General features: G+C 39.8%; 47 protein-coding genes. 20 read left to right on the forward strand and 27 right to left on the reverse strand.

Annotation, left to right across the window (positions count from 1 at the left end; all coding sequences use genetic code 11):
- Positions 1–579: hypothetical protein (locus CXF76_RS17280; protein WP_101164214.1), on the forward strand; the 579-nt coding region annotated here is incomplete at its 5' end.
- 91 nt (positions 580–670) lie between these two features.
- Here CXF76_RS17280 and CXF76_RS17285 read toward each other — a convergent pair.
- The 10 genes from CXF76_RS17285 to CXF76_RS17330 all read right to left on the reverse strand — a co-directional run bounded on the left by CXF76_RS17285 (position 671) and on the right by CXF76_RS17330 (position 17,345).
- Positions 671–3,604 (reverse strand): TonB-dependent receptor, encoded by a 2,934-nt coding sequence (locus tag CXF76_RS17285; protein WP_101164215.1) that lies wholly within the window; start codon positions 3,602–3,604, stop codon positions 671–673.
- A gap of 65 nt (positions 3,605–3,669) precedes the next feature.
- Positions 3,670–6,330, reverse strand: a complete 2,661-nt coding sequence (locus tag CXF76_RS17290; protein WP_101164216.1) for a glycoside hydrolase family 16 protein — start codon at positions 6,328–6,330, stop codon at positions 3,670–3,672.
- Positions 6,331–6,750: 420 nt separating this feature from the next.
- Complete coding sequence (locus CXF76_RS17295) at positions 6,751–7,542, reverse strand: sterol desaturase family protein (protein WP_101164217.1); 792 nt, start codon at positions 7,540–7,542, stop codon at positions 6,751–6,753.
- A complete protein-coding gene (locus CXF76_RS17300; protein ID WP_101164218.1) occupies positions 7,539–8,201 on the reverse strand; it encodes a CDP-alcohol phosphatidyltransferase family protein in 663 nt (220 codons plus the stop codon). The genes CXF76_RS17295 and CXF76_RS17300 overlap by 4 nt, the downstream gene beginning before the upstream one ends.
- A 32-nt stretch (positions 8,202–8,233) precedes the next feature.
- Positions 8,234–8,872 (reverse strand): ATP-binding cassette domain-containing protein, encoded by a 639-nt coding sequence (locus CXF76_RS17305; protein WP_024592912.1) that lies wholly within the window; start codon positions 8,870–8,872, stop codon positions 8,234–8,236.
- Positions 8,873–8,927: 55 nt separating this feature from the next.
- On the reverse strand, positions 8,928–10,682 hold the full coding sequence (locus CXF76_RS17310) for an ABC transporter permease (RefSeq protein WP_101164219.1): 1,755 nt from the start codon (positions 10,680–10,682) through the stop codon (positions 8,928–8,930).
- The gene (locus tag CXF76_RS17315) at positions 10,679–12,013 is read right to left on the reverse strand and encodes an ABC transporter substrate-binding protein (RefSeq protein ID WP_101164220.1); all 1,335 of its coding nucleotides are present in this window, start codon (positions 12,011–12,013) and stop codon (positions 10,679–10,681) included. The genes CXF76_RS17310 and CXF76_RS17315 overlap by 4 nt, the downstream gene beginning before the upstream one ends.
- The gene (locus CXF76_RS17320; protein ID WP_101164221.1) at positions 12,000–12,818 is read right to left on the reverse strand and encodes a DUF547 domain-containing protein; all 819 of its coding nucleotides are present in this window, start codon (positions 12,816–12,818) and stop codon (positions 12,000–12,002) included. The genes CXF76_RS17315 and CXF76_RS17320 overlap by 14 nt, the downstream gene beginning before the upstream one ends.
- 2 nt (positions 12,819–12,820) lie before the next feature.
- The gene (locus CXF76_RS17325) at positions 12,821–14,974 is read right to left on the reverse strand and encodes an FAD-dependent oxidoreductase (RefSeq protein WP_024607846.1); all 2,154 of its coding nucleotides are present in this window, start codon (positions 14,972–14,974) and stop codon (positions 12,821–12,823) included.
- A 10-nt stretch (positions 14,975–14,984) separates the two neighbouring features.
- Complete coding sequence (locus tag CXF76_RS17330; RefSeq protein ID WP_101164222.1) at positions 14,985–17,345, reverse strand: TonB-dependent receptor; 2,361 nt, start codon at positions 17,343–17,345, stop codon at positions 14,985–14,987.
- A gap of 426 nt (positions 17,346–17,771) precedes the next feature.
- Here CXF76_RS17330 and CXF76_RS17335 point away from each other — a divergent pair, with 426 nt between their 5' ends.
- Entirely contained in the window at positions 17,772–18,185 is a 414-nt protein-coding gene (locus CXF76_RS17335; RefSeq protein ID WP_007581772.1) for a hypothetical protein, read from the forward strand.
- 84 nt (positions 18,186–18,269) lie between these two features.
- Here the strand turns inward: CXF76_RS17335 and CXF76_RS17340 are convergent, their stop codons facing one another.
- Positions 18,270–18,695 carry a hemerythrin domain-containing protein gene (locus CXF76_RS17340; RefSeq protein ID WP_101164223.1) on the reverse strand — a complete coding sequence of 142 codons (426 nt, stop codon included), beginning with the start codon at positions 18,693–18,695 and terminating at the stop codon, positions 18,270–18,272.
- 354 nt (positions 18,696–19,049) lie between these two features.
- On the opposite strand from CXF76_RS17340, the gene CXF76_RS17345 reads away from it, so the two are divergent.
- Genes CXF76_RS17345 through CXF76_RS17355 form a run of 3 tightly spaced genes read left to right on the forward strand, consistent with a single transcriptional unit; the run spans position 19,050 to position 19,877 of the window.
- The gene (locus CXF76_RS17345; protein ID WP_024591906.1) at positions 19,050–19,304 is read left to right on the forward strand and encodes a hypothetical protein; all 255 of its coding nucleotides are present in this window, start codon (positions 19,050–19,052) and stop codon (positions 19,302–19,304) included.
- A gap of 59 nt (positions 19,305–19,363) precedes the next feature.
- On the forward strand, positions 19,364–19,621 hold the full coding sequence (locus tag CXF76_RS17350) for a hypothetical protein (protein ID WP_024591905.1): 258 nt from the start codon (positions 19,364–19,366) through the stop codon (positions 19,619–19,621).
- Positions 19,622–19,658: 37 nt separating this feature from the next.
- Complete coding sequence (locus tag CXF76_RS17355; RefSeq protein WP_024591904.1) at positions 19,659–19,877, forward strand: DUF6500 family protein; 219 nt, start codon at positions 19,659–19,661, stop codon at positions 19,875–19,877.
- A gap of 36 nt (positions 19,878–19,913) precedes the next feature.
- On the opposite strand, the gene CXF76_RS17360 is transcribed toward CXF76_RS17355, so the two are convergent.
- Together CXF76_RS17360 and CXF76_RS17365 are read right to left on the reverse strand one after the other, a co-directional pair.
- Positions 19,914–21,833 (reverse strand): tetratricopeptide repeat-containing diguanylate cyclase, encoded by a 1,920-nt coding sequence (locus CXF76_RS17360; protein ID WP_101164224.1) that lies wholly within the window; start codon positions 21,831–21,833, stop codon positions 19,914–19,916.
- Between the two features lie 179 nt (positions 21,834–22,012).
- Positions 22,013–23,668 carry an RluA family pseudouridine synthase gene (locus CXF76_RS17365; protein ID WP_101164225.1) on the reverse strand — a complete coding sequence of 552 codons (1,656 nt, stop codon included), beginning with the start codon at positions 23,666–23,668 and terminating at the stop codon, positions 22,013–22,015.
- Positions 23,669–23,988: 320 nt separating this feature from the next.
- On the opposite strand from CXF76_RS17365, the gene poxB reads away from it, so the two are divergent.
- From poxB to CXF76_RS17380, 3 genes are all read left to right on the forward strand, one after another.
- Positions 23,989–25,713, forward strand: coding sequence for a ubiquinone-dependent pyruvate dehydrogenase (gene poxB / locus CXF76_RS17370; protein ID WP_024591901.1), 1,725 nt, complete (start codon positions 23,989–23,991; stop codon positions 25,711–25,713).
- Between the two features lie 196 nt (positions 25,714–25,909).
- Positions 25,910–26,383: a hypothetical protein gene (locus CXF76_RS17375; protein WP_101164226.1), complete on the forward strand. Its 474-nt coding sequence runs from the start codon at positions 25,910–25,912 to the stop codon at positions 26,381–26,383.
- A gap of 13 nt (positions 26,384–26,396) precedes the next feature.
- Complete coding sequence (locus tag CXF76_RS17380; RefSeq protein ID WP_232785132.1) at positions 26,397–26,747, forward strand: hypothetical protein; 351 nt, start codon at positions 26,397–26,399, stop codon at positions 26,745–26,747.
- A gap of 376 nt (positions 26,748–27,123) precedes the next feature.
- Here CXF76_RS17380 and CXF76_RS17385 read toward each other — a convergent pair whose 3' ends face one another.
- From CXF76_RS17385 to CXF76_RS17395, 3 genes are all read right to left on the reverse strand, one after another.
- Entirely contained in the window at positions 27,124–28,350 is a 1,227-nt protein-coding gene (locus tag CXF76_RS17385) for a threonine/serine ThrE exporter family protein (RefSeq protein ID WP_101164227.1), read from the reverse strand.
- A gap of 116 nt (positions 28,351–28,466) precedes the next feature.
- Entirely contained in the window at positions 28,467–29,696 is a 1,230-nt protein-coding gene (locus CXF76_RS17390; protein ID WP_101164228.1) for a glycosyltransferase, read from the reverse strand.
- Positions 29,693–30,688, reverse strand: a complete 996-nt coding sequence (locus CXF76_RS17395; protein WP_101164229.1) for a LacI family DNA-binding transcriptional regulator — start codon at positions 30,686–30,688, stop codon at positions 29,693–29,695. Before CXF76_RS17395 ends, CXF76_RS17390 begins: the two co-directional genes overlap by 4 nt.
- 166 nt (positions 30,689–30,854) lie before the next feature.
- Between CXF76_RS17395 and CXF76_RS17400 the strand changes: the two genes are divergently transcribed.
- From CXF76_RS17400 to CXF76_RS17410, 3 genes are all read left to right on the forward strand, one after another.
- The gene (locus CXF76_RS17400) at positions 30,855–33,317 is read left to right on the forward strand and encodes a S9 family peptidase (protein WP_101164230.1); all 2,463 of its coding nucleotides are present in this window, start codon (positions 30,855–30,857) and stop codon (positions 33,315–33,317) included.
- A 71-nt stretch (positions 33,318–33,388) separates the two neighbouring features.
- Complete coding sequence (locus tag CXF76_RS17405; protein WP_007581801.1) at positions 33,389–34,006, forward strand: LysE family translocator; 618 nt, start codon at positions 33,389–33,391, stop codon at positions 34,004–34,006.
- A gap of 81 nt (positions 34,007–34,087) precedes the next feature.
- Positions 34,088–34,579, forward strand: a complete 492-nt coding sequence (locus tag CXF76_RS17410; protein WP_101164231.1) for a DUF2798 domain-containing protein — start codon at positions 34,088–34,090, stop codon at positions 34,577–34,579.
- A 72-nt stretch (positions 34,580–34,651) separates the two neighbouring features.
- Here CXF76_RS17410 and CXF76_RS17415 read toward each other — a convergent pair whose 3' ends face one another.
- Entirely contained in the window at positions 34,652–35,164 is a 513-nt protein-coding gene (locus tag CXF76_RS17415; RefSeq protein ID WP_101164278.1) for a MarR family winged helix-turn-helix transcriptional regulator, read from the reverse strand.
- A 180-nt stretch (positions 35,165–35,344) separates the two neighbouring features.
- On the opposite strand from CXF76_RS17415, the gene CXF76_RS17420 reads away from it, so the two are divergent.
- Positions 35,345–36,232, forward strand: coding sequence for a haloalkane dehalogenase (locus CXF76_RS17420; RefSeq protein ID WP_101164232.1), 888 nt, complete (start codon positions 35,345–35,347; stop codon positions 36,230–36,232).
- Between the two features lie 120 nt (positions 36,233–36,352).
- On the opposite strand, the gene uvrA is transcribed toward CXF76_RS17420, so the two are convergent.
- Positions 36,353–38,905: an excinuclease ABC subunit UvrA gene (uvrA, locus tag CXF76_RS17425; RefSeq protein ID WP_101164233.1), complete on the reverse strand. Its 2,553-nt coding sequence runs from the start codon at positions 38,903–38,905 to the stop codon at positions 36,353–36,355.
- 268 nt (positions 38,906–39,173) lie between these two features.
- Between uvrA and CXF76_RS17430 the strand changes: the two genes are divergently transcribed.
- The 5 genes from CXF76_RS17430 to CXF76_RS17450 all read left to right on the forward strand — a co-directional run bounded on the left by CXF76_RS17430 (position 39,174) and on the right by CXF76_RS17450 (position 42,365).
- Positions 39,174–39,578 carry a hypothetical protein gene (locus CXF76_RS17430; RefSeq protein ID WP_007375644.1) on the forward strand — a complete coding sequence of 135 codons (405 nt, stop codon included), beginning with the start codon at positions 39,174–39,176 and terminating at the stop codon, positions 39,576–39,578.
- A gap of 55 nt (positions 39,579–39,633) precedes the next feature.
- Positions 39,634–40,179, forward strand: coding sequence for a DUF7010 family protein (locus CXF76_RS17435; RefSeq protein WP_008134451.1), 546 nt, complete (start codon positions 39,634–39,636; stop codon positions 40,177–40,179).
- Between the two features lie 222 nt (positions 40,180–40,401).
- The gene (locus CXF76_RS17440) at positions 40,402–40,611 is read left to right on the forward strand and encodes a hypothetical protein (protein WP_010389145.1); all 210 of its coding nucleotides are present in this window, start codon (positions 40,402–40,404) and stop codon (positions 40,609–40,611) included.
- 297 nt (positions 40,612–40,908) lie between these two features.
- Positions 40,909–41,580 (forward strand): abortive infection system antitoxin AbiGi family protein, encoded by a 672-nt coding sequence (locus tag CXF76_RS17445; protein WP_010389144.1) that lies wholly within the window; start codon positions 40,909–40,911, stop codon positions 41,578–41,580.
- A gap of 200 nt (positions 41,581–41,780) precedes the next feature.
- Entirely contained in the window at positions 41,781–42,365 is a 585-nt protein-coding gene (locus CXF76_RS17450) for a DUF6988 family protein (protein WP_101164234.1), read from the forward strand.
- A 105-nt stretch (positions 42,366–42,470) separates the two neighbouring features.
- Here CXF76_RS17450 and CXF76_RS17455 read toward each other — a convergent pair whose 3' ends face one another.
- Together CXF76_RS17455 and CXF76_RS17460 are read right to left on the reverse strand one after the other, a co-directional pair.
- Positions 42,471–44,054 carry a tetratricopeptide repeat-containing sulfotransferase family protein gene (locus tag CXF76_RS17455; protein WP_101164235.1) on the reverse strand — a complete coding sequence of 528 codons (1,584 nt, stop codon included), beginning with the start codon at positions 44,052–44,054 and terminating at the stop codon, positions 42,471–42,473.
- Between the two features lie 84 nt (positions 44,055–44,138).
- Positions 44,139–46,556, reverse strand: coding sequence for a TonB-dependent receptor (locus CXF76_RS17460; RefSeq protein WP_101164236.1), 2,418 nt, complete (start codon positions 46,554–46,556; stop codon positions 44,139–44,141).
- A gap of 478 nt (positions 46,557–47,034) precedes the next feature.
- Here CXF76_RS17460 and CXF76_RS17465 point away from each other — a divergent pair, with 478 nt between their 5' ends.
- Both CXF76_RS17465 and CXF76_RS17470 read left to right on the forward strand, forming a co-directional pair.
- Entirely contained in the window at positions 47,035–48,129 is a 1,095-nt protein-coding gene (locus tag CXF76_RS17465; RefSeq protein ID WP_101164237.1) for an NADH:flavin oxidoreductase/NADH oxidase, read from the forward strand.
- A 74-nt stretch (positions 48,130–48,203) separates the two neighbouring features.
- Entirely contained in the window at positions 48,204–49,400 is a 1,197-nt protein-coding gene (locus CXF76_RS17470; RefSeq protein WP_101164238.1) for an MFS transporter, read from the forward strand.
- A gap of 72 nt (positions 49,401–49,472) precedes the next feature.
- Here the strand turns inward: CXF76_RS17470 and CXF76_RS17475 are convergent, their stop codons facing one another.
- The 4 genes from CXF76_RS17475 to CXF76_RS17490 all read right to left on the reverse strand — a co-directional run bounded on the left by CXF76_RS17475 (position 49,473) and on the right by CXF76_RS17490 (position 53,796).
- Entirely contained in the window at positions 49,473–50,336 is an 864-nt protein-coding gene (locus CXF76_RS17475; protein WP_024591885.1) for an EamA family transporter, read from the reverse strand.
- Between the two features lie 235 nt (positions 50,337–50,571).
- Positions 50,572–51,315, reverse strand: a complete 744-nt coding sequence (locus CXF76_RS17480; RefSeq protein WP_024591884.1) for a FadR/GntR family transcriptional regulator — start codon at positions 51,313–51,315, stop codon at positions 50,572–50,574.
- 446 nt (positions 51,316–51,761) lie between these two features.
- Positions 51,762–52,748 (reverse strand): Gfo/Idh/MocA family protein, encoded by a 987-nt coding sequence (locus CXF76_RS17485; protein WP_024591883.1) that lies wholly within the window; start codon positions 52,746–52,748, stop codon positions 51,762–51,764.
- A gap of 37 nt (positions 52,749–52,785) precedes the next feature.
- Entirely contained in the window at positions 52,786–53,796 is a 1,011-nt protein-coding gene (locus CXF76_RS17490) for an AraC family transcriptional regulator (protein WP_101164239.1), read from the reverse strand.
- 102 nt (positions 53,797–53,898) lie between these two features.
- Between CXF76_RS17490 and CXF76_RS17495 the strand changes: the two genes are divergently transcribed.
- Entirely contained in the window at positions 53,899–55,503 is a 1,605-nt protein-coding gene (locus CXF76_RS17495) for a GMC family oxidoreductase (protein ID WP_024591881.1), read from the forward strand.
- Positions 55,504–55,530: 27 nt separating this feature from the next.
- On the opposite strand, the gene CXF76_RS17500 is transcribed toward CXF76_RS17495, so the two are convergent.
- From CXF76_RS17500 to CXF76_RS17510, 3 genes are all read right to left on the reverse strand, one after another.
- On the reverse strand, positions 55,531–56,346 hold the full coding sequence (locus tag CXF76_RS17500) for a class I SAM-dependent methyltransferase (RefSeq protein ID WP_101164240.1): 816 nt from the start codon (positions 56,344–56,346) through the stop codon (positions 55,531–55,533).
- Between the two features lie 3 nt (positions 56,347–56,349).
- Positions 56,350–56,751: a hypothetical protein gene (locus CXF76_RS17505; protein ID WP_024591879.1), complete on the reverse strand. Its 402-nt coding sequence runs from the start codon at positions 56,749–56,751 to the stop codon at positions 56,350–56,352.
- 266 nt (positions 56,752–57,017) lie between these two features.
- Entirely contained in the window at positions 57,018–57,437 is a 420-nt protein-coding gene (locus tag CXF76_RS17510; RefSeq protein ID WP_024591878.1) for a DUF3429 domain-containing protein, read from the reverse strand.
- Between the last annotated feature and the right edge of the window lie 234 nt (positions 57,438–57,671).

The following is a 57,671-nucleotide window of genomic DNA, read 5'->3' on the forward strand; positions in this document are numbered from 1 at the left end:
ACATTAAATTTAGCTCAAGACGATAACAAAGAAGAAAACTGGCGCTTAGGTTATCCACATAAAATAAGTGGTACTGATTTTTATTTTATTGCACTTGAGTCCGAAAAACTGTTTGTAGAAAAAAGTGAAGTACTGGGGATATATAATGAGTTTGGCGGAAGTAGCTATAAACCAACTAGATCAAAAAACGTTCTCTTTATTAATAGCATTACGAATAACTCTGTTTGGTTATTTAAATCTATAGAACAGTTAATTATAGATATAATGCCACTTGTAGATGATGAGTTTAATGAAAGGTCAGCCACCCGCGCTATCTCTTATGAAGTAATAAATAGTGATACAAATTTAGATAATAAATTGGATAACACCGACAATCGGACTTTTGCTTTAAGTAAAGTTGATGGCTCTAATTACACTGAAATTATTACAGATTATAATCGTATAGTTGAATCAGGTTTAAATTCTGACGGGGAGCTTTTTGTTATTTTTATTAATAATAATGTGGTTTATTCAATGCTTGTGGATTTAATTACATTTGAAATATTAAGTAAGAAGCCTTTACCAAAGGTCGGAGGTTAACAGCTCATTACTGGTAAATAACTAAGAGTTAAGGCAATAAAAAACCGCTCAGTGAGCGGTTTTTTTTGCATTTTTACTAAAGGAAATTTAGTTAGAACGTGTAACGAGCACCAATTGAGTAACGAGGACCGTATTGATTAGCAAATAAGAACTGCTCTTCGTAACGTCCGTAACCTTCTTCGGTGGCATTATTTAAGTTTATGCCATCAAAAAATACCGTTACGTTTTCGTTTACATCGTAGTTAACGCTCATATCCCATTGGCCGTAGGCTTTAGCATATTGCGGCGGTGCATCAGCTGAGCCTTGTGCTTGGCCAACACCAATTAGGTATGAGTCGCGCCATGCGTAAGTGATTTTAACCGATAGGCCGTCTTTTTCGTAAAAGCCTTGGAAGTTAGCTGAGTCACTCAAGCCTGTAAGCGGTGCTTGTTGATCAAGGCTTTCGCTATCAAATTCAACGTCGCCATCTACAAACGTCGCGTTAACACCTACACCAAAACCGGTTTCACCAATTAAGTGCTGAACAGCTACTTCAAAACCATCTACCGATTTACTGTCGGTGTTTTGTGGCTGGCTAATATTCCATGTAATTAGCGGATCGTCGCTGTTTGGTTCAATAACGCCATTTGCATTGCCGTAACCGCTGGCAATCATTTGTGCAAAAATAGCGTCGGTTGTTGCTTGCTCGCCACGTGATTCAATATCGCTTACGGCTTGTAAGTAACGAGGGCCGTTTAAAATATCGTGCAAGCCATCAATAGTGGTTTGCGTAATGGTGGTTTGAATAAAGTTATCAACATCTTTTTTAAAGTAACCAACAGATGCGTAGCTGCCTTCTGCGTAGTAATACTCAAGTGATAAATCAAGGTTTGTTGATTCAAACGGTAATAAGTTTGTATTACCTTGGCCACCTGTACGAGAACCTGGTTTTGGGCTGCCTGTTAAACTACGACCACCGGCTAGATTACCTAGTGGTGCACGCGACATTGTTTTACCCCAAGATACGCGGGCTACTACGTCTTCAGTTAAATCAACACTTACGTCGATTGAAGGCAGTAAAACATCGTAATCACCTTGTTGCTCTAAGAAGTTATCATCGCCGCCAGCAGCGTATTGCATGATCCACTCTGAAGCGCTGATCCAATTAACTTGATCTTCAACGCGTTGGCGCACAGTACTTGTTACGTCTGTTTGCTCATAGCGTAGGCCTGCATTTACTTTTACGTAGTAGTTACTTACGTCAAATTCCCAGCTTGATTGAACATAAAAGCTATTCGTTATTTCTTCTACGTAGCTCTCGCTATCTATTCCGTCTGCGTATGCATTAGCTGTATATGCATCGCCACCCGTTACATCAGCCGTTAAATACGCAATTTGGCGTGCAACAGCTTCGTCAAAATCGTAGGTGTAGTAGTAACCAGGTTGTAAGTCGCTGCCGCCGCCATCAAACTGATCTAAAAGGCCTGATGTATCGTTGCGGGTAAACATACTATCTGGGAATATTTCTGTATACGATGGGTTAAAGCCTGGACCACCTACTAAACCACTCCACGCGGTGTAACCACCGGTGTTTTGTTCTGTACGTGATGCGCCAAATTTAACTTTAACTAAACCAATGTCATAGCTTTCGTTATACCATGTCGTATGCAGTTGTAATTGTTCAATGTTTGATTCACCAGGTGAATGAATAAACTGACTAAAGTTTGAATCAATTTCGCCAGGCGTTAATTCACTTGTGCCATTTAACCAATTAACTTGTGCACTGGGTACTTCGCCCGTACGGTAATCATAAATTTTATTAGCTAGCTGATCAGAACCTAAAATTACTTGACCGGCACTTCCCAGCCCATTGTCGGCGCCGTTATCAGTTTCGTTTTTAGAGTCGTGGTAATCAAGCTCTACGTGCCACGTGTCGCTAATTTCCCAATCTAAGTTTAAACCAAGTGAACGCGCTTTTACTTCTGAAGTGCCTTTATTAGCTGTGAATGACGCGTCATTACCGCTAATATCAGCATAAACAGCTGTGCCATTTTCATCTAATTCGTAGCCATTAAGATTGCTACCAAAGTCGTTCCAAATACCCCAACCAATACTCTGAGAACCTGTTACAGCTTTACTTGCAGTGTAATCAAGTGTTGCTACAAAGCCATCTACTGGTGCAAACTGAAAAGTAACTTGTCCGTTTGTACGTTCACGTTCTACATCTTCAATAGAGTAGTTCATGTCTTTAGGGAAGTAGTAGTTACCTGCAGGGTTTGTACGGTTATCAACTACGTTGCTGCTATCTAAATCAGGTAAGTCTACATTTGCCTGCCAGCCTTGGATATTGGCACTTTGTTTTTGAAAGTCACGCTCTTGGTGCGAAAATGAAAAACCAAAACCAAAAGTGTCATCTGCAAAGGTATTGCTGTAAACAGTAGAGAACTCTGGTGTTACGTCATCGCCAGCTTCGTTCGACGAGTCGTGATTTGCTTTAACGGTTGCTGAAAAATTTTGACCCGGCTTTTGAAAAGGGCGCGCAGTAGAAATATTAACTGTTGCACCTAAGCCACCGCTTGGCACGTCTGCACGTGCTGTTTTAAATACTTCAAGCGCACTTACACCTTCAGAGGCGATGTTTTCAAGGTTGTACGAACGTGTATAACCTGTGCCCGGCATTTGGCGACCATTTAAGGTAATTAAGTTAAACTCAGGACCAAAACCACGTACTGTAATTTGGCTACCCTCACCGTTTGCGCGACTAACCGATACACCGGTAATACGTTGTAATGATTCTGCTAAGTTGGTATCTGGGAATTTACCCATTTCTTCAGACGAAATGGCATCTACAATACCAGAAGAGTCGCGTTTCATATCCATAGAACGAATAAGTGAACCACGAATACCTTTTACTTCAATAACTTCTACATCAGATGAAACGCTTGTTTGTGCTTCTGCCGCAATAGCTGTGTTTAATGTGCTCGCAGCAATGATGAGAGACACAGAAGCCGCAAGTTGGCTCTTTTTAAAATTAAATGTGTTCATAATAGCTCTGCTTTATAAAATGTTGTTGTGTAGCAATAGGCGCTAAGCGCCTATTGGTGTGTGTTTTATGGATTTGCAATAATCACGTTGTCTATACGGTAAAGCGCGCCATCGCCCATGTCCCAGCTAGGAAAAACCATAATTACGTTTAATGCGCTAATGTCTAGGCCGGCATCAAATAATTGCTGAAGAGGGAAGGTGTATGTTTGCCATTCGCCCGTTACAGGTACTTGGCCTTCAACACTGCTAGATAAAGCAAGCTCTACGGCACTCGATGTACCAATTGATTCAATTTTAAATAGCCATTGTGCGTCAATATCTGAAGGCGCTGATACAACTTTCATATCAAATTGAACTACACCATTTTCAAGTATTGCAGAGGCATCAAACGATACGTCTTCATCAGCAATAAAGCCCATTACTGTAGCAGTAGAACCAATGCTAAATTGCGCTACTGCGCCATGCGCGTCATCATCGGTTTCTGTTGTTGGTGTAGAGCCACCACAACAATCCCAAATACTCCATTGCTCGGCCGCTGCATCTTTAAATACAGTAAGCTCACCCGTTGTAGCTGGTGCTGCATTTGGATTATAAATTTTAACGTTATCTACACGGTAAACAGAACCTTCACCTGCACCCCATGCTGGAAAAATCATCAGTACATCAATAGTGCTAACATCTAAGCCTGCAGCTGCAAGATCAGAGAGCTTAAACGTATATGTTTGCCATTCGCCAGTAACTGGCGCTACGCCTTCAACACTTGCCGTTAGTTCAAGCTCTACTGCTGAGTCACCTTCGTTTGACTCAACTTTAAACAACCACTGTGTAGTTGGGTCACTCGGTGCAGACGTTACTTTTAAATCAAATTGAATAACGCCTTCATCTAAAATGCTACTAGCATCAAACGATTCACCTGCGCCACCTGACGATGTGCGGCTATTAAAGCCCATTACAGTAGGCTCTGCACCAATGCTAAATTCTGCGGTTAAACCATGTTCTTCATCATCCATAGCTTCAACAGGGGTTGAGCCACCACAACAATCCCACATTGGCCATGCTAGATTTTGCTCATCAGTAAAAATAGTAAGCTCAGGTGATACGCCTAAGTTATCTTGAGTAATCTCAACATCGTCAATTAAATAAACAGCGCCTTCACCTGCGCCCCATGCTGGAAACACCATGATCACATCAATTGCACTAATATCTAAATTTGCAGCATCTAGATCTTTTAATAAAAATGTATAAGTTTGCCATTGGCCAACAACAGGACTTACGCCTTCAATGCTATCTGTAATCGGCATTTCTAATGCGCTAGAACCTTCATTACTTTCAAGTTTTACAAGCCAAGCTGCATCAGCAGTGCCTGGTGCATTTGTTACTTTCATTTTAAAACGAACGTAACCTTCATCCAGCATTGGAGATGCATCAAACGGGCTGGCTTTTCCTGCTTCGTCAGTAATAAAAATCTCACGGCTAATAAAGCCCATTACAGTGGGTTCTGCACCTACTACAAATTCAACTACATTACCTTGGGTTTCATCTGCAACAATAGCGGGAGTAGATCCTCCACAACAATCCCATGCAGGCCAATTTGGATTAAATGACTCACCAAAAATAGTCAGTGGTGTTGCAATGCCTGTCGAAGGTGGGCTAGGAATTGGTGCATCGCCTTCAAGCAATGCATCGTCTAGGCTATTGTAACCCGGGCGAATAGTTTCACAGCCTTTACCTGTTTCAGGGTTTGATGCACATTGATAAACACGTACGTAATCAATAGCAAAGGTTTGGCCGTTTTCAAATGCGCTAGCATCTATACCTAGATCATTAACGTTTTCAGGCCAGTCGCCGCCTACTGCTAGGTTTAGCAATAAGTGAAAATCTTTATCAAATGGTGCGCTATCCCAGTGAGTTTCAAGCTCGCCAGAACCTTGCTCAAAATATTCTGCAAACCAGCCACGGTGTTTTAGACCTACAGCCTCGTCACTTGCATTAGTACGAACTTCTGATTGACGCTGAGTTGCATAAAGGTAACCGTCTACGTACCAGCGAATTTCACCTTCTTGCCATTCAACAGCATACGTGTGGAAATCATCTGCCGGGTTAGTATTTTCAGGGAATTTAAATTCTTTGCCCGTAGAGCTGTTATCTGGCCACGCGCGTCCGTAATGAAGTGTGCCGTGGATGCTTGACTCTATTCCACCGTCTTCATCCGGTGTTTTAAGATTTACTGATTCTAAAACATCTATTTCGCCAGAACGAGGCCAAGTGCCGTAAACTTCATCTGTTGGCAGCATCCAAAATGCTGGCCAGCTACCTTGTCCTGATGGAAGTTTGGCGCGCACTTCAAAGCGACCATACGTAAAGTCAGCGTTGTAACGCGTATTTAAGCGCGCTGAAGTGTAAGGCTTTTCTGCACCTTCTTCAGCGGGTAGGGCAACAATGTTTAACACACCGTCTGCAATAAATGCATTTTGCTCGCTGTCGGTGTAACACTGTTTCTCGTTGTTACCACCGCCATTGCAGTTTAATTCATAGTTCCATTTGTTTGTATCAATGGCTGAGCCTTCAAACTCGTCGCTCCAAACCATTTGCCAATCTGATACTGGTTCAGAGGCATCTACATTTTCAAAATTTGATTTAGTGGCAGAGTCGCCACCACAGCCAGCTAACGTAACTAAAGAGATAGCGGCAAGTAAACGTGTAATGTGCGTTGTTTCAATGTTCATAACTGAACCCCGGTTTCAACAGATTATTGTCAGATTAATTGTTTTTTGAGCTTTGTTTTTTCGTGCTGTAAGCGCTTACATTTTGATATGTGTTTTGTAAGCGCTTACAAATGATATTGTGGAGTACGCAAATGGTCAACATATTTGTTTATTTTATTTACAATTAGTTTACGGTAAGACCAGTTTACCAATTTGAGACTGTACATAAATTGCATTTTATACAAATGGTTACGTTGTTTGTGTTTTTTGATGGGAGCAAGAACGGAATATTTTTTACGTCAAAAAGTAGGAAAGGACTTAACAATTAAAAGGTTAGTGACAGGTATATTTATAGTATTTAAAGAGTATTTTGTTTATACCAATCTACATAAAAGTAATTTTAAGTGGATTGGTATTGTATGAGATAAAATATGCTTGTTTTTACTTGTTTTTAAAAGGCATTGAAAGTAATCCCCAAAGCGAGGCATTTTGCTTTTGGCTTGGGTATTCTTTTAAGCCAATATTTATATCTGCGTCGGCTTTTTTTGCTTTATCTTTGTAGCTACCAAATAATTTATCCCACCAAATTACACTAAAACCATAGTTTGAGTTAGTTTCGCTAACCACTTGGCTATGGTGAATTCGATGCAATATTTGCGTCATTAATATTAAACGCAGTGGTTTTTCAATGGCATTAGGTAGACGTATATTTGCATGATTAAATAATGCTAAACCATTAAGTGCTATTTCAAATATAAGTACCGCAATGGCAGGTACGCCAAGAGCAGTTACTGCAATGAGTTTTATAAGTATGCTCAGCACAATTTCGATAGGGTGAAAGCGCAAGCCAGTACTTGTATCTACATGTGCATCGGCGTGGTGTACACGGTGCAAACGCCATAAAATAGGCACTTGATGAAATAATCTATGCTGCCAATAAATTAATATATCGAGTAAAAGTATGCTCAATATAATAATTAAACTGCTTGGTAGGGCTATTTGATTAAATAAGCCAATGCCGTGCTCTTGAGTGTAAAGTGCAACAGCGGTTAACCCAATAGGGACCACTAAGCGCGCAATAACTGATGAAGCAAACACTAACCCAAAATTAGCAAACCAACGTGTACTGCTTTTAATAGGTGCTTGGCGAGCTGGCTTTTGCCATTCAAGCAGCATCATTATAATTAAAATACTAAAAAAGCAGCCGAGTCGCCACCATACTTCATTAGTCATTTATTACCTCTGAATTTGCACATGCTAGGCATGTTTTCAGCTGCTTCTTGTTGCTTAAGCGTGTGATAACCGCCATGTATACGGGTAAAAATAGTTATGCCACACGCAATAGCAAAAATGCTCGCCATAACCGCAAAGTACTGCGGCCAAATACAAAATGCAATAAATAGCGCTATTGTTTCAGTGCCTTCGGTTAAGCCGTTTAAGTAGTAAAAGCTTTTGTATTTAAATTGCGGTTTTTCTAGTTTAAATTTTTCGGCGGCAATCGCAAAAGCTAAAAAGCTTGAGCCCGTACCAATAAAAGTGGCAAGTAATAACGATCCCGCTATCGCGTTTTGCTCAGGGTTTGCCAAAATAAAGCCAAGCGGAATAGCCGCGTAAAATAAAAAGTCGAGTGTGATATCTAAAAAGCCACCCGCGCTTGAACTTTGGTTTGCATAGCGTGCTAATGCGCCATCAAGTCCATCTAAAATTCGATTTAAAGCAATGGCAACTAATGCCCCGTACCACATTTCAAATGCCAGTAATGGCACGGCTAATAAGCCAACTAAAAAGCCTACAACGGTTAGCTGATCGGCAGTTATGCCGCGTTTATGCATAAGCATAACCACAGGTGTTAAAAGTGGCTTAATTATAGGGGTGATAAATTTGTCTAGCATGTTTTTTGCCTTATGCGTTTAAAGCTATGTATTTAAAGTGCGCTACTTAAAGTAATTAGTTTGCCACTTGCAGCGTCGGCGTCGCTATGGTCGTGAGTTACCATAATTGCAGGTAGCTTATGATCGCGTATTTGGCTAAACACGAGTTCGCGTGTATCAACACGCAGCTGGGTGTCGAGTTTGCTAAAGGGTTCGTCGAGTAAAATGGCTTTAGGTTCGCTCAGCAGCATACGTAATAATGCAACACGGGCTTGTTGCCCGCCCGATAAGTTATCGGGGTGACGATTACCCATGTCTTTAAGACCTACTTGCTCAAGTGCGTGTTCTATTTTTTCAAGGCGTTGTTTTTTATTACCTTTGGGCATTGCAAAGGCAATGTTACCAGCAACAGTTAAATGCGAAAACAATAAAGCGTCTTGATAAAGCACTCCAATATGGCGCAAGTGTGGAGGGGTGTTATCGATATTTTGACCATTAAGCCACACCTCACCATTGGCCTTAAAGCTACTTGGTAAAGTACCCGTAAGCCAATTTAATAAGCTTGATTTACCACTGCCTGATGGGCCCATAATAGTCAGAATTTCACCGCCATTAACTTGCTCGTTTAAGCTAAGTAACAGCTCATTTTGGCGATAAAGCTGACAATTTTTAATCTGTAACGATGACTGCATTAAAAAACCTTAACCCTGATAGTGTTAAACATGGGTGCTTTAAATATGTGCACGTTTAAACACGTGCACTTTTGAAAAAATATTTAGGTAAAACCCATGCCAGTATAAATCCAATAAGTGGCAACGCCATTTGCATAATAGCGTACACGGCACTGGTGCGTCTGCTTGCGCCATTGGCAAGCGTAACGGCTTCGGTTGTTATTGTGGCTATGCGCCCGCCGCCAGCTAAAAGCGTGGGGAGGTATTGTCCAAAACTAATTGCTAAGCCCAGTGCGGCTGCAATTAAAATAGGGGCAAACAACTGAGGTAGTTTTACTTTAAAAAACACCTTGCATGGCGCTGCGCCTAGGCTTGCTGCAACATGAGCAAAACGAGGATCTAAGCGCCTATAACTGCTCGCAAGTGACAAAAACACATAAGGCAACACAAACAGTAAATGCGTAAGTACCACATTAAAAAATGCGGCTTGGTTATTTACCAATTGTTGTATCCATACTAGCCCAAACAAAAAGGCAATACTGGGTACTAATAACGGTAAGTAAATAATTAAACTGGTAAAACGAGAAATAGGTTTGTCACTCAACTGCTCTGATTCTAAACACAATAAAGTAAGAATAATGGCAAATAGTGTGGTTACTAAACCGATTGCTAGCGTATTAAAAAGCGGACTGCCCATTTGCATTAGCGCACTTTTAAAATGCAGTAGTGTAAATTGCTCAGGCATTGCATCTGGAAAGCGCCAAAAACCTGCAACCGACCACATAACTAAACCAATAAGTGACAACAGTATAAAGCTAATTACTAATGTGGTGAGTACGACCGTTATTTTTTGCCAATAAAATCCGCCGTATTCGCGCACTCCATTAGTGAGAGAGTCGCTAAATAGCACTTTTACGGCCTTTTCTGCGCCAAGCCAAAGGGCTAATAACCCGCCTGTAACAGCCAGTTGTAATAAAGCACCTGCTGAGGCTTTAATACGCAGATTTAAATCAACATCGTTAAACCAATGCATTATTGCAACGGCTAACGTGGGTGGTGTATTTGGGCCTAATATAAGAGGCATTTCTACACTTGCGCTTGCATAGGCAAGCACTGCTAAAAGCGGCAAGCGCAGTAGCGGATAAAGGCTTGGCAGTATTACTTTAAAAAAAGCAGTCATTGGGCAGTAACCCAAATTAAGCGCAACCTTATGTTGTTGGCGTAATTTTTTGCCAAGCTCAGGTTGCGCCAATACGCCCAGTGCCATTAATAACAAGAAAGGAAGTTCTTTAAGTGTTAAGCCTAAAATTATACTAACACCGAACGAATCATGCGGAAACATGCCGTTTGGCGCAAGTTCCCAGCCGCTTAACCAAGGCGATATTAAGCGCGAAATCATACCTGAAGGGGCAATTAAAAACCCCACCGCAATAGCCGCTGCGGCATGAGGTATCACTAATATAGGGCTCAATAAACGCTGAATTCGGTTAAGCCACGGGCTATTAAAAAACGCAGCTAAAATCATTAAGGTAATGATAAATGCAAGCAGAGTACTTATTAAGCCCGTTGCAACGCTTAAGGTAACCATTTGAGTAAGGCCAGGTGTTTGCCAAAGGGCATTAAAACCTTGCAAGCTAAACGTTGTTTGCTCAAGTACGGGCGCATAACCAAAGGCAGGCAGCAATACGCTAATTAAGCCACCAAGTACGGGTAGTATAAGTAAAGCGAGTAAAAATCGCGGGCTAAATTTTACAATGCGCGTAAACATATCGGTGCTGCACTGCGTTGTTGCTTTGGTATTTACTGGTACACTTTTTGAAATAACGCTCATTGGCTTACTCCATAACGGGTTTGCCAACCTTGCATAATGGCGTTTACCCAGCTTGGATGAGGTTCGCTCAATGTGCGTTTAATACTGTTTAAAGGCAGTGCACTTGGATGCGGTTTAGCTGTTTTAAATAAGGCTTGCTGTTCAGGCGTTAACGTTGATTGAATAAGTACGCTTTTATCGCCCCATATATGCGCTTTTTGCTTTTGAGCTTGCGCTTCAGGGCTGAGTAAAAAATTAGCCACTAATTGCGCACTTTGCTGGTGGCTTGCATTGTAAGGGATTGCCACAAAATGGGTATTACTTAAACTGCCATCACTCATTGCGTAACTGCGAATGCTGTTTGGTAAATCATAGCGTTTTACAGCTGCCGGTACTTCAGGTGCTGAAAAAGTAAAGGCTAAACTCAACTCTGTATCGTCTACTAAGCGGCGCATTTGAGCACCACTTTGCATAAAATGAGTGCCACCACGCCAAAGAGTTGGGTGTAATTTATCTAAAAAGTCCCACAGTGGGTTTAACACTTGCGCTGTATTTTTAGTTGTAGCTGGTTGGTTTAGCTGCGCTTTAATATTTTCGCTGCTTTGCTGATGCAGTACAACTAAGGCGTATTTTAAAAAGCTCATACCTAAAAAGTCAGGCGGCTTTGGGTAACTAAAGCGACCAGGGTTTTGTGCGCTCCAGTTTAATAATTCGTTTAATGTCGTCGGCAATTTATTGTTTGCCTTACCATTTATTGCAATGCTGTCGTAATAAAACGTAAGTGACGCTTGCCCCCATGGCGTTTCCATCCCATTGGTAGGTAAACCAAAATCAAAGGTTACAGCAGGGTTATTAGCCGGATCGGTTAATGCAAAGTAGGGAAGTTTACTCGCCCATTGCTTTAAAAGCAGAGAGTGCTCACTCATGGTGGCAAAGTTAGCTCCGTTGATCCACATTAAATCTACGCTGCCTTGGTTGTTATTGTTTGCTGATTTTTCGGCAAGTACACGGCTTACTGCTTCGCTGGTGTCACTTAATTTTACATGTACCAGGTTAATGTTGTACTTAGTTTTAACTTGCTGTGCTGCCCATTGAATATAAGCATTTATTTGCGCGTCGCCGCCCCATGCATAAAAGTATACATCTTGATTACTACCAAGTGCTTGAACTTGTTGCCAGCGAGCTCCCTGTTGTTTGTTTATTACTAAAATACTTTTACTATTTGAGTTAATAACGGTATTAGCAAACGCGATGCTCGAAAAAGCAGCTAAATTTGCGATTGCACAAACGCAAAACGCGACACAGCAAAAGCTGTATCGCGCCAGTGTTTGCCAAAACTTAATGGCGAACATTTAAATCCCAGTTGTAGTCTAAAAATTTAACTTTCATGTCATCATTTTTAAGTGCTTTTTGCTGAGCGGGTATCAGTTTAAGTGCGTCGCTGTATTGCAGGAAAAACTGCTGTAGCGTGTTTGCACCTCTAAAACCTTTTTCAAAGTCATCGCCGTACCACTTAAATATTGAAGACACGCTTAGCGTATTTTCTTGAGCCATATTGCGTGTCATATCTGATAAAAAGCGCACTGTTTGCTCTTGCAATTGGCTCTCTAAATCAGTGGCTGTATACGCTTCTTCTCGAAGCGCTGGGCAACCAATACTCGCGCAATTTACTGCAAAGTGAATACGTGGGTCGTTGTATTTACCGCTGCCACGTATTAAACCATGCTCTATACCATCAAGGCTGCGAGTTTTGCCAAGTAATGGCACAAACTCTTTACTCCATGGTGAGCTAAAAAAGCTTCCTAAGTCTTTAATTGACTTGAGATCAGGGTACTTAGTTAAAATAAGCTCAACAGTCCACGCATTATAAGCATTGATTAAAAAAGCGAGTTGCTTAGGCTTTTCCCATGCGTCAAATTCGCTTTGCGTTACAGCCGTTAACGAATCTAAATACGTTTTTAGCTGTGCATGCTCACGTTTTATAGCAGCGTAATCAACCTCAGTACTGTGATTCTGGTTAATAGCAACAACATGCTTATTTAACAATGCATTCCAGCTATCGTGCATGTTTTGGGCTTGGGCCGAAAATGACGTTGCAAACGATGTTACAACTAAAGCCGAACCAAGTAGCAATGCTTTTAGAGGTGTTTTAAACATAATTAACCTCGACGCCAAGTGTGGTATTTTTCAAGCAAGTTAAGCACTTTTTCAGGTGCATGAGCGCGTTTCCACTCACCTGCTGCGTATTTGTTACCTTCAGCCCAAGTAGGGTAGCTGTGTATAGTACCGAGTATTTTGTTAAGACCTAAGCCGTGTTTCATTGCCAGTACAAACTCAGCAATCAAATCGCCAGCGTGTTCAGACACCACAGTAACACCGAGTATTTTGTCTTTGCCTTTGGGTGTAATCACTTTAATAAAGCCTTTTGTAGCGCTGTCGGTAATTGCACGGTCTAGCTCTTCAAATTCAAAGCGAGTAATTTCGTAATCTATGCCTTTGTCTTTTGCGTCTTGCTCGTTTAAGCCAACACGTGCAACTTCTGGGTCAATAAATGTAGTCCACGGAATAACACGGTAATCTACTTTAAACTTTTTAAGGTGACCAAATAAGCCATTTACAGCTGCGTACCAACCCTGATGGGCTGCCACGTGTGTAAATTGGTATGGACCTACAATATCGCCTGCTGCAAAAATATTAGGGTACAGTGTTTCAAGGTACTCGTTAGTTACTACTGTGCGGTTTGTTTCTATGCCTAGCTCTTCAAGACCGTAACCTTTAAGGCGCGCACTTCTACCAACGGCACATAATAGCTCGTCATATTCAATATCTATTTCTTTGTCGTTATGTTTAACAACAATATATTTTTTACCATCGCGTGTTTCACAACGAAGTGCTTGGTGCGATGTTAAAATATTAACGCCACTTTCGGTTAACGCTTCGTGAGCAAAAGTAGACACTTCAAGGTCTTCTTTGATCATGATGCGTTCGCTCATTTCAATTTGCGTAACACTTGAACCTAAACGTGCAAAGCTTTGTGCTAATTCGCTACCAATTGGACCGCCACCTAGTACTACAAGTTTTTTAGGTGCCTCATCTAGCTCTGCAAATTTATTCCACAATGTATCGCTTGTTACATAGCCTGTTTCTTCAATACCAGGTAGTGGCGGTACAAATGGGCGTGCGCCAGTGGCAATCACAATAGTACGGGCAGTGAGTGTTTGCGTGCCGCCATCGTTAAGTTTAATTTCTACAGTCCACGGGTCGATTAATTTACCGTAACCTTTTACAACATCTACGCCTAAGTCGGTGTAACGCTCAACACTGTCGTGTGGTGCTACATCGGCAATTACTTTGTGTACACGTGCCATTACTTTTTTGAACGAAAACTGTGGTGTTGCGTTTTCTAGACCGTAGTTTTCACCGTGGCGAATTTGCTCTGCAATTTTAGCGCTTTTAATAACTGCTTTACTTGGAACACAACCGTAGTTTAAACAGTCGCCGCCCATTTCGCCCGCTTCAATAAGGGTTACTTTTGCTTTAACAGCAGCGGCTATATAACTTGTTACCAAACCACCTGCGCCTGCACCAATAACAATCATGTTACGGTCGAATTTTTTAGGCTTAGTGTAGTTTTTGTATACGCGACGTTTTTTAAACACGTTTAAGATTCCTTTAGCAATGAATGGGAAAATGCCCAATAAAGCGAATGATAAGATTAAGTTAAATGATAAAATTCCAGATAAGCTCTCTATTTGCGCCAGTTGCGTACCTGCGTTAACAAATACAAATGTACCGGCTAGCATACCTGCTTGGCTTACCCAGTAATAAGTCCATGACTTTATTGAGGTAACACCCATTAGTAAATTGATTAAAAAGAACGGAAACACCGGCACTAAACGAAGGGTAAATAAGTAAAATCCACCTTCTTTTTCAACGCCTGCATCAATGGCGGCTAAGCGCTCAGGGAAACGTTGTTTAATAGTGTCGCGTAGTAAGTAACGCGATACTAAAAAGGCAAGTGTTGCGCCAATAGTTGAGGCAAAAGATGCAACCAATAAGCCTTCAACTAAGCCAAATAATGCACCTGCTGCAAGTGTCAAAATAGCCGCGCCCGGTAACGAGAGAGCTGTTACTACTACGTACAGTAAAAAGAACCCACCAATAACCAACAACGGTGACTGCTCTTTGTAATCGCTAAACTGATCCATTGACCCTTTTAAGCCATCAAGCGTAAGTAGTTGGTGTAAGTCAAAATGAAAGAACAGGCCGACGGCGGCCGCTGCAATCAATAATAAAAATATTTTTTTAATCATGTTCTCTCTCTTAAAAACTATGGGTAAGCGTAAGCTTGGCGTTAATTGGCAACTCAGGAAAAGCTAAAGTTGCACCAAAGTAACCGCCTTCAAATACTGGGCGCCAGTTTTTTTGATTCGTTACGTTGTTCACATCTAATCGTAACTTGGTACTAGGCGTAAAAGCATAGCTAGTATTTACGTTTAGTGTGTACTGATCACGAATTTTTACTGTCGCCAAAAAGTCTAGTGGGTAACTCTTTGTATATAGACCTGAAAAACCCGTTTGCCATTTCGAATTAATTGAATAATTTCCGTTAAAGCTGAACGATTGCTCAGGGATACCCTGTACACGGGTGTTTGAAGGTGCAAAAGCGGTAAAGCTAGGTGCGCCAACACTGGTACCTTCAATAATATCTGGACGTGAGTTGTCAAATGCATCAGCGACTTGAGCTGAATCTTGGCTACTTGCAGAATTATCGTAGCGAGCATCAATATAGCTGTAGCCAGCACTTAGCCAATAAGGGTAAGCATCATAAAATACTTGGCTTTCAAAGCCGGTAGTACGAATGCCGGTATTACTACCATCACGGTTACGTAAACTACGACGTTGGCTAAACACTGCACCATCGGCGTACCAATCACTATCGGTTGGTGCGTATTTTAAACCAAATTCAACTAAGGTATTTTCGGTTGAAAAGTTTTGCGCGCTAATCGTGTTGTCGCCACCAAGAGACGTGCCGCCAGCCATGCTATTTGATGTGGCTTCGTTGTAACTTGCTGCACCATAAGTGGTGTAATCACCATTTAATCGGTAGTTAAAGCTTACTTGCCCCGAATGTAGCTTATCGTTAATGCTATCGCTCGCTGCAATTTCACCTTCTGGTGCTATTGGGTCGTGCGCGTCTACGTCATAAAAATCAATGCGGTAGCCAACACTTGTATGAAACTTATCTGTCCAATCAGAATCTTGCTGAATAGCAAAACCTGTTTGCCATGAACGCGAATCAGTAGTGTCTGATAAGTTAAAGTCGCCACTGCCGTCATTATTAATATCATATTGACCACCAGGGGATACAAATACACCTGGGCTAATTTCAATTAAACGCGCTTGTTGTACATCAGTTAAAGGAATGCGGCGATTTGAAATTGGGCCTGTTAAATCAATAGGTAAGTCGGCTTCTGTTGTAAATTGGCTGTAGCCTAATACGCGGTTATAACGCACATCAAATGCAAAAATTGTTTGCTGATTACTATTCCAAAGGTAGGTAAGCTCGGTACGGTTTTGCGCGGTATCGGCACCATCTATAATTTCAACAAAGCTATTTTGTGCAATTTCTTCGCGTTGTAAGTGCTGAAAATACGTGATGTTTTTAATGGATGCGTTGTTGGAAAGTTCACGCTTATAAATGCTGTGTAGTAAATAAGTAGTGGCTTCGTTCTGATTATCAGGATCGGTAAGTACTGTACTACGGTCTATTTTTACTTGCCCAGTTGGTGAGATTATTGAACCTGCTGCCGGTACAGTACTGCCGTTTGCTTGCACGCCTTGGCCGGTAATATAAAGGCCATTATCTATTAGCGCTTGAGTAGGGCGGTTAATACCTGCGTTATCGGTAAATTCAACTTGGTATAACTCAAAGTTAATATCCCAGCTGCTCTTGTCATCGGGTAATACGCGTAATGATGCAAATAAGCTGTCGCTCTTAGTGCCCGAAAAGTCGTAGTAGCTGCCGTTATCTATGTGTTCAGCGCTTACTCTAAAACCTACTTTATCTTTTACAATGGGTGCACTGTAATCCACTAAAACACTGTACTGATCCCATCGGCCTGCTGATACAGTTGCTTTACCTTTACTTTCGTCAGTTGATGCTTTTTTAGAATGTAAGTTTACAAAACCACCGTTGCGTTGGCTTGAGCCAAATAATACCGGTGGCGCGCCTTTTACCACGTCTATCTGTTCTATAGAGTTGAACGATAAGGGCACACCAAAGCCATTATTACCAGCTTGGCGGCGTGTACCATCTTGGAAAAGCTCACCTAATTGCCCACGAATAGTAGGTAAACTTGGTGCGCCAAAACCACTTGCTGAATAGGTATTAGGGCTTACTGCGAGCACGTCTTGTAAAGTCGTAATATTGAGTTGCTCTATTAACTCGCTTGAAATTGGTGTGACTGAGCGGGCTATATCTTGTAGGGCTAAGTTGTCACCAAAAGGGCCGTCTACAGTGGCGTTTTTAACCGAAAGACCTTGAGATTTAATAGCTTGGCCTGCCACCTCAATGCGCTCTATTGCGCCATCTTTTGTTGTTTTTGATTCTTCGGCTGCAAAAGCATTAAGTGGTGTATTTAATATGGTGGCTAGGGAAAGTGCTAAATATGCGTGTTTCAAACGTTTTCTCTCTACGGTTAAAATGTTGTTGGCGATAAAGACCGAAAGGATTAAAAATAAATTTCAGTAAAATTTCGATTCTTTTTGTTTTTTAGAACATAACAAAACAGATGTATTATAAAGGTGGTAATTAAGTACTATAGTTTTATCAGTCGATAAAATATCAATAGAGCGATTGTATTAGAGTGAATGTAAATATTTGCTTTTAATGGGCTTTTTAAATTATAGACTACTTTTCACCTGCTAACATTTTAAAGTTGTTAACTTTTACGCAGCATTTTTTAATTCCTAAAATAAGCTTCACTTTTATTACTACAAAGCTTAATTACTTTTTTAGTTAAAATAATTAAATTTTTTTGAAATAAAAAATAACTTATACGGTCTAGGTTACTTCAACGTTTATTAATATTCATTTAAGGAAATTTTATGACAGGTTCAATGAGTTCTGATGTGCAAAACCGTTTGCAATGGTCACTTTTATCTTTGCGTTTAGGCGTATTTATTGTAATGGTTATGTGGACGTTCGATAAATTCGTAAACCCTGGTCATAGCGCACGTATTTTCGAACATTTTTACGGTATTAGTGGCTCATCTGACATAGTTGCTTATGTTATCGGTGCTCTACAACTTGTATTAGTATTGGCATTTTTAGCAGGTATTAAAAAGCGTATAACTTACGGTATCATTTTTGTAATGCATGGCTTATCAACGCTTTCTTCGTACAACCAGTATATAGATGGCTTTAATAACTTATTATTCTTCACTGCATGGCCAATGTGGGCTGCGTGTTTCGCACTTTACTTGTTACGCGACCAAGACGTGAAATTTACTGTAAAGTAATAAAGTACATGCAAAAAAATTGGTTATAAGCCATAAGGCTTATAACCAATAATTACACAGGGAGTGTGGAAGTCGGTTTATACGTTAATGCATAACGTCGTTGTATTGCTTTGCTAAGCTTTGTTTTTGCCCTTCGGTTAGTGCTTTACCCGCTAATTGAAATACTTCGTGTTCTTCTTCACTTAAATGATGATGTACTAAATGGTGCAACTTTTTAGCTGCAACTAACCATGCAGACGAGCTCATTTCGGTATCTTCAAGTTGTTCAATTAATTCATCAATTTCGTGATGTTCAGCTACGCTGTGGCGCGCTTTTTCATGAGTTAAGTCATCAAACATAAGTGGGTTGTAAAAGTAACGTTCTTCAAACTTTGCGTGCTGTTCTAATTCTGTTTTTAGCTCGTCCATTAGCGTGTGGCGCTGCTCTGTGTCGCCGTGCGTTTGAATAAGTGCATCTACTAATTTTCTTTGTTTGTCATGGTCATGACGTAGTGCTTCAAAAATATTCATAACTAATCCTTTTACAATTTATTTGCTTATACCATTAACTAGCAAACTAAATGCCAAATATTAAGTTGATGTATTTTATTGCTTTTATTTTTATTTTTATTTTTTATTTTTAGGCTGCTATCACTGTAAATTTTACAGTGATATGAATGCAATAATTTCAGGCTTTTACGTAGTTCAATTATAAAAGTGAGTATAAATCCCTACAGAACCTTACAAATATTTACTGGTTGTTTATTTTATTGCAGTGATAAAGTAGCAACATTATTTAGGTACAACCTATATGTATTACTCCCACATATAATACCAATCGGTATAAATGCAGGTAGCACGTTAACTTAATAGGATAGTTTAAGGATGAACATAAAAAGCCCCATCGCCGCATTATTGCTGTGCGCTTTACTAAGTGCCTGTAGTACAGCCCCACGTTCTGACCCTAACTTATGCATTGAAGAGGCTGAAACGGTTGCTCGAAATGGCGCTCAAACAAGCTCAGAAGTTTATAATCAATGCATTAGCGCACAAATTAAAAAGGATGAAAAAAATGACACTTTTTTTGATGCTATCGGTACGTTCTTTTTTGAATTTTTTGTAATGGTGGTAGAAAAGTAAATAGGCTAACTTGCAGCTGTAATTTAAAGTAAATAAGTTGCGTAAAAATAGGATTAGTTATGAAGCAATTATTGATAGTAATTCCACTTTTTTTATTACTAAGCGCTTGTGCGGCACAGCCTTACGCAGGTTCGGCAAAATGTATGGAACAAGCAGATATTGCATACGAAACCGATACACGTAAAAATGAAACATTAGATAATGAATGCAAAGCTGCAAAAGTAAATACGCCTAATAAAGAGCTTGAGAATCACGGTTTGGTTGATAGAAGTCTTTTACAGCTAATCGTTAGCTTTTTAAATGGCGTATTTCAATAGTACATATACAGTAAAAATATAACTAAATAAGGTATGTATGAGGGAAGAACTAAGAGCAAAAATAATTACCGTATGCGATAAAAAAATAGCAGTTAAAGGCGAAAATGTAGGGCTTTCTTTTTATGCCTTTTTTGCTAATAAAAACGACGACCCAGAGCTACTTATGGAAGCTGCTACTTGGTGGATACACACCCATAAATTAGATCATTTTGTAAAAGCACATAAAATTAAACAAATGGTTTTAGACGGACTTTAGTCAAGTAAATGAGCCAATACTTTTAGCTGTGTTTATTTAATCAACTACGACTTGGTTTCTTCCGTTTTCTTTTGCTTTATAAAGTAATTTATCTGCATGCTTAATAAGAATATCCAGTGTGCTTTTTAAAGGGCTACTTACAGAGGCTCCTGCACTAAAAGTGATTTTTGTATCTGTAGGAAAGTCTTCTATATTACTGCAATGCTCGGCGAAGCTAATGGCGAGTCGGTTAAATATATCGCGAATTATTCGTTCATCAGCCGTATTTAGTGCAAATAACCATTCTTCGCCGCCGTAACGGCCAAACTGATGATCATTACATAGTGTTTCTCTTGCAGCTTTTGCAAAGGCAATAAGAACTAAATCGCCAACATCGTGACCAAAATGGTCGTTAACTTTTTTAAAGTAGTCTAAGTCAATAATTGCTATAGTCATTTTACCTTCACCAAGTTTTGCTTCTGCTGCGCGCATTATTCCTCTGCGATTAGGGCAATTTGTTAGGTAATCTGTTAATGAAATATTGTGATATTTTTGACGTTGTCGAGCCTGCCGATAAAATAATAATAATGAAGCAATAACTAAAATAAACGCAATAGCAGCGCTAAGTCGCCAAATTATTTTTTGATGATATTCTTCTTTAGCTTGTAGCTCACTAATATCTTTTGCGTACTCTAGTTGCTGTATTTTTTCTTCTTTTTCTTTTACTTCAAACTGTATCTGTAGTGTTTTTATATTATTTTCACTGGTAGCTTCGTAGTGTTTTTTTGTATAAAGGAGCTTTTGTTCAATTGCTTCAAAAGCCTCGTCAGTGTAGTTAAGGCGTCGTTTTAGCTCATAGCGTTTACTTAAAAAATCGGCTTTATAAATACTGCGGCTGAATTTATCTAATTTAAAAAACACCTCATCGTTTGCTTCATTTGCTTGATCAAGTAAATCTAGTTTTATATATATGTCAGCTAACAAAATGAGCGATGCGAGTTGCATGTCGTGAACACCTGCAGAACGAGCAAGCTCAATGTTCTCTTTAGTTAAAGTTAAAGCTTTATCGTAGTTGGCTTGTAAGTACTCAATGCTAGCAATTGAGTACTGAGCAAAGGTTAAGCCTTTTTGCATATTAACTTTTTTGAAATAGAGCAATGCTTTGTCTAGGTATATTAAGGCATCTTTAGGTTTCTTAATCTCCAGCAATACATTGCCTAAACTCCAATATGCTTTTGAGGTAAAAAGCCCATCTTGTGTTTGCTCATATGCCGCAACCGCTTTTTTTGCATAATATACGGCTTTGTCTTTTTCGTTTAGATAATTATATGCATCGGCTATTTTTCTAAAAAAGTATCCTTGAGATGCTGAATCGTCATCTTTTAATGCTAATTCTAACCCCTCTAGTGCAACATTTAGGGTCTTTTTCAATGCATCTGTATCGGTGTAATAGTAAGCAAGTGCTCGTAAAATAATGATTTTTTCTTTAGTTGAATGCTGTTGCAAGCTCTCTTCTAATTTTGTGGCTAGCGTTTGTGCTGGAGCTGGGTTTGGCTCTCTCGCTAGAGACTTGAGTTGTGATTCGAGAAATAATAAATATACACTTTTTTGATTTGGTAACTCTTTGTTCTTTAAGTAATAGGATAAGTGTGTGTTTAACGCTTCGTATTTTTCTTGTCTAAAAAGTAACTCCGCATACAAAGCGGCCGCTTCTAGATGAAGGTTTTCCCAATTTTGCTCTTTGCTTATTTTAAACGCTTGAGTGAGCTTGTCTTCATTTTGAAGATAGTCTAGTTCATTCTGTTTTATGTTATTGATGAGAGTTTGAGTCGTGTCAAAGTCTAGCGCATGTAACGTTGCACTCAATGAATCGCCGTTAGCTGAGGCAAGCTTACTTAAAAGTAAAAATAAAATGAGAACAATATACTTTGCCCATAAAGTATTACCTAAAATCTTTATTTGTGTATTGTTAGTCATATTATTCCTTTGCTGACTTATTTTTATTATTGAAATACTTTTTCGCATTGCTTAATAAACTTGGGTTTGAACAGTTTCTTATACTCATCATTGAAAAAAATAAGACCATAAACAATATCAATTTAATTAATAAAAGCCAATATTTGTACGTTTTAGTAGTAGCGGTTTATGTGCTTTTGTTAAAAATCTGCGGCTACTTCAAACTCTAATTCTTTATCCGTAATAGGGTGAGTAAATGCTAAGTATTCTGCATGTAAATGTAATCTATCGGCTTTTTGCCCGTAATGTGTGTCGCCTATAATTGGCATGTTTAAACCTAAACTGTGCGCGCAATGTACTCTTAATTGATGAGTTCGCCCTGTTTTAGGGTATAACTGTAATCGGGTAATATCGTTGTTACGCTCTAAAACCTGCCATGTAGTAAGTGATGGTTTACCATTTTTGTAGCACACCATTTGGCGTGGCTTGTCATCAAAGTCGAGTATGAGTGGTAAATCAATCGTTCCGCTATCTTCGGGAACATTTCCTTCAACTAATGCTACATAGCGCTTATCTACTGTGCGTTCAATGAATTGTTTTTGTAGTGCTTTATGAACGCGTTTATTTAAGGCGATCATTAAAAGCCCCGAAGTGGACATATCTAATCTGTGCACAATTAGCGGACCAGATGCCTCTGGAAACTGCGTTTTAATACGCATATAAACAGAATCTTCAATATTAACGCCAGGCACAGATAAAAACTCAGCGGGCTTATTTACCACAAGTAAGTCGTCATCTTTATAAACAATATTTAAATCTTTACCTTGAGCTGGGTTGATAAGTAGCGGGTTATCTTCAACATCTAAACCCTTTAGCATGTGCCCAAGTATTGGTTGGCATTTACTGTAACAAGAAGGGTAGTAGTTTTTATGCTGCCTAATTGCTGATTTAGGCGCTGCTCCCCACCAAAATTCTGCCATAGCAAGTGGTTTTAAACCATGCTTATAGGCGTATTGTAATAATTTAGGCGCTGCACAATCGCCAGCCCCCGAAGGAGGAGTGTGCTCAGGTAATGCTGCAAAAATAGCATTTAAATCTGTAGTTTCACCATTTGCATTTAGAAATTGGTACTGTGCAAATAGCTTTTTTTGTAAGCTTTTAGAAAGCGTTTTCCGGCGTTTTTTTAAATGAGTAATTTCATCAGAAATATTGATGTGTGTTTGCTGCAGTGACTCGATTATATTTTGCCAATAGGCTTTAAGTGCCAGCAGTTGCTTTTTTTCTACGATACTTTGCCCTGCAAGCTTATTTTTTAACTGCTCAAAATCACTTTCGCTAAGCTCTAATTTGCCTTCGGTACGTTGTATTTTTCGTTGCTGGCGACCGGCTTGCATTACTGCCTGTTGGGCTAATAGTGCTTGCTGGTAGCTTTGTGTTGCATCATCAAGTTTGCTATTAACTTCATGCAGTTGTTCGCTATTTTCTAATTGCTCAATTTGAGCATTAATATCGTTAATTATTTTACTTTGAGCTAAATAGCTATCGTCTTGCAGTTGCATGCTAGAAACTGGCGGTACAAAGCTAATATTGGCTTTATCACCTTCAATTTGCCCCGAATAAGCACTTAAAAAGCCTAATTGTTGCTTAGCATTTTGCACCACTAAAACCCCAAACATTTTACCGGCATTTTCTGCTTTTAAATGCGTTAACGTTTCAAGTTGTTGCTGTAATTGTTTTGTGGCTGCTACAGCTAATGGTTGCGGCTCGTAATAAAAAGGGAAAGTAAACTTTTCAGGAAGCGCGAGAGAATCAATATTTTGAGAAAATAATGTAAAGCACGAAGCAGAATTTGACATAGAAGTAAGAGAAAAGCATTCAGTAAAATAATTGAGCGCATAATAACATATTCATAGTTAAGCCACTAAAAATCTCGCACCCGCATATTCATAAACACTTTAAAGCGGACATTCATGTTTTATGTATCAGTATGAGGCGTAGCAAACCTAGGAGTATCGTTTGTTAGTAAAGTTTCAGTAGTAATATATCTATCATTATCAAAATATTTAAGCTTATCGATTCTCAACAATTGAGCGTATTTCGAAACGATGACTTACTTGATAGAGCAGAGGCAAAAAATCAATTTGCAGAATAACTGAATATTTAGGAGTTCTATATTATGAGTCAAAATATCGCAAGTTTTATCACTAAAACCCTCGAACAAGCGGGCGTAAAGCGCATTTGGGGAGTAACTGGCGATTCACTTAACGGCATTAGTGAAAGCCTGCGAAAAATGGGAACAATTGAATGGCTAGGAACGCGACATGAAGAAGTTGCCGCATTTGCAGCCGGTGGCGAAGCGCATTTATCAGGCGAGCTTGCGGTGTGTGCGGGTTCTTGCGGGCCAGGTAATCTTCATTTAATTAACGGCTTATTTGATTGTCAGCGCAATAATGTACCGGTATTAGCTATTGCCGCACATATTCCTTCATCTGAAATTGGCAGCAGCTATTTTCAAGAAACCCATCCGCAAGAATTATTTAAAGAATGCAGTGTGTATTGTGAAATGGTTTCGAGCCCCGAGCAAATGCCGTACCTGCTAGAAACTGCAATGCGACAAGCAATATTAAACAAAGGCGTGAGTGTACTTGTGCTACCTGGCGACATTGCATTAAAAGATATGCCTAAAGCTATCAAGCCAAAATGGAACGTGCCAAAACTAGCAACTTATACCCCCGCTTTATCTGATATTGAAGCAATGGCGACTCATCTTAATAAAAGTAAAAAAGTAACCTTATTGTGTGGTGCTGGTTGTAAGGATGCCCACGACGAAATAGTTGCGCTAGCCGAAAAATTACAAGCACCGATAGTACATGCTATGCGCGGTAAAGAATTTATTGAGTACGATAACCCTTACGATGTTGGTATGACTGGATTTATTGGCTTTGCGTCGGGCTATCATGCAATGCAAGAAGCCGATACGTTATTAATGATTGGTACTAGTTTTCCTTATCGTGCTTTTTATCCTGAAAATACCACCATATTGCAAATTGATAATCAGGCTGCGTCACTCGGGCGACACGTGCAAATTGATTGTGGCGTGTTAGGCGATACAAAAAATTCAGTGACCACACTACTTGATTATATTAAAGGTGAACGGACAAGTTCGCACCTACAAAAAAGTGTTAAAAACTACAAAGAGTCTCGACAAGATCTCGATGAATTAGCCAGTGGAAAAACCTCGCAAAATTTAATTCACCCGCAATACCTAACACGTTTACTCAACGAGCAAGCAGCTGACGATGCTGTTTTTACTTGCGATGTAGGTACGCCAACAGTGTGGGCTGCGCGTTATTTATCAATGAATGGAAAGCGTAGATTAATTGGCTCGTTTAATCATGGCTCTATGGCAAATGCGATGTCGCAGGCAATGGGGGTTCAATCTGTTGATAGAGATCGCCAAGTTATTGCAATGTGTGGCGATGGTGGCTTTTCGATGTTAATGGGCGATTTAATCTCACTTAAGCAGCTTAATTTACCAATAAAGATTGTTGTTTATAATAATCGCTCACTTAGTTTTGTGGCTATGGAAATGAAAGCCAGTGGGTTTTTATCAAGCGATACCGATTTAGAAAACCCAAGTTTTGCTAAAATTGCAGAGGCCTGTGGCTTAAAAGGGATTCATGTGGACGACCCTGAAAAATTACCATCGGCAATGAACGAAATGATGAACCACTCAGGACCTGTTGTTTTAGAAGTCGATACCGCAAAACAAGAGCTTTCAATGCCACCGCAAATCAAATTAGAGCAAGCAAAAGGCTTTAGCGTTTACATGATGAAAGCGCTGATAAACGGCAAAGGAAACGAAATTATAGAGCTTGCTAAAACTAACTGGTCACGCTAGTTAGTTACTTCCCTATTGAGTATTTTGCTCAATAGGGAAGTGCCAAAGTAATAATCCTCACTGTCATTCTCGACCATTAATAAGTGATGGTTGCTTGTAAGTAATTGAACAAAAATAGAAAATCATATATGGTTTATCATTAAATTAATAAAAATACGCATAAAATGCCTCTGCTTCATAGAGGAGCGGAGCAATAATGAAATGGAAATCGGTTTTACTGTCGCTGATTTTTTTATGGCTTATTCAAGCTCAGCAAAGCAGTTTACGCACCAGTGAATACGCAAATATAATTTCTGATTTAAATGAGGTTAGTGTGCTTGGCGAGTGTGAAATCTCTACGGAGGTTACAAGAGGGTGGCCATTATCTTGGGCTATAAGCGGCGCTGAAATTACTGTTAAGAACAAAAATACTTTGCTGACAGCAACAACCAGTAAGTTTAATAAACCAGATCGTAAATTTCTTAGTACACACAATACTCACTATCACTTTACGTGGTCAAAAACCAAAAACAACTCTGTATTTGCATCATACATGGACGTAGAAATAGAGCCCGCAGGTAAAGTTGCAGGCCTTATAATAGGCAATTGCTCTGACTACCCCGAAGGCCCAGAATTAATAGGGTATTTAGAACGTTGTAATAGTATTGTAGAGTCAATTACGTGTTTGTAAAAGTAGGTATAGAGTGTTGATTAAAATTGAAGACTTTTCTTTAGCATGGCGCTGGATTAGTGCGTCCCACGGTAATTTTTCTAAAGATACACTAAATAAACTCAACCCATTGAGTGAAGATCAAGCAAGAGCATTAATTGCCGCCACACCCATTAACTTTCCTGTTGGTGCAAAAAGATTCGACTCCACACAAGGGAGTGAATTAACACGCCAATGGTTAAAGGGCTTAGTAAATGACTCAAAAAAAGTAACAATTTGCTGGGATCAAGAAACAGCATTAACCCTACCTTGGCTAGTTTTTTGTGATCACTGGGATGATTTTTGCTATCCATCAAGTGATGACACAAATCTGTATTTAACCTGAACTCTGGTTAAGAGATTTACTAAAATATTGAATCATAGTGATATTTAAATTTATTTTCTCTAGCCAGAGATTTTTAGTGAAAACAAGGCGAATTTACGCGTCAATAGCTGGCCTATTGCAAGTAAATTCAACGCAATTAGCGCTGAAAATAGCTGCTTGAGATAGATTTATTATCCAGAGTTCAGGTTATTTAGAAAGCGGTGAACTGTTTTTACGTTGGAATCACTATGAGGTTTTTGAGTTTGACTCAAGTGCAATGTAATGAGCTAAAACACTTAGCATTGGCCTCAATTGCTACTTGGTAGTTGTTTTTAGTTTTTAGTTCAACGCTTCACTCGCTTTACTCAATCAAAGTAAAGCGAGTGCTCAGTATCACTTACAAACTCTTTTTAGGCGGAAGAGCTACGTTTGCAAATATTAGTCCTGCAACAAGCGACATAAATATTAAAAACGTTTGTTGGCCTATGTGTTCTGCGTATATAAAGTCTTGGCCTTCAATTAGTGAGTTTAAGCCAATATAGGTTTTGCTACCTGGTACTAATACAATTAAGCCTTGCATGGCCACAATAGAGGCTGGCGCATTAGCAACGCGGTTAAACAAGTTACTAAATATACCCACCGATAAAGCACCCACAAACGTACCTAACGTGTAATCAAGATACATAGCTGAGCCAATACTAGTGCCATACGCTATAAAGCCTGATGCAATAGACCAAACCGCATGCTTAAGTTTGGTTCTAAAAATCACGATTAAGCTGCTACAAAGTAAAAATATAGCCAGCCATGCGGTCCATTTTGGTAATGGCTCAGGTTGTACAAAGTCAGCTTGCCCAAAGAGTGCAAAGCCAATACCTATACCAATAAAACCACCAAAATACAGTTTAAACAACAGCATAAACGAGTCCATTACCCTTGCTGTGCCCGACACTAAATGCCGTGCTGCAAGCTCTGCTAAACCAAGCGCAAGTGCTAAACCGGGTATAAATACAATAATGGCCGAAAGTACCACCAAGCGTATATTTATTTCAGGCGTTATATAAACGCTTACTGCACATGCAAGTATGGCTGATATTATGGCTACTAATGGTTCAAGCATGTGAGCTACGCGTTTTGAGCGACCAGACCAAAGCACAAACACATAAACGACTAAAGTAAGCAGCGATGACCAAATAACATCAGTCCAGCTAGTACCCATTAACATAGCAAACGCACCACCAGAAGTTGCAAAGGCAACGCCCGTTGTTAATTTATTATATGGGTTTGGCATTACAAAAATAGCGTCTAGTTGCGCATCAACTTCTTGTAAACTTAGCTTGTCGTCAAGCATTTGGTTTACAAGGTCGTCGGTGTCGGCAAGTGAGCCTAAATCGTGATCGCCAGGGTCTACACGTGCAACATGGGTATATTCGTCTTCGTGGCCATCGGTCCAAATAACAAACGTTACAGAGGTTGGCGACATAACAAACGACGATTTAAGTCCTAAGTATGTAGCCACTTCCATTAGGTGGGCTTCTAGGCGGTAAGCAGGCGTACCATACTTGTGAAGCATCTTACCCAATTTAACGATAAATTTGCGTTTTTCTGTAAAGGTTGCAGTTTTCAAATCTTTTTGGACCAAATATTGCGATAACTAAGCTAAAAATATAGACAATACAGCTAAAAATGCCCACGTTTGATGGGCGCGATTTTAAACACTAATTGGTGCGTGTCTAGTCATTTTTAATCTAATTTTTTATTTTTTTCAGCTATCCATTGCGACATGTATTGAGTGCTGCGCATTGTATGATGTTTGAGCATTTGGCCTGTGAAGTTTTTTTCGCGATGAGCGTTTAAATCACTACTTATTGAATCGACTTTTTTAATTAACGCAGCGCTCAATTGTGCTTTGTTGTAAAGCGTATTAAGGAGCGTGTTGCCATCTTGCTGCGCTTGTTCAAAGTCACTTTGATTGGTGTACATTTCAATGGCAGCACTGGCAAAGTCATCGGCGGTGTTGGCTATTTTACCCGGCCATGGTAAATCGTTATGCATGCCTTCTGCGCCAATATTGGTGGTAACGCTGGGTGTTTGCATAATCATGGCTTCAAGCAATTTACCTTTAATCCCTGCACCAAAGCGCAGTGGTGCTAAACATACGCGTGCGCTTTGCATTACATCAAACGCATTATCGGCCCAGCCTTTTATTAAAAACCCTGTTTTAGGGTTATTTAGTGCCGTGGCTTTTGGTGGTGGGTAAGAGCCATAAATATGTAGTTCTGCTTTTGGTAGCTGCTTGCGAATAAGTGGCCATATTTTTTGTAGGTAAAGTACAGCATCCCAGTTTGGCGCGTGTCTAAAGTTACCTATGGTCATAAAGTGCTGGCGCTGCTCAAACGTTTTTGTACTTGTAGGCAGTGAGCTTAAATCGACCATAAACGGTAAATGGTGTAATAAGCTTGGCTCTATTTTAAATACGCTGTTTAGCAGGCTCATTTCATAACTTGAAATAATTAAGCTTAGGTCGCAGCGTAAAATAGCGGCAATTTCGCGTTTTGCTATGTCTGAGTGTAAATCGCTGGTTGTAAACTCACGCTCACCTTTAAACGCTTCGTGGCGAGCGTTACGCAGACATTGTAAATCTTCGGTATCTAAAATTTTAATTGCGTGTGGGCAATGTTTATCGACGCGCCAGCCAAATTGTTCTTCCATCATAAAACGGTCAAACATGACTATATCTGGATTATAGGCTTTAACGTATTCGTCAAAGCTGTCGCAGTTTAGTGCAATGCTTTGACTGGTTATGCCGAAGTCGTCAAGATTTACCATGTGATCGGTGCGCTGTGCGGGCGTTGCAAATTCAACGTCCCAGTTTTGCGCTCTAAATGCATTTAATAACGACATCATGTGCGTTCCCGCAGCAGACGAATTTGGCTCTGGCCATACGTAGCCAATTACCAGCACTTTTTTCATTGGCTAGAATCTCTAATTTGTAAGTTTACATTTACCAGTGTTTTTACTGGCGGGGCTGTATTTTGTAGTAGCTCTTGCAGTATTAAAAGGCACCGCTTAGCTATATCAGTTGTATTAATAGCCACGGTGGTTAAGTGATTATTTATAACCGCGCTATTAGGAATGTGGTGGCAACTCACTACTTTAATACAGTGATGTGTTAATGAGTTAATGGCGGCAATAACACCTTGAGCAATAATATCGTTTGCACACACCACTGCGTTTAATGTGGGGCTGTGTTTATATGCTTCTATAAATGCATTTTTAGCGCTAAGGGCTGTATTTACTGCGCAGTCAATGGGTGCTAATGGTGTAATGCTGTGCTGCGTGCATGCGGTATTAAAGCCACTTTGCAGTGCTTGTGAATCACTTAAAGTAAGTTCACTGCCTATAAATGCTATGTTTGTCACGCCTTGTGCGAGTAAATGCATACTGGCTACGTGGCTGGCTTTTTTATAGTCGGGTAATACGCATGGAGCTGCGCTAAAAGGCACTTCACTCATTACGGTAATTACTTTGTGTTGCGCGCTGAGCGTATCAAGCCATTTGGAGCAAGTATTAGCAACGGGGCAAATAATAAATGCAGCAGCGTTGTATTCTTTTAAGTTTTTAACTGCGTTTGCTTGTAGCTCAAGATTATTATTACTGCTTACAATCATGGCTTGTAGGCCACTTTCGTTTAACAGAAGTTGTAGGCTGGTAGCAAGGTGTGCCATAGCTGGGTTAGTTAAATCGTTTATTACTATGGCCACTAAATTTGAGCGCTTTGAGCGCATAGCAGCGGCATCACGATTATAAACGTACCCTAGCTCATCAATCGCTTTGAGTATTTTTTGTTTACTTTTATTGCCCACTTTATCGCTTTGGGTAAGTACCAAAGATACGGTTGATTTTGATACACCAGCACGCTCTGCAACATCAAAAATAGTGACTGATTTGGCTTTGTTATGCATTGTATTTTAAGTACCGCAGTGGTGAATAAATAGCGCTGTAGTTTAGCTTAATCAGCACTATTAAGTCATCTTTTAGAGGTGTTTAACTTACCTTAATACTTTATGAACAAAGCAAAACGTGTTTATATACGCCTATAAGAGTAAAAAATAACAAAAGGATAAAAACATGAGCGCTTTTAGGTTGTTAGTTGCCTTTATTTGTTGTGCGGCATTAGTACCAACAAGTTACGCCGAGCAGGGATATCAAACCCCATCACCTGAACTTGCAGCATTGGTTGACGCTAAGTTAGCACCCACTAGTTACTTATCGAGCGATGGCCAGTGGCTAGCGCTTTTTGAACGCAAACGTGTAGTAACCCTTGATGAACTTGCACAAGAAGAGCTTAAGCTTGCTGGTATTAAGCTAAACCCCGCTAATTTTTCGCGCTCTCGTGTGAGTGCCAAATTTAGTGCCGTGGAGCTAAAGCATGTTCAAAGCGGGTCGGTTATTAGCATTAACAACTTACCTAGTGGCATTATTCGCTCACCTAAATGGTCATCTAATAGTAAATATTTAGCCTTTATTGTTGAGCAACCAACCCAAGCCAATTTATGGCTTTACAGCGTTGAAACTAAACAAGCAAAAGAGTTAACTAGCGCTGCATTAAATTCGGTACTAACTGCATCACCATATAAATGGCTGCCAGATAGCAGCGCCATTGTTGCAAATCTCGCTGTTAATTTTGGTAAACCAAGGCTTGAAAATAACAGCCAAAATGTAGTGCCTGTTATTCAACAAAGTACTGGCGAAAAAGCACCAGCACGTACTTACCAAAATTTATTAACCAGCCCGTTTGATGAATCGCAATTTAAGTTTTACGGTCAAGGGCAGCTGGCTTACATAACGCTTGATGGCAATACCCAAGCAATAGGTAGCCCTTCTTTATTTAAATCGTTTTCGGTGTCACCTGATTCTACCAATATTTTAGTTGCCGGTATTAATGAGCCGTTTTCGTATCAAGTGCCTTACAGCCGCTTTGCAAGCACGTGGCAAATATGGGGCATGCGCGGCTATGCATTAGCAGAGCTGGCAAAACAGCCACTTGCCGATAACATTCCACAAGGTTACGACAGTGTTCGCACTGGCCGCCGTGATTTTGAATGGCGAGCCGATCAAGGGGCTGAAGTTATTTGGGCCGAGGCGCAAGATGGCGGCGACATGAAAACCGACGTTGAGCATCATGATTATATTTACAGCTTACGTGCACCATTTAAACGCGAGCCTAAATTATTTGCCAAAGTAGAGCGTCGTTATTCTGGTATTGAGTGGGGCAACGAAAACGTAGCCATGCTGACAGACTGGCGCTTTAGCGATCGCCAAGTACGTACTTACATAGTGCAACCACGAAATGCCGACAGAAACCGCGTTTTATTTTCAGAGCGTAGTTACAACGATGCGTATAAAGACCCTGGTAATGCAATTTACGAGCGCAACGATTTAGGCGCAAACGTAATTAAAATTGTAGGTGGGCGTTATATATATCTGCGTGGTAATGGAGCTTCAGAGCAAGGTAATATCCCGTTTTTAGACCAATACGATGTTAAAACAAATAGCAGCAAGCGTTTATGGCAATCAGAAGCACCATACTATGAGCGTGTTCGTGCACTGCTTGACGACGAAGGTGAGCGCTTTATTACTATTCGCGAATCTAAAACTGAGCAACCTAACTTTTTTATACGCAATTTAGATAACGACACGCTAACGCAATTAACGACATTTGAGCATCCGTACCCTGCATTTAAAGGCGTAACTAAAGAGCAATTACGTTATAAACGCGACGACGGTGTTGAGCTTTCGGGCACGCTTTATTTACCACCAGGGTACGATAAAACACAAGGCCCGTTACCTGTGCTTATGTGGGCTTACCCACTTGAATACAAAGATAAAGCCGTTGCATCACAAGTACGCGAATCGCCTTATGCATTTACCTATATTGGCTATTGGGGGCCAATGCCTTACCTTGCCAAAGGGATTGCAGTGTTTGACGACCCTAAAATGCCAATAGTGGGTATTGATGGCAGCGAGCCAAACGATAACTTTAGAAAGCAGTTAGTTTCAAGTGCGCAAGCAGCTGTTGATGTATTGGTTAAAAAAGGCATTGCCGATAAAAACAAAATTGCCATAGCAGGGCACTCATACGGTGCATTTATGGTTGCTAACTTATTGGCTCATAGCGATTTATTTAAAACAGGTATTGCCCGCAGTGGCGCGTATAACCGCACATTAACGCCGTTTGGTTTTCAAGGAGAAGAGCGTGATTTTTGGCAAGCACAAAGTGTGTACGCTAATATGTCGCCGTTTTTCCATGCTGAAAAAATTAACGAGCCAATGCTAATGATCCACGGTCAAGAAGATCCTAATTCGGGCACTTTCCCTATGCAAAGTGAGCGCATGTACGCGGCCATAAAAGGTTTAGGTAAAGATGCTCGCTTAGTAATGCTCCCTTATGAAGCACATGGTTACCGTGCGCGTAAAAGCTTATTACACGTACTGTGGGAACAAGAGCAGTGGTTAGATAAGTATTTGCTAAATGATACAGCAGAGCCAGTAGAGGTCATTACTGAACCCGTGGTAAGTACTGGGCAATAGTAATAAACATGAGTAAGCAACAACGCGGCTACTTATAGCCGCGTTTTTGCTTTTAATATGAGAGTAAATTAATGATTGATGTAGCAGCACTTGCGGTTTTTATTCCTACGTTCTTTTTTGTGTCTATCACCCCAGGTATGTGTATGACCCTTGCCATGACACTCGGTATGAGCATTGGCGTGCGCCGCACATTATGGATGATGATAGGTGAGCTGTTAGGCGTAGCAACCGTTGCCATAGCTGCGGTATTAGGCGTTGCAAGCGTAATGTTAAATTACCCAGATGCATTTGCCATTTTAAAGTGGGTAGGCGGTGCGTACTTAATTTACATTGGCGTTAACATGTGGCGAGCCAAAGGCAAAATGTCGGTTGATACCTCAAAACCAAATGACGTAAGTAGGAAGTCGTTATTTACGCAAGGTTTTGTAACCGCAATCGCTAACCCTAAAGGGTGGGCGTTTATGATCTCGTTATTACCGCCGTTTATTAGTGTTGAGCATGCTGTAGCCCCTCAGCTTTTAGTATTGCTTGGCGTTATAATGACCACCGAATTTTTAAGTATGTTAGCTTACGCAACAGGCGGTAAAAGCTTACGTTTATTTTTAAGCCGTGGTGATAATATTAAATGGATGAACCGTATTGCTGGTAGCTTAATGGGATTAGTTGGAATTTGGCTTATTTTTGGTTAGTTTAAAAAAGTAGTTGATATTATCAATTAATTTGATGTAGTTGATTTTGTCATCTATTTAACGCTTAAGGCATGCCCAAAAATGAGTACACCCGTATCAGCAAATCCAGTAATGGTTGAGCCTAAAAAAACACCTGTAATTTATAAAATACTGGTTATGGTAAGTATTATCACTCTAATCGGCGGTACTCTAACTGGCATTATGACTTATGTGAATGTGGGTGTTACAGAGCATTTTTATGCCGACTGGTTTACCTCATTTATAAGTGCAGTATTGGTTATGGCGCCTGTTGGTTTTGTAATGATGACCTTAATGTATAAGCTAGTTGCCCAGTTATTACCTAATAGCAGTGAGCTAAAACGTAATTTATTGATTAGTGTTTTTATGGCGCTGATCATGGAGTCGGTGATGGCGTTTGTTACCGCTACTAATAATATTGGCTATGCCGATATGGGGGTATTTGTAACTGGATGGGCTGAAGGGTTATTAGCCGCATTACCAATAGGTTTAACTATAATGCTGATAATGTCGGTTACGGTAAAACCTAAAATAGAACGCTTTTTAAAGAGCTAACACTTTGAGCGCTAACGTATTAAAGCAAATAATTTAATACGTTTATAGTGGGCAGATGCATGAAGTAATTAGTTACTTAATTGAGTTTTCTACCGGGCAGCCTTGTTTACGGCATACACCTTCGTTACATAATTTGCATATTTTACGTGCTTCTACCTGCTCGTTTGTTAGGCTGCCAAGTGCTACTTCTATCAAACTCAAAAAGCGTTGTTTTTGTTCATCATTAAAGTTGTTTAGTATTTTAGAGGTGGCTGTTTCTCTGCTGGCTAGTACTAGTTCAACCCTTTTACTTCCTTTATCCGTTACGCATAAAACAACAGAGCGGGCATCTTTTACTGACTTTCGCCTTTCTACAAGTTCTTCTTTTTCAAGTGTATTTATTAATCTAACTGCACCAGAATGCGTTAAGCCTAAAACCTTGCTTAGTGCATCAATGGTTTCATTCGGATGATTGTAAATAGTTACCAGTGCCGCTTCGTGGCTTAGGCTTCGCCCGCCTAATTCGGCAATCTGTTTTTCAATGTCATTAGAAACAGAAGTAGCAAACGTGCCGATTAAATTTGATATATATTTTTCATTTTTCATAAATTTAATTATATGTGATTCGATCATATAAATATAGTGACAAATTAAGTGTGCTCATTTATTGTGTGACTCAGTCATGTATATTGGCTCGGAATTAGTTAATCTACTTCGAATATTACACAAATTACATGAGCGAGGATTTACCGCCAGCTCATCAGTTAAATAAAGCGATATAATTAAATGAAAAATGATTCAGAAACATTACGTTATGCAAAAAAGTTTAAAACTGTATTAGATAAAAAAATGGCTTATATAGATGAAGGCGAAGGTGATCCTATTGTATTTTTACATGGTAACCCTACATCTAGCTTCCTTTGGCGAAACGTTATGCCCTATTTGCAAGGGAAAGGGCGTTTAATTGCTATTGATATGATTGGATTAGGAGATTCGCAAAAGTTAGATAACACCCATGAGGGCAGTTACTCACTTGCTGAAAACAGCAAATACACATTTGCACTTTTAGAAGCGTTGGGTGTAAATAATAACGTTACCTTGGTACTGCACGATTGGGGCTCTGGTGTTGGCTTTAACTGGGCTAATACACATCGTGATGCAGTAAAAGCCATTGCCTTTATGGAAGCAATTGTTACTGACTTTCCAACATGGGACGATTTTCCTAAAGATTTGCACGGCCCTATTGGCACTATGCGCTCAGCTGAGGGTGAAAAAATGGTGCTTGATGACAACTTTTTTATTGAAACAATATTACCAGCGACCATTGCACGCAAATTAACGCAGGCAGAGCATGATGAGTATCGCAGACCCTTTATTAATTCAGGAGAAGATCGCCGTGCAATTTTAGCAGGGCCTCGCCAACTGCCCATTGCTGGAGAGCCTGCCGATACCGTGGCTTTAGTTAAAAGCTATGCGAGCTATTTAGCTAACTCTCACGATATTCCAAAGCTATTTATTAATGCTGAACCGGGTGCTTTTTTAGTTGGTTACGCAAGAGACTTTGTGCGCACATGGCCAAACCTAACTGAGGTAACCGTAAGCGGTATTCACTATATTCAAGAGGATTCACCGCACGAAATAGGTAAGGCTATTTCTGATTGGTTACCAAGATAAAAACGGGATGTATTAGTAAACCTGAACTTTGGATAATTAATCTATCTCAAGCCGTTATTTTCAGCGTTAACTACCATATATAGATGACGCTTTTATACAACTAAAAGCGTCATCTATTAACTATTTAAGTAAAAATGGTGCGGTTTTACTCGCCTTTACGCTTGCCACTTTTTCGGGTGAACCTTGTGCTACAATTAAGCCGCCTTCTTCACCAGCACCAGGGCCTACATCAATTACCCAGTCACTATTGCGGGCTACTTGCATATCGTGTTCAACCATAATAACGGTATTGCCAGCATCAACTAATTTATTTAACTGCGACATTAGCATTGATACATCCGATGGATGCAGCCCTGTGGTTGGCTCATCAAGAATATAAAGCGTGTTACCGCGCTGGGCACGTTGCAGCTCGGTGGCTAATTTAATACGCTGCGCCTCACCGCCAGAAAGCTCGGTTGCAGGTTGCCCTAAACGCAAATACCCAAGACCTACTTGCATAAGTGCATCGAGTGCTCGCAGTATTGCAGGTTCATTTTCAAAAAAGGTATGCGCCGCTTCAACCGTTAAATTGAGGATATCGCTTATGTTTTTATCACGATATGTAACCTCAAGTGTTTGCTCGTTATAACGTTTGCCATGACACACTTGGCAAGGTGAATAAACGCTTGGTAAAAACAGTAGCTCTATACTCACAAAGCCAACGCCTTCACAATTTTTACAGCGACCTTTAGCAACATTAAACGAAAAGCGCCCAGCATCGTAACGGCGCTCTTTTGCTTTTTGGGTTGAAGCAAATAGTTTACGCACATGATCAAACAAACCCGTGTAGGTAGCTAAGTTTGAACGAGGGGTACGGCCAATCGCTTTTTGATTTACGGTAATCAGGCGGCTTATATTATTTATACCTTCAATGATTTTTCCGCTGGTGTGTGTTTGCAGCTCTTGTTCGAGTAGGTCGGCTTCGTCGGTTGGCGCTTCCGTTATTATTTTTTGCCCAAGTGCTTCGTAAACAAGTTCTACTAACGCTTGGCTCACTAGGCTTGATTTACCAGAGCCCGAAACCCCAGTAACTGTTGTCATAACACCTAGTGGAAATTCTGCATTGAGTTTTTTAAGATTATTACGCTCAATATCAGCCAATTTTAACCACGCTTTTGGCTGCCTTTGCTCCTTTTTTTGCGCGCTGTTTTGAGTAGATTCTTGACTGGCGTTTTTAGCAAAAAGGTGGCGACCGGTGTGCGAATTTTTTATTTTTCTTAACCCTTCAACAGGGCCGCTGTAAATAATGTCGCCACCATGCACACCTGCATCAGGGCCTACATCAACAATCCAATCGGCGTGTTTAATAACGCTAATATCGTGCTCAACAACAAATACAGAATTGCCAGCCGCTATTAACTCGTCGAGCGCTTTTAAAAGTGCTTGTGTATCGGCAGGGTGTAAACCCGCTGATGGTTCATCTAACACGTAAACTACCCCAAATAATTTAGAGCGAATTTGTGTGGCAAGTCGCAATCGTTGTAACTCACCAGGTGAGAGCGTTGGCGTTGTACGCTCAAGCGATAAGTATCCTAAACCAAGCATGGTTAGTGCTTCAATACGGGTGAGTATATCGCTGGCAATGCGCTGCGTAACAATGGCTTGCTCTGGATTTTTTGTATTTTTATTTACTTTGGTATTGGCGGCGTTACTTAGTTTTTTAGCAAGCTCGTTTAATGTAAGTTGAGATAGCTCGCCAATATCGAGCCCTGCAAATTTAACACTTAACGATGCTTGTTTTAATTTTTTACCTTGGCAAGTAGGGCACTGCGATATTTGCATAAACTGTGATACGCGCTTTTTAGTACGCGGGCTTTGGGTAGTAGCAAAAGACTGTAAAACAAAGCGTTTAGCGCTTGAAAAAGTTCCCATGTAGCTTGGATCTTCGCTATTTTTTATCGCATTCTGTGCTTGCTCATAGGTGTAATCTGGGTATACCGGCACAGTAGGTGTTTCGTCGGTAAATAAAATCCAATCGCGTGCTTTTTTAGAAAGTTTGTTCCAAGGCGTGTCTATATTATATCCAAGGGAAGTAAGAATACGGCTTAGGTTTTGACCTTGCCATGCTGGTGGCCACGCTTCAATGGCGCGTTGGCGAATAGTTTTTGTATCGTCTGGCACAAGTAGCTTTTCGGTTACTTCAAACACTCGGCCTATTCCTGAGCATTCTGGGCACGCACCTTGTGGCGTATTTGGCGAAAACGCATCGGCATATAAAATACTCTGCCCAGCTGGGTAATCGCCAGCACGAGAGTAAAGCATACGTAGCGCGTTAGAAATAGTTGTTATGCTGCCAACGGATGAACGAACCGAGGGTGCGCCGCGCTGTTGTTGTAATGCTACCGCAGGCGGTAGTCCCTCAATAGAGTCAACATCGGGCTCATCAACTTGATCAATTAACCTTCGGGCGTATGGCGATACCGAATCAAGATAACGATGCTGCGACTCAGCAAACAAGGTTCCAAACGCAAGCGATGATTTTCCAGAGCCCGATATTCCTGTAAAAACAACCAATGCGTTACGAGGTAAATCAACGTCTACATTTTTTAAGTTGTGAACGCGCGCTCCTCTTACTTGAATGCTGTTACTGGGATCAGATAAATCCATTGTTGAGTTTTTATGTGTGCTTGCCATACGTTTATACTCCTGTTTAATCGCGCTTTTTACTTTAAGTTAGCTTTGAATTATTTACTCTTATCACTCGTTATTACCCTAAAGTAACGCAAGCACACTGAATGAGCGCTTAGTCTGTAGTGGCGCAGCCAAAGCGCTGGATAAAATTGCGATGATTGTTTGTTTACATAATAGGTATGGAATGCGAATATAATTTAAACAGTTATTGTTATGTAATTTGTTACGTAATTTACTAGGTATTTTACTAGGTAATAAAAAGGAACTAACAGTGAATAAAGCCTTAGTGATCATTTTATTGGTGCTTTCGTGGGCAACCCAAGCCGACTCTATCAAAGCGCTAAATGTTGACCGTGCAGTACCAAATAGCATGCACTTATCGTTTGCAAACGATAGCAACATAACCCCTAAAAAAGGGGATTTTAAAATCGTTAATTATGTATTAATGAGCAATGAAGAGGGCGAACGCTGGGCTGTTATAACGCTAACTAACTTATCGTCGGGCAATCGCGAATTAGGCGAGGAGCACTTACTTGCGCTTTTTGCTGATGGCAGCCGATTCATGCCAATGGAATTTAAACTCGGTTTTAAAGGCAACGAAACACAATCGGTAACTGTATCGTTTGCCGATTATAAATTCCCTATTTTAAGTGTGTATTCGAGTAACGATTTGTAATTAATAACGATGCGATAATATTAAATTAGGGATATTTCTAAAATTAAGGATTTTTATGAAGTTTGAAGATGCGCAACAAAATATGAACCTCGCATACTTCGGTGGTGGAACCGGTGTATTAGTGTCTGGCTTGGTTTGGTGTATAGCTGGCTTTGTCGCATTACTGCATTCAAATCAATCGAGTATGCTTACTTTGTTTTTTGGTGGTATGTTTATACATCCTTTAGCCATGCTACTTTCAAAAGCTCTTAAACGCTCTGGCAATCATGACCCTAAAAACCCATTAGGTAAATTGGCCTTAGAAAGCACTATTATTTTATTTGTTGGTTTGTTTTTAGCGTTTTACGTAGCAAAACTTCAAGCTGAATGGTTTTATTCAATAATGCTGATGATAATTGGTGTTCGCTATTTAGTTTTCAACACTTTATATGGCATGAAAGTGTACTGGATTTTAGGTGCTTCGCTTATGTTTTCTGGCATGTTGTGTATTGTATTAAATGCCAATTTTGTAATCGGCGCCTTTATTGGCGGGATAACCGAAATAGTATTTGCACTAGTAATATTTGCCCAATCGAAAGGTATGGTTTTAAAAACAGAATAACAAGCTCTTATAATCGCAAAAATAGTGTGCAGTTGGAGTTACCCTTCAGCTTGGTATATAGCAAAGGCTTTTTAAAGTATTGAGTATCTGCAAATTGCATGTATTCATTAGTCGGCTTAGAGCGAGAACCGGTCAGTTAAAAATTGTTATATATGGAGTCAAGGTTTCCCTTTTGATAATCAAACCCGTTGTTACCACTTTATATTGTGATAAGGATTTTAAATGAAACCATATTTATTAGCCATTTTGATTTTTGGCATAACATCAATTTCTGTCGCTATTTATCTTGGATTAACTTACGAAAAGTCTACGTTTATGAACTCTTGTAAAAAAGAAATGGCTAAACAATTTACTGATAATAAAGTTCAGGCTAATAAACAAGATATCAAATGGACATGTGAAACTATGTTTATCAATAATGGAAAACTTTAACAAAAAGTTCTAGTAGCAAGGTAAAACTCTGATAGTTCCTTATAGCACCAAGCTAAATTACCAAAGGGTGATAAATGGTCATTCAGGTGAGTCGTCATTGACTTAGTAATAATAAAAAGAAACTTTCCCCTTTTCCACATGTTTAAATAAGCGACAGTAGCATAATATTTATAGCTAGTAATAACTTACAGTATTTGCTATTAATATAAGTTCATAAAATAAGGATATTTTCACTCTAAAATAGGTAAATTGTCCTCAGATAAAACAGTTATATTTATTTTGTAGATTAGGTATTCAATGATCATTCACTTTACAAAAAAGTTTGAGTTCCTCAGCTCTATTATTAATTCAAAATCTTTTAGACTGAAATATTGCTGCGAATCCATAGGTGATAAAGAGGGTAGAATAGTGTCAAATGCGGCACATCCGATGGTTTCATTTAGCGAATTTAACGACAACGATTTAGAACATAAAACTATTACATACGGTCGTTATGGAATTGCATTAAAAAAAGACTGGGCTAGAAAACTTGGAATTGGGCCAGTATTGTATGTTGAGAAAAATTCTCCAGCAGCAAAAGGGCTTGTTAGCCTGCTGCGAGCTCGGCAAAACATGGATACATTGCCAGATGAGTTACGATTACCAATAATTCAGATGAAGTGCTTTACTAAACACGAAACAGGTTACAACAGTTGGAATGGGGACGAAAACTTCTGTTTCAAAAGTGAAAATGAATGGAGGTTTGTTCCAAGTAAAAAGCAGATAGGAAACAGGCCTATTTCAGAGAACTATTCGACATATAAAGCAAATGAACAAAAATACAATAAGCAATTATTACCTCACCCTCTAAGTTTTTCAGAAGAGGATATCGAGTGTATATATACAAATACTTTAGCTGAAAAAGAAGAACTAATCTCTACGTTTGGCATGGATGAAAGACAGATAAAAATAAGTTCTTGGAAATCATAAATATAACAATCAACTTAAGTCGGGCGTTGAGGCTGTAGAATTACTCTTTTTCAAGAGAAACAGCCTCTTTTATGGGTTCCAAGTGGGTTACCTAATACTTTAAAACGCTTAGAGTTAATTACAGGAACTCGTTTTTAATTGAATTTGGCTGTTGGAGTTATTCTACAGTCTCGTTATAAGCCTAAGGATTCATATTGAGCATGTTAGAGTATTCACTTCAGCTATCAAAGGATATTAATAAATCTTTAGCTGGATTAACGGTAAAGCGCGATGACGAAATTTTATTTCCATGGTTATTTCATTCGTTAGTGATAGAGCATCACCGAAGTATTATTGTGCTGTGTGACAATCAATTATATAGCTCAGCATCGAGTTTAATTCGTTGTGTTTTTGAAGCCTATATTAAGGGTCTATGGTTTGCTGAGTTCGCTACTGAGTCTGATTTCGAGAAACTAAAAAATGATAAATTCAATAAAGACTTCTATAAATTAGTAAATGCACTAGAAAACAAAAATAAAAATGGAATAAAAAAAGCTAAGGAAAGTTATTGGCCTAATTTAAATAGCCTTACTCACTCAGGAGCAGCTCAGCTATCGAGAAGAATTAATGGTACCGAAATAGTGAGTAACTTTGATGATGAATTTATTCAGCAGATGCTTCGGTTTTCTAATAATTATGCATTACTTTCGTTTAGTGAAGTTGTAGAAATGTCAGGTGATTGTGATGCTCAGGAGGCTTGTCTAATTATTATCGAAAAGCATAAAGACACCTTTAGTATGACGTAATGTGGTAAAGGCTTATAACAAGAGTCTAAGGTTACGACAGTCCGCTCATAGCACAAAGCGGACTATCCCTAAGTTCATCCATTTAACTCCCAAGCTATAAAACCATTACTCAATACTAATACCTTGTTTTAAAAGGTACTCCACTGCTTTATCAGTATGGGGCTTAAATGCTTTCCAACGGCCGATTGCTTTATTGTTAAGTGGTTGGCGTACTTGCATTTTACTTGCAGTAGAGACCGGTGCGGTGTTTAAGTGAAAATCTATACACTGTGCTTGCCACTCTAGGTTACAAAAGCTGACTAACTCTTTAATTTGTTGCTCGGGCTGTGCGACTAATTCTTCGTATTTTACTAATTTTATATTGCTGTGTTGCATGCTGAAGTGCTGCATTAGTTTGTAAAAACGGCTGTAAAATTTTGCAGTGTCGAGTAGGTCGAGCGAGTACGCGTAGTAGGGGTTATTTATGGTAAATAGCTGGCGATAGTTACCAATGCAGGTGTCCATTGGATCGCGCAGCATACAAATAATTTTAGCGTTTGGCAGTGCTTTGGTTATTAAATCGATATAAAAAAAGTTAAACGGGAGCTTATCAATAAAGTGTTTATGGCTGCCTGTTATTACGCGTGTTGCGTTTAAATAGGTTGACCCAAGCTGATTAAAATCAAGCTCGTAGGCTTTACTGAGCGTTTGAGTGTCGAGCACGTGAGGTGTTTGTGTTTGGCTTAGCTTTTTAACACTTAGGCCAAAGTCTTGTAATTCACCGGCTGACTGCACGTTGCTGTGGCTCGATAAAATACGCTCAACTAATGTGGTGCCAGAGCGGGGCATGCCTAATACAAAAATAGGTTCGGCCGTTGGGTTACCTTGTGTTAGCGCTTGTGTGTGCTGCTCACTTAAGCGTTTAATATGTTCAAATAACTCAGTTGAGCTTTTATGATCAAACGGCTGCACAGTACGTTTTGCTACTTTACCTTGCTCTAACGCGTTGAAAGCCTCTGAAAATTCACCAATATCTTGATACTCTTTTGCTAAAGCATGGCCAATATGCAGTTTTGCATCGGGGTGTGTTACTTGCTCAAACACGTTTTTTAAGCGTTCAATATGGTTGTTTTGCTTACTTACTTTAGTTAAATCACTTAATGCAAAATGACTTTGATGGTGCAGCGGGTTAAGCGCTATGGCATTTTCAAAAGCGTGTTGGGCTTTATCAAATAGCCCTAAAAATTTAGCGCTTACGCCGTAGTTATAATAAAACGGTGGTTGGGCTCTGTTAGCCGCTGTAGCCAGGGTAATAGCGCGCTCAAAGTAGTTAAGTGCGTGTTCGTGAATGCCTGCTTGAGTAAGTGCAACGCCAAGTGTGTCGGCATCAAGGGCTTTAGTTATTTGCTTTAATGGCACCGATAGTGCGGTGTTTTTTGCTTTTTGTAATTCGCCAGTAAGTGCGTAACATTTAGCAAGTTGCGCGGTGTATTCAATACTTTGGCCAAGGGTAAGGGCTTTTTCGATGAGCTTTATTGCTTTGTGTATTTGCCCAACAGTTAAATTAATCATTGCCAGCAAAAAATACCCATCAGCAAAATCTGGTTTGAGTGTAACTAACTCCACTAGGGCTTTGTGTGCTTGCTCTATTTTACCTTGGTTTAGGGAGTGTATTGCGCTTTGATGAAGTTGCTTTAAATTTGGCTGCATGGTTTTTGGTAATTATTTTGTGAAAGAAAATAAAAAGGCTCAAATAAATTTGAGCCTTACAACATTGTTTAAAATTACTATAAATTATATTTCAAATTTGTAGTTAAATTTAACACCTACCGTAAGCGGACGATTAATGTAATGGCCGTAGTTACGTTGTATGTCGGCGCCATTTGCTGATGTTATATCGGCATCTGAACGACGAACGGATGTAACCGCGTATTTGTTGAATAGGTTATCAACATATAGGGTAGTTGACCATGCATCAGCCGTTAATTTAGCTGATATATTACTTAAGCTGTAACCTGGTAGTGTTTCGCCGTTATCACGAAGCCCTACTCTTGAAAGCACGTCGCTTTGCGCGGTTAAACCGTAGTTAATATCAAGCGTTTTGTCGTTAAACACATCTGTTTGATAGTTTACACCCATCGAAAATTGGTTTTCAGGTGAGCCTGGTAAACGGTCGCCGTCTTCTGCGCCATCGGTACCATCGGCATTAAACAAAAATGGTGCGTCTGATGTTAGCTCTGCTTTTGTGTAGGCATAAGTTGCGTAAACTGAAAACGAGTCAGATAAAATAGCGCGGGTTGAAATTTCAATCCCTTTTGCGTTCGCGCTGCCTGCGTTTGAAAGGTACGTTAATTGACCTATATCTGTAGCGCCCGTAATTTGTGCATCATCCCAATCTACGTTAAATAACGCGGCGTTAAAGTGTAGTTGGCTTCTAAACCATGTACTTTTAAAGCCTAGCTCGTAGTTTGTTGTGGTGTCGGCTTCATATAATAATTCGTCAGGTTTACCACAGCCTGTTTGTTGATCCTCAACAATTGGATCAGGACAAGACACTAAACCGTTTGAGCCGCCAATTCTAAAGCCTTCACTTACTGTTACATAACCCATTACTGAGTCAGTGAACTGGTATTTAGCATTAAATTTAAATAAGTTACCGTTATCGCCTGCTTCGTCTTTTTCGTATGCAACGGTGGTTACATCAGGATCTACTCCACCATACAATGTATTTGCTAGCGGGAAGTCAAAAGCCGCTTGCGACTCTATATCGTATTTGTAAAAACGGGCACCAATGGTCACATCTAATTTGTCGGTAACTTGGTAACCAACCTCACCAAATAGTGCAGACTCAGTGACGGTACTTTTTGTAAGCTCTAAGTATTCTAATGAGTCAGGTCTTAGCTGCTCGCCACCAAAGTTATCGATAGCGAATTGGTCAAACCCAGGCGTAAACTCTCTGCTTGATGCTTCGGTTTCTGTTTTGTTGTAAAAGCCACCCACAATCCAGTTAAAGTCGCTGTCGCCTTGCGACACTAAGCGAATTTCTTGAGTGAAGGTATCTTCTTCGTCAATTTCACGGGTAAACGTTGAAAACGAAGGAAATTCTTCATAGCCGTAATCAAGACGAATAAGTAAGTCTGTTTGGTCACGTTGGCCGTCGGCATCAAAGCTTGAAATACCCGTTGCCGATACTAGCTCTGCAAAACCTAGGTCGGCTTTTAGTTCAAGGCTTAGTAATTGATCTTTTTTCTCGCGAGGTTCTTCAAAGCGATAAGCCGATTCGTATTTACCTATTACGTCGCTTAAACCGTTGTTTGAATTAAGGCTGTTGTAATGAACAATCGAGCGACCTTCGCTGTCTTGGTTTTGGTAAAAGTAGTTAAGCGTACCTTCAAACGATTCATTTGGTTTAAAGCGAACAGAAATACGACCTGTAGTGGTGGTTTCGCCGTTGGCGTCTTTTACATTTTTAAGGTTGTTACTAACTGCTGAGCTATCGCTCCAATCAGGATCTGGCAGTGATACACCAGGCTCGCGTACTACGTAGCCGTAATCGATAAAACCTGGGTCTTCATATACGTTTAAGCTGGCGCGAACTGCAAGCTTGTCTTCAATTAGTGGAAGGTTAAATATAAAGCCGCCTTCGCCACCTAAAGAGTCACTTTCTTTTGTTTGAAACAGGTCGCCGTAAACTTCAAGCGATGTAAAATCAAGCTCAGGCTGTTTAAGCATGTAGCGAATTGCACCGCCTAATGTGCCTGCACCATAAAGGGTGCCTTGTGGCCCAATTAATACTTCAACACGCTCAATATCTACTAGGCGCATATCTACCGAAACAGGAATTTCGTTAATGTAAGTAGATACTGTGCCGCCATCTGATGATGGACCAGACGAGTTTGTATTTAAACCACGAACAATAATAGGCGAGCCTGAGCGGCCACCTTGATCGGTAATTGTTAAACCAGGTACCCAGCGCGCTACATCCGCAAGCTCACTGATATTTTGATCTTTCATTATATCAGCATCAAGGGCTGTAATATTTAGCGGTGCATTTTGCACCGAGCCGCTGCGCCTTGTTGCTGTAACTTCGATTACTTCGAGTGATTTGTTTTTAGCTGCAACTTCTTCTTGAGCAAGTGCGGCATTAGGCAATAAAAATACGCTAGAAACAGCGCTCGAAATAGCCAAGGTTAACAAGCTTGGTTTAAACATAAAAAGTGATCCCCAGTTCAAATGTTTTACATTAGTAAATTAAGTTAAGCAGTTTATCAGGGAGTGAAGTAGCTTGGAATATTTAAATTGAATTTTAATTCACTTTTATAGAATAAATATAGCTTGTTTTCGGGGTTTTTATTTAGTTAATAGGCAATACAGGCAATGGCTTAGTGTAATTAGGTACAGTTAGATTAAAAATTAAACCCTTGTTTAAAGGTAAATAGTCATTCGTATTTTAAAGGTGGTGTTATGACGTGCTCGTTAAACAAATTATTACATTAAAATTAATATTTCATAATGTCATTACTTATACTTTTATTAGCACTATTAAAGTGTATTTTGATCCCCATTAAGAATGTTAAGTCGCCATTACTAGTGACAGTTTAAGTTATTGAGTGAGCGTGTTTGATTGCCGCTTCGTATTCTATTTTTTGTTTTGTCCGCACTTTTTTGTGCGTGTTTTTAAGGATTAACAATGAGCCAACTATTTTCGCCTTTATCACTTGGGCAAGTAACGTTAGATAACCGTATTATTATTGCCCCTATGTGTCAGTATTCAGCCAATAATGGCGCTGCTAGCGATTGGCATACTATTCATTTAGGCCAATTGAGTTTAAGTGGTGCAGGGTTACTTATTTTAGAAGCAACAGCAGTAAACCCAGAAGGGCGTATTAGCTACGGCGATTTGGGGCTTTGGAATAACGAAACCCAGCAAGCACTAGGCAAAAGCCTAAAAGCAGTATGGCAATACAGCCCTATGCCTATTGGTATTCAGTTAGCGCATGCTGGGCGCAAAGCATCAACTGAAAAACCATGGGACGGTGGCGATGCCATTGCACCTGATGATGTAAATGGCTGGCAAACGCTCGCACCTTCGGCAATTGCGTACGACGATAGCAGCCCAGTGCCAAAAGCAATGAGCCAATCTGACATAGATTCACTAATTAAAGACTTTGTAAGTGCAGCTAAACGCGCTGATGAACTCGGCCTTGATTTAATCGAGCTACATGGTGCGCACGGTTACTTGTTACATCAATTTTTGTCGCCACTTTCAAACAAGCGCGACGACAACTACGGTGGCAACCTAGAAAACAGAATGCGGTTATTGCTTGATGTGTTTAAAGCGGTAAGAGCGGTATTCCCCAGTAATAAAGCGGTAGGTGTGCGTATTTCGGCAACCGATTGGGTTGAAGGCGGCTGGGATTTAGATCAATCGATAGTGCTTAGTAAAGCGCTTGATGAACTCGGTTGTGATTTTATTCATGTAAGTACGGCGGGCCTAAGCCCTGAGCAACAAATACCAGTAAAACCTAATTTTCAGGTACCGTTTGCAACAGCCATTAAAGAAGCGGTTAAAATGCCTGTTATAGCGGTGGGTTTAATTACACAGGCGCAACAAGCCGAAGATATTATTAGTGAGCAGCAAGCCGATGGCGTAGCACTAGCGCGTGGTATTTTATATAACCCGCACTGGCCGTGGCATGCAGCTGCAGAGCTTGGCGCTACAGTAACTGCACCTAAACAGTATTTACGTTCAAGCCCACATGGGCGGCCATCACCAATAAAATAAAACGAAGCTTTTTGTAGAAACCCAACCCGCGTTTGCGGGTTGGGTTTTATTATTTTTATAAAGTAGAGACACACATGACCCAACCAGGCGTTTCAGCGCAACCACTTAGCAATACACTCGTTACTATTATTGCTTTGTGTTGCGGTCTTATTGTTGCCAATATTTATTACGCTCAACCTATTATTGAGTTGCTTGCCCCAGAAGTTGGATTAAGTGCGCACAGTGCTAGCCTTATCGTATCGCTTACACAAATAGGCTATGCTTTGGGGTTGTTTTTTTTAGTGCCATTAGCTGACTTAATTGAAAATAAGCGTTTAATGCTTATTACTTTAGCTGTGTCGTTTTTGAGTTTAGTGGGGACTGCACTTGCTGATTCACCTAATGTAATGCTTATTTTATGTTTAATGATAGGTATGAGCTCGGTTTCTGTTCAGGTGCTTATTCCACTTGCTGCGCATTTATCGTCTGACGAAAAACGCGGGCAGGTTCTTGGTAATATTATGGCGGGTTTGTTGTTAGGTATTTTGCTAGCAAGACCTATATCGAGCTTAATAGCCGATCACTTTGGTTGGCGCGCTGTATTTTACTTTGCAGCAGGGTGTATGGTGTTTATTGCTGGCGTAATTTATTTTGCTATTCCAAGCAGGCAACCTACCCATAAAACAACGTATTTTAAGTTATTAAAATCGCTTAAACAGTTAATGATAAGCCAACCAGTGCTGCGCCAACGTTCACTTTTTCAAGCATTAATGTTTGCATCATTCAGTTTATTTTGGACGAGCGTACCGGTTGTGCTTGCCCGTGAGTATGGTTTATCGCAATCAGAAATAGCATTGTTTGCATTAGTGGGTGCGGCAGGTGCTGTAGCTGCCCCTATTGTTGGTCGCTTGGCAGATAAAGGCTATACGCATCAGGTATCGTTACTGGCCAAAGTAATTGCAGCAGTGTGCTTTTTACCAAGCTTATTTGAGCTACCTTACGGCATTATAGTATTGGCATTAACCGGTGTGTTTATTGATTTTGCTGTGCAGGCCAATATGGTATTGGGTCAACGTGCTGTGTACGTACTAGAGCCACAAAGCCGTGCGCGTTTAAACGCTATTTACATGACGAGTATATTTGTAGGTGGCGCAGTAGGCTCGCTTATTGCCAGCCCATTATATGAAGCGGGCGGGTGGACAGGTATTGCACTGGTTGCTACGGGCATGCCGCTTATTTCGTTGATTGGCTATTTGGTTACAACTAAAAAGCAAAGTAAGGCTGTGAGTTAAAAAGTTACCGGATACAACACAATAAAGTCACCATGTTACGTGGTGACTTTATTTAGGTTATTTGGTAGTTAATTAAGTAGCCTGTTTTTTTGCGTTTGAAAACGAGCTACCAACAGATGCAATAATTACAAGTAAAATAGCGAGCCACTGCCATAAAGTAAGTAACTCACCCAGTATAATAAACCCTGCGAGCGAAGCTATTGCAGGCTCTAAGCTCATCATTACGCTAAACCCTTGTGAAGGCATGTTACGCAGTGCAACCATTTCAAGTGTGTAAGGCAGTGCGCTTGATAAAATAGCAATACCAATACCCAGTGGGATAATTTCCCACGTAAACGCGGCGCTTTGCATAATGCCGCCGTAAGGTACTAGCACTATAGCGGCAACGGTCATACCCAATGCAACAGTGGCTCCACCAGAGCTTTGTGTGCCCGTTTTTTTACCAAATAATATATAACCTGCCCAACATGCACCGGCACCAAGCGCAAGCGCTACACCCAATGGATCAAGGCTGTCTTGGCCGCTCATATCAGGAAGCAGAAGTAAAATACCGGCAATAGCACACGCAACCCAAAATAAGTCACGTTTACGGCGTGATGAAAATAAGGCAACAGCAAGCGGGCCTGTAAATTCAAGTGCTACACCAATGCCTAGTGGAATGCGTTCAATGGCGTAATAAAACAAAATGTTCATGCCGCCTAAACTTAAACCATACACAATTATAGGAATACGATTACCCGAAGTAGGTAAGTGTTTCCAAGGTTTAAACACTAAGCAAAGTATAAAGGCAGAAAAACCAAGCCTAAGGGCTGTCGTGCCTTCAGGACCAACAATAGGAAAAAGCTGTTTTGCAAATGACGCGCCCGTTTGAATGGTCATCATTGCAAGCAGTACACACACGATAGCCAGTAAATAACTTTTTGAAGATGCTTGCATTTTTATCCTTGAGTTGAGTAACTCTATCAATTAGTTAAATTGTAATGCAGGGAGTATAAAAGCTAAACCCGCCCGATATTAATGGCGGCATAGTATCTTTTTTTAAATTTATAGGTAAGTGTTTGCGACCAAAAATAGCGCAATTAAAAGTATATTAAATAGGGCGGGTAAATAAAGTAAGAGGTAAAGTTAGCAAACAGGCGTTTGCTAACTTTAATCAGTTGGTTAAAAGGCCTTAGTGGGCACTTTTATTAACTAAGCCATCAAGTGAGTAGAGGCCTCGTTTTTCATCATTTTTGCGTTTAATTTCTTCAAGTGCACGCGATTCTACAGCGTCAAATAAAGCATTAATTAAGCGGTTAAAATGTTTGTGCATTGCGGTGCGCGCTGCATTTGCATCATGCGACTTTAGGGCTGTATAAATAGCGGTGTGTTCGTCCATAACGCACTCGTTATTGTTTTTACACACACTGCCATAGTCAGCAACAATTTGTGGGTTTGTTAAACGTAAATCCCACAAGTTAGACACTGCGAATTCAAGTGCTTTATTGCGCGTTGCTCTAGCTATAATTTCATGAAACTCACGGTCGGCTTGCTCAACATAAAGGCCTTTTTCCATGGCAATTAATGTTTTATTTAGTTGCTCTAGTTCTTCTTCTGTAATGCTTTGAGCAGCTAAAGCGGCAATTTCGCCTTCAATTAATGCGCGAGCTTGAGTAAGTTCAAATGCACTGATCTCTTTTGATTTTATAGATGCATTTTTTTGTTCTACTACGTAAACACCAGAGCCGGTTTTAACTTCAACTCGGCCACGTACTTCTAATGCGATAATAGCTTCTCTAATGGTAGGGCGACTTACATCAAACATTTCTGCAAGTTCACGTTCAGGTGGTAAACGACTCCCAGCAGAAAATTCGCCTTGATTTATTAAAGACTCAATTTTATCAACTATGCGCCAAAATAAGCGACGATTACCCATACTTTACCTTCATTACCTTAAGGAATAATGGCCTCTGGGGCCTAAAAGTCAAAACCAACTGTTAATATCAGAGGTTACCTTAAAATTCACTATTATGTCAAAATTCTAACGCGATGTTATGGTTAAAAACTACTATACACTAATGGTTGTATTCTTGTATTACCAATTTAGTTTAAAATAATGTAATTGGCCAGCTTGATTGGTAATGTTTTTATGTGTTAGGTTAGATTTAAGGTTATTGAGTAATAAATATTGGTAATAAACCGAGTTGGGTTGTCAGTGTTAAGTTTTTTATTGTAGAAGTATTTGATTGCCCATGGATGGGGATCGCTATTATTTAAATGTGTTTTTAAAGTGTGTTTTGTAAAATGTGTAGTTGTACGAGAGCTATTTAAGCTTTCTTCTGGGCGTTAACTGTCGTTGGTTAACGCCCATATTTTATTTAATTAGTCGTTAGGGTACACAACCCCAAGCTGTTTGCGCGCTTCATCAAGAACGCTCATTACGTTACTGGCTAAAATGTGCGTATTAACGGGTGACTCAAGGATATTTCGCTTCACTAATGCCATAAAGTGTTCAACTTCGTATTTCATAAAGTGCTCATCAAATGGCTGGGATATAATCTCTACCTCACCATTATTAGCAATAAACTCCACCTTTTTAAGTTGCGATACGGCTTCTATACGTATGCGTCCAAGTTCGCCTTGTATTTCGGTTATGTTGTCGCCTTGCGATATTTTAGAGTAACTAATAACGGCTTGTTTATCAGCGTAGTTTAGTAATACATCACCCGCACCATCTACACCTGTATCAAGTAATACGCCACTGGCACTTACGCTTTGCGGTGCTCCCCAAAGTGCAATTAATAAATACAGTGGGTAAATCCCTAAATCAACTAAAGCACCATTAGCAAACTCGGGCAAAAACGTATTTGGACGTTCGCCATTTTTATATTTATCGTAACGCGATGAATATTGACTGTACTGGCCAATATATTTACGTGGTGTGCCAATTTTTACCATTGCCTGTTGCAGTCGTGCAAAGTTAGGCAAGTGAGTGGTCATCATGGCTTCCATGTAAAGGCGCTGATGTTTTTTTGCTGTAGCTATAATGCTTGCAAGCTCTTTAGAATTGGCTGCTGATGGTTTTTCGCCAAGGATATGTTTACCTGCTTCTAGGCACATAACGGCATATTGCTTATGTAAGCTGTTAGGGGCGGCTACGTAGACAGCATCAACATTTTGATCTTGGCATACTTGCTCGATTGAGGTGAAAATTTTTGCTTGTGCATTTTGTGGGTGTTTGGCTAAAAATGCTTCGCCGCTTGATACTGCGCGCGAGCACACCCCATATAAATTAAAATCGTTTAATGTATTTGCAGCGGCTAACAGTGTGTCGCTAATAAAATTGGTGCCAACAATAACAAAGTTCATGCTCACTCCTTAGCTTAAATAAAAATAATAAGAGTGTTTAGTTTAACATCTTTTTAGTCCTATATGCTCGAGGAGAACATCCAAACCAGCGTTTAACATTAACACTTAGTGTTGCTTGCTCCTGATACCCTAAAAGCTCAGATATGGTTGATATTGTAAATTGGTTTTGCGCTAAATAGTGTGCAGCTAAAGCGCGACGAGTGGCATCTTTAAGTTTTATAAAGCTCGTATTATGTTTGATAAGTTCTCGATGCAGAGTACGCGGGTGCATACCCAGCGCAGCTGAAATAGTTTGGTTACTACATTGATAAATAGGAAGCATAGGCCTAATTAGTGCACTAACTTGGTTGGGCAATGGTTGTGTGTGTTCTTTGTTTTTTGCCAAGAAGCTTAGCGCCGCTTGTACTTTATTTAGTTCAGGGTGATCAAGCTCAAGAGTTAAATCACTTTTTGAGATTACAATACCAGCGCTGTTGCGATGCTCTATAACGTTACAACCAAAGTAAGTGTTATAGGCACGAGTATTAGTACTTAATTTTTTTGGCAAAAATATATTAATTGGTTTGCAGCGGTTATTACTCAGCTTTTTAATAACAGCCAATGCTAAACCAATAGTTAGCTCAATCACTTGGTTGATGTTCGGTAATGGTTTTAAATTAATTTCGAATGATAAAAACAAGCTTTTATCATTCTCTAAAGGGTGCGAGTTTAAGCTAAGTGCAGGGCTGTGCAAGTGAAGGTATTTAATAACCCAATTAAGTGCATCACCTAAATTAGTACTACTTTTAGCTGCTATTGCAATATGCCCTAAAATATCAAAATTTTGTCTACTTGCGAGCTTAAGGCCAAAACTAGAACAATTGAACTTACAAGCACAGTACTCTAATAGCTCAGCGTAATCTCGATAAGGTAAATATTGGTTATCGAGATTTTTAAAGTCAACGTTATTAATATTACAGTTTTGCATTATTTCATGCGGATCGCCGCCAAATTCGCTAATTAGGGTATCTATACCTTGTAATGACGTGGCTCTGATTAGGCTGCTCATGGTTAACCTCAAATAAACGATGTCTAAAAATATCAAGTTTTGTTGAGTTTTTCTATGCACTATTACTGCAAAAGCCGTTTAAAACTTTTATTAAGGTACACCATGAACAATACAACATTTGATTACATTGTGATTGGCGCAGGTAGTGGCGGCTGCGTTATGGCATCGCGCTTGGCTGAGGATAAAAATGTAAGTGTGTGCTTAATTGAAGCTGGCGGCAGTGATAACAGTGTATTTGTGCAAATGCCAGCAGGCATAGCAGCGAGTGTGCCTTATGGCATAAATAGCTGGCATTACAATACGGTGCCACAAAAAGAGCTTAATAACCGATGTGGTTTTGTGCCGCGTGGCAAAGTACTGGGTGGGTCAAGCTCGACTAATGCAATGGTTTACATAAGAGGTAATAAGTACGATTACAACCAATGGGCTGCTAATGGCAATACGGGATGGGATTTTGAGAGTTTACTCCCGTACTTTATTAAAGCTGAGAACAATAAAGCATTTACAAATAATGAGCTGCACGGGACAAAAGGTCCGCTACATATACAAGAGCTAAATAACCCAAGCGATGTAAACCAATACTTTTTAAATGCCTGTGCTGAGCAGGGCGTTAATTTAAGCGACGATATAAATGGCAAAGAGCAAAGCGGCGCACGTCTATCGCAGGTAACTCAGCACAATGGCGAGCGTTGTAGTGCAGCAAAAGCATATTTAACCCCGCATTTAAACCGCCCCAATTTAACGGTATTAACCCATAGCCACGTTAATAAAATAAATGTAACCAATAAGATAGCGCAAGGTGTGCAAATAGAGCGTAATAAAGAGGCTATTAATTTACGTGCTAAAAAAGAGGTAATACTTAGTGCAGGCGCTATTAATTCGCCGCAAATATTAATGCTTTCAGGTATTGGCCCTAAAGAGCAGTTAAGCGCACATAACATTAAGGTTCAGCACGTACTTGAAGGTGTTGGCGCTAATTTACAAGATCACTTAACGGTGGTGCCACTTTATAAATCAAAAACAAATAAAGGCACATTTGGTATAAGCCCGCTAGGCATTGCCAGTATTTTTAAAGGGTGCGTTAATTGGTTTAGTAAACGAGAAGGGCGATTAACCAGTAACTTTGCAGAGTCGCACGCGTTTATTAAATTATTTGAAGGCTCGCCAGCGCCCGATGTGCAACTAGAGTTTGTAATTGGGCTGGTGGACGATCATAGTCGTAAATTACACACTGGGCATGGTTACAGTATACACAGCAGTATTATGCGCCCCAAAAGCCGAGGCTCTATTACATTAGCTGATAACAACCCGCGTAGTGCACCGCTTATAGACCCTAATTATTTAAGCCATCCAGATGATTTAACTGTAATGCTTGCTGGTCTTAAAAAAACACTCGCTATTATGCAAAGCAAAGCTTTTGATAACATACGCGGTAAAATGCTCTATCCGCTTGATATAAATAATGATGATCAGCTAATTGAGTTTATACGCCAAACTGCAGATACCGAATATCACCCAGTAGGGACATGTAAAATGGGGCAAGACTCAATGGCAGTGGTGGATACTAATTTACGAGTACACGGGGTAAGTAACTTACGCGTAGTCGATGCGTCGATTATGCCTACCATTATTACCGGCAACACAAATGCACCGGTAATTGCGATTGCTGAAAAAGCGGCTGATTTAATTAAACACGAAAAGGTGTAATTAAATAAACTGTAGTATGGCTATTAATTAGCTATAAAACTCATTTAGCCATTGTTGCCAATCACTTTCCAGGTGCAGCATTTGCTGATGCTTTTTAGCGTTTAGATGCTTGGTTTCGTCCTCGCTTGCCATATAGGGTCCAACGCGGCAAAGGGGGCAATGGTTAGATGTTAAGTATGCAGGCTTGGTAAGACGTGAGCTTAATTCGCTAGTATGTGTATCAATACTTTTTGGGCTGAAAACGTAAGTTATGCCGCTGGTGTCTTTTACGTGTTTATCGCGGTCAACATTACGAATTTTATAACCTTCAAAATGGCTAATATCAAATGGGATTTGGCCTAAATAATCAGCGTTTAAACCGTTATTTAAACTCCCTTCTATATTCCATTCTCGATAAGGTTTTACATCCTTTGAAGTGATATAACACAGCATTGGACCATTTTTATCAAGCGCGTATTCGTTAGCGTATTTAATAAATTGATGCAGTAAAGCGCGGTTTAATACGTTCATACTGGTTTGGCGCGTGTTGTTTTCAAATGCTTCACGGCCAACAAACGCAGGTATAAGCGGAAACTGAAAAATAACCACGTCAAAGCTGTGCTGGTTTTCACTTAGAGTTTGCCAACACGCGGGATTTGTTACATCAAAACTATTAAGTATCTCAACGTTATGCGCTTTTAGGTTACTAAGTGCATTGTGCTGATACTTTTGCTCAATAGTTGCCTGTTCATCGTAAGTGGATGCAACCAAAGCTTTTGGCGATAGATGAGTGTAAATAGCGTTCGAAAAAGATAAATCGCCATCGCCTACGGTGAGTATTCGCCATTGAGGATTTAAATACATATTTTATTTAGCGTTTATGTTTGTAGAAGTATTATTTATATCGCTATTTGTTTGTGAGTCTTTTGCTAGTAAACGATGAAACGCAAGTCTGGTTTTTAACCCTTCAATTGCGATTTGTTTAATAATAAGATTAAAGGTAATTAAAATGGCAAAGGCAATATGAATAGGGCCGTGAGTAAATCCTGCATCTGTATCGTACAGTGTTAAACCAAATAGCAAAAATAAGACGACTAAAAATATTTCGAGTAATTGACTTGAATAAAAGCTTAAACGACCTTCGCTTTTATGATCTTTTTTAATGCGTATAGCACAAAAAAATGGGATCACTTTGATTTTAAATGCAGCGTTTTTTTCTACGTAGTTTTCGCCAAGTTCGTCGAGTTGTTGGCGTAGTTGGTCAATCATGGTGTGTCCTCAAATAGCAGTGCGCGGATATTACCTTATTACCACGCAATATTTAAGTTTACAGCCACTATTTAACCTGAACTCTGGTTAATAGATTTGCTAACGCATTGAATTATGGTGATATTTAAGTTTATTTTCTCTAGCCAGAGATTTTCTGTGAGAACAAGGCGAATTTACGCGTCAATAGCGGGCCTATTGCAAGTAAATTCAACGCAGTTAGCGCTGAAAATAGCTGCTTGAGATAGATTTATTATCCAGAGCTCAGGTTACTTAGGGTAAATACTCATACCAATAGTAAGGATATGACAAACAAACACAACAGAGGTAAGTACTACACGCATTTTTTGATAATCTTTATGATAGGTTTTCCATTGCGGCGTGGCTTTTTCAAATATAAGTACTAACCAAAAACTAGCACCTAGCCAAGCCAGTGCCCACTCTACAGGTAAAAATGATAAAAATGGAACTGGGATAACAGGTAATACCGCTTTAATTGCATTGCTATAGCTTTGCTCTCCGGCGCGCCACAAGCTACCTGCCATAAATGCTAAAATGGCGATACTGTAAAAAGTAAAAAACTCTAAGTTAAGGCTATTACTGCCAAACATAAGCGGCCAACCCACACACCCTAAAAACGGGATTAAGCCTAAGTAACCTAGTTGTATGTGGTTAAAAAATTTTTCCATTACGGCGTGCCTTATATTTAATGACTTATTTGAAGCGCGGCTATTGTAGCAGTATTACGATTAGCGATCTTAATAATTCGCCAGCGTTTACAATCCAAATAATGCTTACGGTAAAAGAGATTATATAGTTCAATCCAAAAAACAGATTGTTTTAATCTAAACAATTAATTTTATTTAATTATCCATTAGCCTTATTGTATTAACCAAGCCAACGCAGAAGGTCGTTTTAAACGA

The organism is Pseudoalteromonas sp. 78C3, assembly GCF_002836695.1.
Classification (GTDB): domain Bacteria; phylum Pseudomonadota; class Gammaproteobacteria; order Enterobacterales; family Alteromonadaceae; genus Pseudoalteromonas; species Pseudoalteromonas arctica.

Excerpts from the sequence above, each read along its gene's own strand:
- CXF76_RS17285 (WP_101164215.1), bottom strand. The coding sequence starts at position 3,604 with ATGAACACATTTAATTTTAAAAAGAGCCAACTTGCGGCTTCTGTGTCT.
- CXF76_RS17290 (WP_101164216.1), bottom strand. The coding sequence starts at position 6,330 with ATGAACATTGAAACAACGCACATTACACGTTTACTTGCCGCTATCTCT.
- CXF76_RS17295 (WP_101164217.1), bottom strand. The coding sequence starts at position 7,542 with ATGACTAATGAAGTATGGTGGCGACTCGGCTGCTTTTTTAGTATTTTA.
- CXF76_RS17300 (WP_101164218.1), bottom strand. The coding sequence starts at position 8,201 with ATGCTAGACAAATTTATCACCCCTATAATTAAGCCACTTTTAACACCT.
- CXF76_RS17305 (WP_024592912.1), bottom strand. The coding sequence starts at position 8,872 with ATGCAGTCATCGTTACAGATTAAAAATTGTCAGCTTTATCGCCAAAAT.
- CXF76_RS17310 (WP_101164219.1), bottom strand. The coding sequence starts at position 10,682 with ATGAGCGTTATTTCAAAAAGTGTACCAGTAAATACCAAAGCAACAACG.
- CXF76_RS17315 (WP_101164220.1), bottom strand. The coding sequence starts at position 12,013 with ATGTTCGCCATTAAGTTTTGGCAAACACTGGCGCGATACAGCTTTTGC.
- CXF76_RS17320 (WP_101164221.1), bottom strand. The coding sequence starts at position 12,818 with ATGTTTAAAACACCTCTAAAAGCATTGCTACTTGGTTCGGCTTTAGTT.
- CXF76_RS17325 (WP_024607846.1), bottom strand. The coding sequence starts at position 14,974 with ATGATTAAAAAAATATTTTTATTATTGATTGCAGCGGCCGCCGTCGGC.
- CXF76_RS17335 (WP_007581772.1), top strand. The coding sequence starts at position 17,772 with ATGACAGGTTCAATGAGTTCTGATGTGCAAAACCGTTTGCAATGGTCA.
- CXF76_RS17340 (WP_101164223.1), bottom strand. The coding sequence starts at position 18,695 with ATGAATATTTTTGAAGCACTACGTCATGACCATGACAAACAAAGAAAA.
- CXF76_RS17345 (WP_024591906.1), top strand. The coding sequence starts at position 19,050 with ATGAACATAAAAAGCCCCATCGCCGCATTATTGCTGTGCGCTTTACTA.
- CXF76_RS17350 (WP_024591905.1), top strand. The coding sequence starts at position 19,364 with ATGAAGCAATTATTGATAGTAATTCCACTTTTTTTATTACTAAGCGCT.
- CXF76_RS17355 (WP_024591904.1), top strand. The coding sequence starts at position 19,659 with ATGAGGGAAGAACTAAGAGCAAAAATAATTACCGTATGCGATAAAAAA.
- CXF76_RS17360 (WP_101164224.1), bottom strand. The coding sequence starts at position 21,833 with ATGACTAACAATACACAAATAAAGATTTTAGGTAATACTTTATGGGCA.
- CXF76_RS17365 (WP_101164225.1), bottom strand. The coding sequence starts at position 23,668 with ATGTCAAATTCTGCTTCGTGCTTTACATTATTTTCTCAAAATATTGAT.
- poxB (WP_024591901.1), top strand. The coding sequence starts at position 23,989 with ATGAGTCAAAATATCGCAAGTTTTATCACTAAAACCCTCGAACAAGCG.
- CXF76_RS17375 (WP_101164226.1), top strand. The coding sequence starts at position 25,910 with ATGAAATGGAAATCGGTTTTACTGTCGCTGATTTTTTTATGGCTTATT.
- CXF76_RS17390 (WP_101164228.1), bottom strand. The coding sequence starts at position 29,696 with ATGAAAAAAGTGCTGGTAATTGGCTACGTATGGCCAGAGCCAAATTCG.
- CXF76_RS17395 (WP_101164229.1), bottom strand. The coding sequence starts at position 30,688 with ATGCATAACAAAGCCAAATCAGTCACTATTTTTGATGTTGCAGAGCGT.
- CXF76_RS17400 (WP_101164230.1), top strand. The coding sequence starts at position 30,855 with ATGAGCGCTTTTAGGTTGTTAGTTGCCTTTATTTGTTGTGCGGCATTA.
- CXF76_RS17405 (WP_007581801.1), top strand. The coding sequence starts at position 33,389 with ATGATTGATGTAGCAGCACTTGCGGTTTTTATTCCTACGTTCTTTTTT.
- CXF76_RS17410 (WP_101164231.1), top strand. The coding sequence starts at position 34,088 with ATGAGTACACCCGTATCAGCAAATCCAGTAATGGTTGAGCCTAAAAAA.
- CXF76_RS17415 (WP_101164278.1), bottom strand. The coding sequence starts at position 35,164 with ATGAAAAATGAAAAATATATATCAAATTTAATCGGCACGTTTGCTACT.
- CXF76_RS17420 (WP_101164232.1), top strand. The coding sequence starts at position 35,345 with ATGAAAAATGATTCAGAAACATTACGTTATGCAAAAAAGTTTAAAACT.
- uvrA (WP_101164233.1), bottom strand. The coding sequence starts at position 38,905 with ATGGCAAGCACACATAAAAACTCAACAATGGATTTATCTGATCCCAGT.
- CXF76_RS17435 (WP_008134451.1), top strand. The coding sequence starts at position 39,634 with ATGAAGTTTGAAGATGCGCAACAAAATATGAACCTCGCATACTTCGGT.
- CXF76_RS17440 (WP_010389145.1), top strand. The coding sequence starts at position 40,402 with ATGAAACCATATTTATTAGCCATTTTGATTTTTGGCATAACATCAATT.
- CXF76_RS17445 (WP_010389144.1), top strand. The coding sequence starts at position 40,909 with ATGATCATTCACTTTACAAAAAAGTTTGAGTTCCTCAGCTCTATTATT.
- CXF76_RS17450 (WP_101164234.1), top strand. The coding sequence starts at position 41,781 with ATGTTAGAGTATTCACTTCAGCTATCAAAGGATATTAATAAATCTTTA.
- CXF76_RS17455 (WP_101164235.1), bottom strand. The coding sequence starts at position 44,054 with ATGCAGCCAAATTTAAAGCAACTTCATCAAAGCGCAATACACTCCCTA.
- CXF76_RS17460 (WP_101164236.1), bottom strand. The coding sequence starts at position 46,556 with ATGTTTAAACCAAGCTTGTTAACCTTGGCTATTTCGAGCGCTGTTTCT.
- CXF76_RS17465 (WP_101164237.1), top strand. The coding sequence starts at position 47,035 with ATGAGCCAACTATTTTCGCCTTTATCACTTGGGCAAGTAACGTTAGAT.
- CXF76_RS17470 (WP_101164238.1), top strand. The coding sequence starts at position 48,204 with ATGACCCAACCAGGCGTTTCAGCGCAACCACTTAGCAATACACTCGTT.
- CXF76_RS17475 (WP_024591885.1), bottom strand. The coding sequence starts at position 50,336 with ATGCAAGCATCTTCAAAAAGTTATTTACTGGCTATCGTGTGTGTACTG.
- CXF76_RS17480 (WP_024591884.1), bottom strand. The coding sequence starts at position 51,315 with ATGGGTAATCGTCGCTTATTTTGGCGCATAGTTGATAAAATTGAGTCT.
- CXF76_RS17485 (WP_024591883.1), bottom strand. The coding sequence starts at position 52,748 with ATGAACTTTGTTATTGTTGGCACCAATTTTATTAGCGACACACTGTTA.
- CXF76_RS17490 (WP_101164239.1), bottom strand. The coding sequence starts at position 53,796 with ATGAGCAGCCTAATCAGAGCCACGTCATTACAAGGTATAGATACCCTA.
- CXF76_RS17495 (WP_024591881.1), top strand. The coding sequence starts at position 53,899 with ATGAACAATACAACATTTGATTACATTGTGATTGGCGCAGGTAGTGGC.
- CXF76_RS17500 (WP_101164240.1), bottom strand. The coding sequence starts at position 56,346 with ATGTATTTAAATCCTCAATGGCGAATACTCACCGTAGGCGATGGCGAT.
- CXF76_RS17505 (WP_024591879.1), bottom strand. The coding sequence starts at position 56,751 with ATGATTGACCAACTACGCCAACAACTCGACGAACTTGGCGAAAACTAC.
- CXF76_RS17510 (WP_024591878.1), bottom strand. The coding sequence starts at position 57,437 with ATGGAAAAATTTTTTAACCACATACAACTAGGTTACTTAGGCTTAATC.